This window comes from Stenotrophomonas sp. YJH_SMC_119, from assembly GCF_059368315.1.
Map to the genome: position 1 here is coordinate 1 of NZ_JCAFRP010000002.1, position 56255 is coordinate 56255.

The window sequence follows — 56255 nt, forward strand, 5'->3', positions numbered from 1 at the left end:
TTACGCTGGCCTGAAGGCCAAGGGCAAAGCGAGCAAGGTGGCGCTCGTGGCGGTCATGCGCAAAATGCTGGTGATCCTCAACGCCCGTAAGCGAGACGCCGAGGTGGCCCTCGGCTGCCCCTGACAAGACAGTTGCTACTGACCGCATTCGCTCACTGCGCCAGGTAGCCACCATCGATGGCGTAGTACGCGCCGGTCGCGAACGAGGCATCGTCGCTGGCCAGCCAGGCCACCAGCGCCGCCACTTCCTCGGCCGTACCCAGCCGCTTCAAGGCGTGACGGCCTTCCAGCGTGGCGCGCACCTTCGGGTCCATCTTCTCCAGCAGCGGTGTGCTGATGAAGCCCGGGCCGACCGCGTTGACACGAATGCCGTCGGCGGCATGTTCCCACGCGGCGGTCTGGGTCAGCCCGACCACGCCGTGCTTTGCCGCCGCATAAGCGGTGGAACCGGCATACCCCACCTGGCCCAGGATCGAGGCCATGTTGATGATGCTGCCGCCGCTTCCAGCGGCTCGCATTGCCCGGATCTGCGCACGCTGGCACAGGAACACGCTGGTCAGGTTGACGTCGATGACCCGCTGCCAGCCATCAATCGGATAGTCACCGCTGCTGGCGGCCGGCCCGCCGATACCGGCGTTGTTGACCGCCACATGCAGGCCGTCGAGTTCCTTGATCGTGCGCTGCACCGCCGCCTCCACCGCTGCGTCGTCGGTGACGTCCAGCGCGATGCCAATCGCCTGTGCACCGGCATTGCGCAACTGCGCCACGGTGGCATCCACCGCATCCTGCTTCAGGTCCCAGACCGAGATCCGCGCGCCGGACGCCGCCAGGGTCTGCGCCACGGCCAGACCAATGCCGGACACGCCGCCGGTCACGATCGCGGTCTTGCCGGTGAGTTGGTAGTCAATCATCTGTGTTCTCCATCAGTGGGGGTATCGAAGTGGCCTGCAGCAGCCAACCGCCCCACCCTACGCGCGTGCATGTGATGGCCTGGCTGACACCGCGTCTACGGGCGATCGTTCCAGCCATGAAACCTCAACTCAAGTTGATGTATGGAATTGCGTACGGATATGCATGCAAAACGCCGGCGTATGCTCGGCGGCATTTTCACTTTGGCCGTAATCGTCAATCGTTTTGACCCTATTGGAATCAAAAGCGCGCGAATCGAGGCGACAATGGGAAACGTTTCCAGTTTCTTCGACACACTCCATTCAACCTGGCGTTTCCCCAGCCATCCAGAGTGCCCACGCCACTGCGTCCCAGCATGCCTGCGCGGGTAACGACCGGATCCGCATCTGCGTTGCAGAGCGCGTGGGCGAGGTCATGCCAGCGTCCACCTCCAAAGTACGTGCCGAGCGATGTCCCGATACTTCACTTTTGCCGATTACCGCCGCTTCGGCCACCGTCATGGCTTCGATTACCGCGCTGACCCGGAACACCTGCGCGACGACCAGTGGGCCGGCCATGGCGAGGTCAACGAGCAGTTCCTGCGCGGCGGCATGAGCCTGATCGCCTCCGACGTCCATAATCGCTTTCCTTATGTAGCGACCGCCCAGCAGAGTCCCGGCCTGGCCATCCGCGTGATGCTGCAGGGCCAGGTCGATGTGCGCATTCCGCGACGCGGTGGTTTCACCCTGCGCGCAGGCACGGCGATGACCGCGCACCACCGCGAGCAGGTCGAGATGACCGGTGCGCATCCCGGCGAAACGCGCATGCGCGGCGTCAGCGTCATGGTGCCCGGCCAGATCGATCCGGATCTGTTCCATCTGCCGCAGCTGGAGACCGCGCTCAACAGCCACCTGGAATGCCGCCACTGGGCCATTCCGCATACCCTGCTGCCGGTACTCGGCCAGTTGTTCGACAGCCCATGGGAAGATGGCATCGACGCCTTGTGGCGCGAGGGCGTTGCTCTGCAGCTGCTGGCCGTTGGCCTGAAGGCCGAGGATCTGCAGACCGACCCTGTACGAACGCTGCGGGCCGGCCAGCGCGAGCGCCTGGAGCGCGTGCGTGCCTACCTGCATGACGAGCCCAGTCACGCCCATAGCCTGGTCGAGCTGGCCCAGCTGGCCTGCATGAGCCCCAGCTCGCTGCGCCGTCATTTCGCCCAGCAGTACGGCTGCTCGGTGTTCGACTACCTGCACGAGCAGCGCATGCGCCACGCCGAACAGGGCCTGCGCGAGGACGGCTGGACGGTCGAGCAGGCCGCCGCCGCCAGCGGCTACCGTCATCCCAGCAACTTCGCAGCGGCATTCCGCAAGCGTTTCGGCCTGGTCCCCAGCCGCTGGCGCACGGGCCCTTCGAAGGTGGGGTGAAGGCCAGTGCCCTGGTAGGTGTCGACCTTGGTCGACACGCTCCCGCGCCATCGCGAATGCCGGCCGGCGGCCGGCACTACCACACCCGCCTGAATCAACCTGCCATGGCCCAGCCCTGGTAGGTGTCGACCTTGGTCGACACGCTCCCGCGCCATCGCGGATGCCGGCCAGCGGCCGGCACTACCACGTGCTGCCGGGCTATGCCCGGCGTCATCCTCTCCGCCTCAATACACCGGCAGATCGATGTAGCTCGCCTGCGCCGCGCTGTGCCAGACCCGCTGCGTGGCCTTCTGGTAATCGCCTGGCTTGGCCAGGTAGATGTTCGGCACGTAGGTCTGCGGGTTGCGGTCGTACAGCGGGAACAGGCTGGACTGCACCTGCACCATCACCCGGTGGCCCTTCTGGAACGTGTGGTTGGCATTGGGCAGGTCGAAGCGGTACGGCAGCACCTGGTTCGCCGCCAGCGGCTTCGGATCGCTGAAGCTTTCGCGGTAGCGGCCACGGAAGATCGCCAGCGACACAGGCAGCTCGTAGCCACCCATCTCCGGCGTCGACGCTTCCTGGTCCGGATACACGTCGATCAGCTTCACCACCCAGTCGCTGTCGGTACCACTGGTCGAGGCCTGCAGGTGCACTACCGGCGCGCCGCCGATGCGCAGCGGCGCGGTCAGCGGTTCGGTGATGAAGGTCAGCACGTCCGGGCGACCATCGACAAAGCGCTGGTCCTTGACCAGCCAGGTGGTCCACATGTCGCGGTCACCGAAGCGGACCGGACGCGGCACGAACGGCACCGGCTTGGCCGGGTCGGACACGTACTCCTCGAAGTCCCCCTCGCCCGCCGCCGGCGCCTGGAACGCCAGCTTGCCGCCGGCCCGCAGGTACAGCGGCTTGCTGCTGGCAGCACAGCCCTTGTCGCAGCTGCGCGGCCAACCCTTCAGGCGATCCCAGTGGTTTTCGCCAGTGTTGTAGACCAGCACCGGCGGCGTGTCCGCCTTCGGCGCACCGTCCACCAAATACTGGTCGAAGAACGGCTTGAGTACATCACGGCGGAACTGCAGCGCGGTATCGCCATCGAACTTCAGCGCGCCCAATTCGCTGCCGCTGTAGTTCACCTGGCTGTGCCGCCACGGCCCCATCACCAGGTAATTGCGGTTGTTGCCGCTGTCGCGCCCTTCCATTGCCTGGTAGGCGTGGTTGGCGCCCCACATGTCCTCCTGGTCCCACAGGCCCTGCAGCCACATGGTCGGCACCTTCAACGGTGTTTTCGCCATCACCGCGTCCAGCGCCTGACCCTGCCAGAAGCCGTCATAGGCCGGGTGCTCGACCAGCTTCTTCCACCAGGTCAGCTGGTCCACGCCGGTGAAGCGCGCGTAATCGCCAGCCGAACCGATCCGCAGGAAAGTGCTGTAGTCGTCATAGCCGAGGCTGGGCAGCGGCGTACCCTTGCCGCGCTTCTCGGTCTGCATCGCGAAATAGTTGAAGTTGACCTGGCGGAACGCACCGTAGTTGAGCCAGTCGTCGCCCATCCAGCCATCGACCATCGGGCTCTGCGGTGCGGCCACCTTCAGCGCCGGATGCGGGTCGGTCAGCGCCATCACCACGGTGAAGCCCTCGTACGACGAGCCGAGCATGCCGACCTTGCCATTGCTCTCCGGCACGTTCTTCACCAGCCAGTCGATGGTGTCCCAGGCGTCGGTGGAGTGGTCGACTTTGGTGTTGTTCAACGGCCCGCGCAACGGCCGGGTCATCACGTAATCGCCTTCAGAGCCGTACTTGCCACGGATGTCCTGGAACACGCGGATGTAACCGCCGTCGACGAACACCTCGTCGCCCTGCGGCAGCAGGTCGCGCATGCGCGGCGAATCACTGCGGCTGGCGCGGCCAGCGGCATCGTAGGGCGTGCGGGTCAGCAGGATCGGGGCATTGCGGGCGCCCTTGGGCACCACGATCACCGTATACAGCCTGGTGCCATCACGCATCGGCACCATCACCACGCGCTTGTCGTAGTCACGACCGACATCGGGGGCAACGAAGGGCTTGCCGCTGATGTCCGGGGTCATCGGCGGGGTATCGGCGGCCAGCACGGTGCTGGACAGGCAAAGGGCAATGGCTACAGCGACGGCACGCACACGCATGGACAACCCCTCCCGGCAGGAAAGCCTCAAGCCTACTCCTGCCTTGAGCCGTGAGGTGTGGGCGGGCTTTGCATTCTGCGGCGGATGCAGGCAGGACTGATGGCACATGTGCCCGCGGTGCCGCCGCGCTCGCCAACGACCGGTAGTGCCGGCCGCTGGTCGGCAACTTCATGATCCTGGGGCGCGTTACGCGGTTGCCGGCCAGCGGCCGGCACTGCCGGTCAGGCCATCGGCACTTCGTGCAACGCAAGCCAACGCCAACGCCCCTGCTCCTGGCGCAGCACCGCCAGCGACTCTCGCCATGTGGGCCGGCCGCCATCGAGCGAATGCCCTTCGCGATAGCGCAGCACCGCCAGCGGTGACAGCGCATCCACCGCCTGCACGGCTTCGATGGAAATCTGCAGCCCTGGACGCGCGCCATGACCACCCGCGAACAGTGCCTGCACGGCATTCCGGTCCAGTCTGCGACCCGCGATGCCGACCATGCTGAAGTCCGCGCAGAAATGCGCCATCAGATCGTCCAGCGCATCGGCGCCGACATCGGCACGGAACCAGGCCTGCAGCTTGTCGTGCAGGTGGTGGACTTCATGTTCTGCGGTGATATCCATCAGGCATTCTCAGGTTGCGAAAGGGAAACAGAGTGCGAGTGGCGCAACAGCGCCATCGGCAACAGCGTCATTGCGGCGGCCAGACCCAGAGCCACGCTGGTGGCGCGTGCTGGCAGCCACTGCATGGCCAGCGCCAGCAACAGCGCAATGGCGGCAGTACCAAGGCAGAAACTGAGCTGACGGTTGAGGTTCCAAAGGGCACTGGCATCGCCCAGCGCTTCACCCTCCACGCCGTGGAAAGCCAGCGTCTGCGCGGTACTGCTGCACAGGCTGCCACCGGCGCCCATCAGCGCGAACAGCAGCCCGGCCAACGCGAAGGCCGGCTGCGGCAGCATCGCCATCAACAGCAGGCCGCTGGCCTGCAGGATCATTCCCATACGCAGTACCGTGGCCGGGCCGAAGCGCGCCAGCAGGCGCTTGCTGGCCGTGATCGCAATGGCCGAGGCCAGCGCCCAGGGCAGCATCAACGCGCCGATGCGTGCCGCGCTGTAACCGGCCTGGTGCAGCTGCAGGGTACTGACCAGCTGACTGCCGATGAACACACCGGGCACTGCCAGATAGACCAGCATCGCCAGGCGCAGGCCCCGATGGGACAGCAGCGACCAGCGCAGCAGGGGCTGCGTCTGCTGCCGTGCATGCCGCAGGTGTGCCGCCGCCAACAGCATTGCGATCAACAGCATTACGGCACCGGCGGCCCGATGGCCGGGTTCACCCAGCCAGGTCAGCGCCAGCAGCAACGCGCCCAGCGCCAGCATCGCGGTAGACAGCGCATAGGCCTGCAGGCGCGGCGCACTGCGCGCGCCATCGGCCGGCATCCAGGCCAGCACCAGCCCGATCGCCACCACGGCCGGCGGCAGGCTGGCCCAGAGCACACCGCGCCAGGACAACCACTGCACCAGCAGCCCACCGAGCGCGGGCGCCAGTGCCGGCACCAGCAGCGCCACCAGCAGGATGCGGCGGGTCAGCGCGCCACGCTGGTCGGACGTGCATTGTCGGTACGCTGCCGCCTGTGCCACCGGAATCAGCAGGCCACCGGCCAGCCCCTGCAGCAGGCGCCAGCCCAGCAGCCAGCCGATACCCGGTGCGGCGCCGGCCAGCACAGCGGCAACCGCGAACAACAGCAACGCCACCAGCAGCAGGCGACGCTCACCACAGCGCGCGGCCAACCAGGGCGCCAGCGGAATCACCACGCTCAGGCCCAGCATGTAGGCGGTGCCCACCCAGGCCAGGGTACCGACATCAGCGTGCAGTTCCGCTGCCAGTGCCGGATAGGCCACCGTGGCGATGAACATGTTGACCAGATCCAGGGCGAACGCCAGCAGGAAGATCGCCTCATGGCGCAGGCGGGGGGACGGCATCGGCGGCGCTCCAGCAGGGAAGCGGCCAGCATGCCGTGCGGGCCTTGTTGGAAAAACACGACAGCAACTGCAACACTGTCAAATCCACTTTGACAATGAATTGCCATGGTCAGCCTCGATCGCTTCGATATCTTCCGCGCCGTGGTCGAGGCCGGCAGCCTCACCGCAGCAGCTGATCGGCTCGGCCTCAGCCGCGCGGTGGTCAGCTTCAACCTGAAGCGGCTGGAGCAGGAGCTGGGCGTGACCCTGCTGTTGCGCAGTACCCGCCACTTGGCCCTGACCGAGGCCGGCGAACAGTTCCTGCAGCACTGCGTGCAGGCGTTGGACGCCGCACAGGCAGCGATCGATGCCGCGCGCCGCGACCAGCACCAGCTTCAGGGCGTGCTGCGCCTGACCACCACGCCGGAGTACGCCCAGCTACGCTTGATTCCTGCGCTGGAGGCGTTCCGTGCGCGGCACCCGGCGCTGCAGCTGCACCTGTCCACGTCTCCCGCGCCGGCGGACCTGATTCCCGAGCGCTTCGACCTGGCGATCCGTCTTGGCCGTCTGCCGGATTCGGGCCTGCACGCCAGCGAACTGGAACGCCATCCACTGTGCCCCGTGGCGGCTCCGTCCCTGCTGGCACGCCTGCCCTCTGCCGATGCTGCCGACGACCCCGTGCAGCTGGGCACCCTGCCCCGCCTCGGCTACCCGCGCCTGGCCGACGTGCCGGTGGTGGCGCCGGATGGCAGCGACGCCCTGTTTGCCACCAACCCGGGCAATGCGGTGGTGCGCGTAGATGGTGCCAGCAGCCTGCGTGCCTTCGCCGTGGCCGGCGCCGGGGTCACCGTGCTGCCACGCTGGCTGATCGAGGACGACTTGGCCCAGGACCGCCTGCGCCCGGTGCTGCGCCAGCACCGCTTCCCGCAGCAGAGCGTATACGCGGTCTACCCGCACAGCACGCAGCCCTCACCGAAGGTGCGGCAGCTGATCGATTTCCTGCGCGGGTGGTTTGGCAAATGAAAAAAGGGACGGAGGGGATTAAGTCGTTTATGCATAAACGACTTAATCCCCTCCGTCCCCTTTTTCAGACACGGCCCTGTGCGGGCCGTGTCTTCAGGCATCAGCGCAGCACCTGCTCCACCAGCTGCACGTCCACGCTCTGCAGCGGCTCGGCCGCATTGCGGGACAGCTGCACCTGGTAGGTGCCGCTGTCGATCTTCCACTGGCGCGCCTGTGCATCGTAGTGGGCCAGGGTCTTCGGCTCGGCTTCGATGCGGATGCGGCGCTGTTCGCCCGGCTGCAGGTTCACCTTGTCATAGCCGATCAGGCGGATCGGCGTGGTGCTGCCGGCCGGAAGCTTCAGGTACAGCTGGGCCACGTCGGCACCGGCACGCTTGCCGGTGTTGCGGATGTCGACGCTGGCGACCAGGCGCGAGCCCTCCACGCTCACCTTCAGGTTCTCATAGGCGAATGAGGTGTAGGACAGGCCATGGCCAAAGGAGAAGGTCGGGGTCAGACCCTTGGCCGCCATCCACTTGTAGCCGACGTTGGCGCCTTCGATATCGAAATCGAACACATCACCAAACGGCTTGGCCGGCTTGAAGCCGAGGCCGTCGATGTGCGGGCGTGGCAGCTGCGATTCGTCCGTCACCCAGGTCACCGGCAGGCGGCCGGACGGATTGACCTGGCCGGTCAGCAGCGCGGCAATGCCTTCGCCACCGCGGATGCCCGGATACCAGGCCTGCAGCATCGCCGGCACCTGCGCCAGCCACGGCGTGCGCACCGGGCCGTTGGTTTCCAGCACCAGCACGGTCTTCGGGTTGGCCTTGGCCACTGCCGAGATCAGGGCATCCTGGTTGTCCGGCAGCTGCATGTCCGGCAGGTCCACCGATTCGGCGGCCCACTGGGTGGCGAACACGATGGCCACGTCAGCCTGCGCGGCGGCCTTGGCCGCAGCGGCGGCATTGATCCCGTCCACATACTCGATGGTCGCGTCCGGGCGCGCCGCACGCAGCGATTCCAGCGGCGAGGACGGGTGGAAGATCACCGGGCCCGGCCAGGTGGTCGGCATCACGCCCGGCACCGCATTGGTGCCCTTTGCGGTCACGCCCACCATCGACGAACCACCGCCACCGATCACGCCCTTGTCGGCATGGCCACCGATGATGACGATGCGCTTCACGCTGTCGGCCAGCGGCAGCAGGTTGCCCTCATTGCGCAGCAGCACGCTGCCCTCTTCCACCGTGCGCTGGGCAACGGCGAAGCCGGCCTCGGCATCGACCTTCTGGTGCTGCGGCGGGTTGTCGAAGCTGCCATGCAGGAACATCGTGCGCAGGATGCGCGCCACCATGTCGTTCAGGCGCGCCTGCGGCACCACGCCACCGTGCACGGCCAGGCGCAGCGGTTCGTCGAAGAACACCGCCGCGTCGAACACTTCACCGGCCGACTGCTGATCGAGGCCGGCCAGCGCCGCCTTCGAGCCACTGTGCACGCCACCCCAGTCGGACATCACGAAACCGGGGAACTTCCATTCCTGCTTCAGCACCTGGTTCATCAGGTAGCCGTTCTCGCAGCCGTAGGTGCCGTTGATCTTGTTGTACGAGCACATCGCCACGCCCGGGCGACCGGCTTCCAGCGCGATCTCGAAGGCCAGCAGGTCCGACTCGTGCATGGCCTGTTCGCCGATGCGCACGTCGTGGAAGTTGCGGCGGGTCTCCATGTCGTTCAGCGCGAAGTGCTTCATCGAGGAGATCACGTGCTGGCTCTGCACGCCCTGGATCAGCGCGCCAACCATCGAGCCGGCCAGCAGCGGATCTTCACCGGCATATTCGAAGTTGCGGCCGTTGCGCGGGTCGCGCTGCAGGTTGACGCTGCCCGACAGCAGGATATTGAAGCGCTGCTGCCATGCCTCGCGACCCATCGTGGCGCCACCGGCGAAGGCGACTTCACGGTTCCAGCTCGATGCGGTGGACGGGCCCGACGGCATCGCCGTGGCGAAATCGCCCGGGCGGATGCCACCCGGATTGGTCACGCCGACGCCGGCATCGGCCGATTGCTGCGACGGAATGCCCAGCCGCGCCACGCCCGGCACGAAACCGGCCGAACCGACTGCGCCTTCCGGCAGCGGGCCACCGTCCTTGCCCAGCCCGAAGTAGCTGTGCAGCATCTGGAACTTCTCATCCTCGGTCATCGCCTTCAGCAGCAGCGCAGCGCGCGCGTCGGCGTTGAGGGTGGTGTCCATCCACGGCCTGTCGCCATGCGTGTCGGCGGCGTAGGCCAGGGTCAGCAGGGTGGCGCGCAGGGTACTGCCTTCCACCTTGAACGGCGCACTGCTGGCGGCCTGGAAGCCATCGCTGAAATAGCTGGCATCGGCTTCCAGCGCGACACGCGCCGGATCGAAGCCTGCGGCCTTGGCCGATTCACCGGCCACCGCGCCGAGCAGCACCGCCGGTGCACCCAGCCGCGAACGGGTGACCAGCGCTGGCAGCTGCGCCGCACCTGCACCGGCATCGGTATAGACCGCCACGGTGTGGCGGCCGTCGTCCAGGCGCAGGTAGTTCAGGCCCGGCTGGTCGGGGCCGGATTCAGCGGCGATCGGCAACCGGGTCAGCACGGCCTGGCCGCGCTGGGTCTGGCCATCATCCTTGCCGGCAGCAATGAAGCGGTACGCGTAGCCCAGGCCATCGGCCAGCACCTGCAGCGGATCGACCTGGCCGATGCCGCGCTGCACCTGGCGCACGCTCACCGCGTCCACCTGCAGGGTCTTCAGCTGGGCGGCCAGGGCCGGCATCGCCTCGGCGGTCGGGGCCTGTTCCAGGGTCAGCACAGTGAACGCGGCGGGGTCGGCCCAGGCCGGGGCGGCCAGTGCGGCAGACAGGGCCAGGGACAGTGCAAGCGGCTTTGTAAACGTTTTCATCGGCAGGCGTAATTCCGTTGCCAAGGCAATCGGTCCAGGGAAAGTGCCGCCGAAGGGTGCAGCGTTCATGCCGCGCAGGGGTTGCCAGGCAACGTCCCGCAGGCCGATGGACGGGCCGGTCTGCGCGCGGGACCCTCCTCCCGGCGTGACAACCTGCCTGCCCGGGCCGCGCAGGGCGACCCAATCCTGTGAAGATTGTGCGAGGGCGTTCACACCTGTCAACAGGACCTAAGTCACAGGGGCAACCCGGCCAGCGGTTATCAGGCCATCACCGGCGGTCATCAGCGCGCCGCGCGAGGCTGCCGATAATGAGGGTCCCTGGCCACGAACCGAGCCCATGACCGTCCATCGCGACTTCGACCATCTCTGGCGCGACCGCTGTGACACCTCCAGCCAGCGCGCGCCGCGCGTGTTGATCCGGGTGTTCGTGGCCCCGGGTGAGCTGGAGCGCAGCGTGGCGTTCTACGAGCAGCTGCAGGGTGTGGTGGCCGATGCGGGGTTCCCGTTTCCGGAGGCCGGGCTGCGTCTGGCGATGGTCGGTGCGTTCCTGTTGATCGAGGGCAGCGAGACGGCGCTGGCGCCGTTCACTTCGACCACGGGAACGCTGCTGGTCGACGATGTTCGGCCCTATCACGACAAACTGGTCGCGGCTGGCGCCGAGATCATCTTCCCGTTGCAGGTGGTACCCACCGGGGCGGCGTTCAACGCGGTGCATCCCGATGGCACGGTGGTCGAGTACGTGCATCACCGGCCGGATCCGCACGGCCGGTGAGGGGACGGCCGGGCTGCGCCCGGCACCCGCAGAGGCAACGGCCAAAGCAACAGCGGGGCTCCTGTGGGTAGGCGGGGTGGGTCCGTTGGCGGGGGACGCCGTGAATCCGTCCCTGGAGGCTCGGTCGCGCCATCCATGGCGCTCACGCCCCCGCCAACGGACCCACCCCGCCTTAGACAATTTCTCGCAACCTGCAGTAGATCCACGCCATGCATGGATGCTCTTCGTTTCATTGTCGAAATATTTGATTTCGATGGAGATTCATCCACGCATGGCGTGGATCTACAATCCCTCCATGTCCTCCCCCTCCCTACCCTGGAATGGCACGTTGCAGCTGGATGCTCACGTGGCCGTGCTGCAGGGCCATGCCGGTGGCAGCGCCTCGCATGCGCACTACGCCCATCAACTGCTGTTGAGCGACGGTACGCCCTGGCAGATCGAAGTCGATGGCGTACGGCAGCAGGGCCAACGGCTGTGGCTGCCGTCCTTCCAGACGCACGCGATTCTGTCGGCGCCGGAAGCGGGCTGTACGGTGTTCCTTGAGCCGGCGCATGCCGACCTCGAACAGATCCAGCAGCACCTGCACGCGCTGCCGGGCACTGCGATGGAACTGCACGACTGGCTGCCACGGTTGAGCCGCCCACAGCCGCTGGACCGCCGCGTGCAGGCGGCGTTGGCCCGTATTGCCCAGCACCTGCCCGGCCCGGTGCCGGCCGCCGATATCGCCGAGGCGGCGCACCTGTCGACCAGCCAGCTGCACCGGCGTTTCCAGTCCGAGCTGGCAGTGACCCTGCGCGGCTGGGTGCTGTGGCAACGGTTGCGCCGCGCGCTGATGCATCATCTGAGCGGTCACAACCTGACCGACAGTGCGCATGCCGCTGGATTCGCCGATCTGGCCCATCTCTCGCGCAGCCTGCGCGGCATGTTCGGCATCGGTGCCGCGCAGCTGCAGGGCCTGCAGCTGAACGCGGCCTGACATGTTCAATCATTCGCGCCTGCGCAGGCCTTCCGGCAACTCCGGCACCTCGCCATGCGGCAGTTCGCGGAACGGTGCCAGCAGCTGCCCCGGATAATCGCGCGGATAGTCCGGTTGGCTGCCGATGCCAAGGTCGCGTTGCTGCAGCCGATAACCCGGCGCATCGAAGGCGGTCCCCAGCAGATGGTCCCAGGCGGTCAGGAACAGGCCGAAGTTGACGTCGCCCGCGGTGCCGTAACGCATGTGGTGGAAGCGGTGCAGCGGCGCCCAGGCCATCACCCGACCCAGCACGCCGGGACGCATGTCCACGTTGGAGTGCTGCAGCAGCAGCTGGATGGCAATGGCGAAAGCCAGCACCGCAGCCACCGGCATCGGCAGGCCCAACAGCAGCAGCGGCAGCACGCCGCCCACCGCTTCGGCCGCCTGATGCAGCGGGTGTTTCATCAGCCCGTTGAAGCCGTACATGCGGGTGACGCTGTGGTGCACCGCATGCAGCCGCCACAACCAGCCGATGCGATGGCTGGCGTAGTGCACCAGGGTGATGCCCAGATCAGCGCAGACGATGGCCAGCAGCACCTGCAGCGCGAATGGCCACTGCACCGGCCACAACTGCCACGGAATGATTGCCGCCAGCAGCGGCACCGCCGCGATCGACAGCAGGTTCAGGCTTTCGTTGACCAGTGCATGCAGGCTGTCACGCAGGCTGTCGCCGTGGTCGTGGTTGAACGCGGGGTCGTACGGCCAGGCACGCTCGGCGGCGAACGAGACCGCGATGGCGGCCGCCAGCAAGGCCAGCAGCCACAACGGATCACCGTGGCAATGGCCGACCCAGACGACGGCAGTGGCAACGAAGCCCAGCAGGAACAGCGGGGCATACAGGCGGAGCATCCAGTGCTTCATGGGCAACCCGGAAAGTGAGGGGCCTGCATGCTGGCGCCGCGTATGGGGTGCTGGCTTGAACAAACAGCGCAACCCGCACGCACCGGGTAGACGCCGACCTTGGTCGGCGCCGCGTTTCCCACATCCACGCATGGCGCGGCTCTACAATGGCGCCCTCATCGCGCCCGGGGCCGGCATGGATTCCTTCAACCTGATGCGTGCCTTCCGCCGCATCGTCGAACGCGGCGGGCTGGCCCGCGCTGCCGAAGACCTCGGCATGTCGCCCGCCGGCCTGAGCAAACAGCTGCGCACGCTGGAAGCGCATCTGGGCGTGGTACTGCTGCAGCGGACCACGCGGCGCATGAGCCTGACCGAGACCGGCCACGCCTATTACCGCGAATGCTGCCGCCTGCTCGACGAGCTGGACGCATTGGAACGCGGCATCGCCGAACAGCGCGGCGACGTGGCCGGGCGCCTGCGCGTGAACGCGCCGCAGTCGTTCGCACTGAGCACGCTGTCGCCGCTGCTGCCACGCTTCCTGCAGCAGCATCCGCAGCTGTCGTTGGATCTGGTGATGGAAGATCGCCTGCTCGATGCAGTCGGTGAGGGTTTCGATGTATCGCTGCGGCTGCGTGCCGAGCTGGATGATTCACGCCTGGTGGCGCGCCGGCTGGCGTCGCTGCAGCAGGTGCTGTGCGCGGCCCCGTCCTACCTGCGGCAGCATCCGGCACCGCAGGCGGTGGACGATCTGCAGGCGCACAGCGTGCTGGCCTACAGCCTGTCCGACTCGCCCGGCAGCTGGCCGCTGCTCGGCCCCGATGGCCAGGTGACGATCACCCTGCCGGCGCGCGTCACCGTCAACAACAGCCTGCTGCTGCGCGACCTGCTGGTGGCCGGCATGGGCATCGGCGCCCTGCCCTCGTTCCTGGCGGCACCGGCACTGGCCCGTGGCGAACTGCAGCAGGTGCTGCCCGACCACCGCTATCCGCCACGCTTCGTGCATGCGGTCTACCCCACCTCGCGCCACCTGCAGCCCAAGGTGCGTGCCTTCATCGATTTCCTGCACGCCGAGCTGCCCGGCTGCGCCGGCCTGGATTCGTAACCGCCAGCGAAAACTGAGCTGCCCGCGGCGTGCTGTTTCGGCCACGCCGCGCTGCCTAATCTGCCGCCTCCCCTCTCACCGATGGCAGGCAGATGTCTTCCGTTCCTTCCCCCGCCACCGCCGCGCCGGTGGTCGATTTCTTCCACGACGTGGTCTGCGGCTGGTGCTTCGTGCTGGCCCCGCGCCTGCAGCAGGTCTCGGCCGAACTCGGCATCCAGGTGCGCCACCGCAGCTTCGTGCTGCAGGACTCGCGCGCGCAGATGGTCGAGGTGTTCGGCTCGATGGAGCGCGCCAAGGCGATCATCCTGCGCCACTGGACCGACTGCGCCGCGCATGAAGACACCGCGCGCATCGATATCGAAGGCATGCGCGCACAGGACTTCGAGTATCCGTCCGGCTGGCTCGGCGCACTGGCCTGCCAGGCCGCCGGCATGCTCGGTGGCAACGACGCCCATGGCGCGATGTTTGATGCCGTGCAATGGGCGCACCTACACCAGCACCGCAACATCGGCGACGCCGAAGTACTGCTGGATATCGCCGAATCGCTGGGCCATCCACGTGGCGCCTTCGCTGACCACATGCGCAGCGACGCAGTACGCCAGCGCGTGCAGGCCGATCGTGCCGAAGCCGCTGCCCTCGGCATCCGTTCCATACCCACCGTGATCGGCGGCAACGGCCTGCGCCTGCAGACCCTGCCGCTGCCACACCTGCGCCAGGCCCTGGCGCCTTTGGTCGCGGCCTGAGCCGCACCCTCCCCCACCCTGCAAGGAGATTCCCCATGACCCCACGTACCCTGGCCACCGCGCTGGCCCTGCTGCTGGCCGGCACCGCCGCTTCCACCACCGTGTCCGCACACGAACGCGTTCCCTCCGGCCAGCAGGTCGGCACCAGCCCCTGGGGGCCGAAGGACGAGATCGGCCGCCTCAACCTGATCACCGAAGCCTCGCGTGCGGCGATCCTGTCACGGGTCAGCGGCGGCAAAGCCTATGACCTGGCCACCGAATACTACGTCGGCATGCCCAGCTGGCAGGATGCCGGCGACCCGCACTACCAGTTCTGGATGACCCACACCCCGCGCGGCACGGTGATGGACGACCCGATGGGCGTGGGCGAGACCATGAACCTCACCCGCAGCTACACCGGCACCGCATTCTCGATGTACAGCCACACCGGCACCCACATCGATGCGCTGAACCACTTCGGCATCCACGGGAAGATCTGGAACGGCTTCGAGGCCGACAAGCACCTCGGCGACCGTGGCTGGAATGTCACCGGCATCGAGAAGTTCCCGCCGCTGATCGCGCGTGGCGTGCTGATCGACGTGGCCGCCGCCAAGGGCGTGGACATGCTGCCTGACAGCTACCGCGTCACCCGCCAGGACCTGAAGGATGCGCTGGCACGCCAGAAGGTGAAACTGCAGCAGGGCGACGTGGTGCTGATCCGCACCGGCCGCATGCGCCTGTTCGAGCAGCCCAGGGCCTACATGGCCAACCCGCCGGGCATGGGCCTGGACGCGGCACGCTTCCTGGTCGAGGACAGCGGCGCGATGATCGTCGGTGCCGACAACCTCAGCTTCGAGACCTTCCCCTCGGAGGTGTCCGACGACTACGTGCCGCTGCACACCTACCTGCTGGCCCAGCAGGGCGCGCCGATCATCGAGCTGGTGGCGCTGGACGAACTGGCCCGCGACAAGGTCTACGAGTTCGCCTTCATCGGCGGCCCGCTGAAGATCCGCGGCGGCGATGCCGCGCCGCTGCGCCCGGTGGCGCTGCCGGTGCGCCCGTAACCAGGGCCTGTGGGTGCCGACCTTGGTCGGCACTCCTTTACCCCCTTCAGCAACCTGAAACCGGACCCTCCGATTTCATTAGTAATTCTACTCACAAAACGAGTAGCATGTCTGGTCTCAGCCCCTGATACCGGCCCGTCGATACTCGCGCCATGCCCGCTGTTTCCGCCCGTTCCTGCCGTTTCCAGCCCGCCCGGCGCCTCCCCTGGAGGGCCGGCTGATGGGTGCCGTCGTCGCCCTCGACCGGCTGCTGGACGGGCGCCAGCTGTGGCGCGGCCCGGCCCGCCAGGGGCCGGCCAGCGACCACCTGGCCAGCGGCCACCCGGCACTGGACGCACGCCTGCCCGGCGGTGGCTGGCCCACCAGCGGGCTGTGCGAGGTACTGCAGGCGGCGCCCGGGGTGGGTGAGCTGGCGCTGGTCTGGCCGGCGCTGGCCAAGCTGAGCCTGCGCGACCGCCCGATCGTGCTGGTCGCCCCGCCCTATCGCCCGCATGCCCCGGCCTGGGCGGCAGCCGGGCTGGACCTGGCCCAGCTGCAGATCATCCACGCAGCGCCGAAACAGGCGCTCTGGGCCACCGAGCAGTGCCTGCGCTCTGCCGCCTGCGCGGCGGTGCTGTGCTGGCCGCACCAGGCCGACGACCGCGCCCTGCGCCGGCTGCAGGTCGCCGCCGACAGCGGCCAGTGCCTGGGCTTCGTGTTCCGCGAGGCGCAGGCGGCGCGCAATCCCTCTCCGGCCAGCCTGCGCCTGCAGCTCGACCACGGCCAGGTGCGGGTGCTGAAGTGCCGAGGCGGCCTGCCGCCGGCGCAGCCGTTGCCGCTGGCCATCGCCCACTGAGGCCGCGCCATGCACTGGGCCTGCCTGTTGTTGCCGCAGCTGGCGCTGGACAGCGTGCTGCGCCTGCAGCCGGATCCGCAGCGCCCACTGGTGCTGCTGCAGGGGCCGGCACAGCGTCGCGTACTGCGTGCGGTCAGCCCGTCGGCACGCGCAGCGGGGCTGCGCCCGGGCATGCTGCTGTCGGCTGCGCAGGTGCTGGTGCAGGACATGCACCTGCACGATTACGATCCCAACGCCGAACAGCACACCCGGCAGCTGCTGGCCAGCTGGGCCTACGCCTACAGCTCGCAGGTCAGCCTCGATTTCCCGCATGCACTGGTGCTGGAGATCGGCGCCAGCCGCGCCCTGTTCGGTGACTGGCTGACGATCCAGCAGCGGCTGCGCAACGAACTGCACGAACTCGGCTTCCGTCACCGTCTGGTGGCCGCACCTACCCCACATGCCGCGCGCGTGCTGGCCAACGTCCACGACGGCCTCGGCATCGATGCACAGCAACTGCCGGCGGCGCTGGCGCAGTTGCCCCTGCCGCGCTGCGGCCTGCCCAACGAGGCGGTGACGGTGCTCGGCCGCTCCGGCCTGCGCACGCTGGGCACAGTGCTCGAGCTGCCGCGCGACAGCCTGGCCCGGCGCTTTGCCCCCGAGGTCCTGCAGCAGCTGGATGCACTGCGTGGGCTACCCACCGCGCCACTGCGCTACTACCAGCCACCGGACCGTTTCGATGCACGCATCGAATTCGAGTACGAGATCGAATCCAGCCAGGCCCTGTTGTTCCCGCTGCGTCGCCTGCTGCTGGACCTGGCCGCGTTCCTGTGTTCGCGCGATGGCGGCGTGCAGCGCTTCGACCTGCATTTCGAGCACGATCTGCTGCCGGCCAGCGTGCTGACCATCGGCCTGCTGGCACCGGAACGCGATCCCGCGTTGCTGTTCGAGATCGCGCGCAACCGCATGGAAGCGTTCGCCCTGCCGGCCGGCAGCCGCGCACTGCGCCTGCAGGCCGAACAGCTGCCACCGTTCGTGCCCGCCGCGCGCGACCTGTTCGACACCCGGCCGGCACAGGCGATGCCCTGGAACCAGCTGCGCGAGCGCCTGCGCGCGCGGCTGGGCGATGACGCCGTGCAGCCGCTGGCGGTGCAGGCCGACCATCGCCCCGAACGCGCCAGTGGCAGCCAGCCCGCAGCCAAGCCTCCGTCGTACTGGCCGCTGCGCCCTGGCTGGTTGCTGGACACCCCGCAACCGCTGCGTGATCCGCGGCTGCGCATCGTCACCGGGCCGGAGCGGATCGAATCGGGCTGGTGGGACCAGGCCGACGCGCGCCGCGACTACTACGTGGTGGAAACCGCACACGGCCAGCGCGGCTGGGCTTTCCGTGAGCGCAACGATCCGCATGCGCCGTGGATGCTGCACGGCTGGTTCGGCTGAGCCGCCATGTACAGCGAACTGCCCGGCTACGCCGAACTGCACTGCCTGTCGGCCTTCAGTTTCCAGCGCGGCGCTTCGATCGCCGAAGAGCTGTTCGCGCGCGCCGCCGGCCAGGGCTACCGCGCGTTGGCGATCACCGACGAATGCTCGCTGGCCGGCATCGTGCGTGCCTGGCAGGCGGCGAAGGCGCATGGCGTGGCGCTGATCGTCGGCGCCGAATTCCAGGTCGAGGACGGACCCAAGCTGGCCCTGCTGTGCACCGACCAGGCAGCCTATGCCGGGCTGTGCCAGTTGATCACTACCTGTCGGCGGCGCGCGGCCAAGGGCGAGTACCGTTGCCTGCGCGAGGACCTGCTCGGCCTGCCCGACGGCCTGCTGTGCCTGTGGCTGGACCGGCAACCGGCCGCCACCGACCTGGAACTGCTGCGCGCCGGCTTCAATGATCGGCTGTGGCTGGCGGTGGAACTTCACCACGAGCACGACGACGCACGCCGCCTGCAGCAGCTGCAGGCCTTCGGCGAACGTCACCGCCTGACGCTGGTCGCCAGTGGCGATGTGCACATGCACGTGCGACGCCGCCGCGCCCTGCAGGACACGCTGACCGCGATCCGCCATCGTTGCAGCGTGGCCGAAGCCGGCTGGCGCCTGTTTCCCAACGGCGAGCGCCACCTGCGCCCGCGCACCGCGCTGGCCCAGCTGTATCCCGCCGAACTGCTGGCCGAGACCCTGCGCATCGCCGAACGCTGCCACTTCACCCTGGAACAGCTGCAGTACACCTATCCACGCGAGCTGGTGCCGGAGGGGCATGACCCGGACAGCTGGCTGCGCGAGCTGGTCGAAGAAAAGATTCCCTGGCGTTGGCCAGAAGGCATCAAGGACGCACAGCGCAAGCAGATCGAACATGAGCTGGCGTTGATCCGGGAGAAAAACTACGCCTCCTACTTCCTTACCGTGCATGACATCGTGCGCTTCGCCCGCAGCCAGGACATCCTCTGCCAAGGGCGTGGCTCGGCGGCCAATTCGACGGTGTGCTTTGTGCTGGGCGTGACCGAGATCGATCCTGCGCGCAGCAATCTGTTGTTTGAACGCTTCATCTCCGCCGAGCGCAATGAGCCGCCGGACATCGACATCGACTTCGAGCACGAGCGCCGCGAGGAAGTGCTGCAGTACGTGTTCAAGCGCTATGGCCGCGAGCGCGCCGCACTGACCGCAGTAGCAATCAGCTACCGTGGCCGCAGCGCGATCCGCGACGTCGCCCGTGCGCTCGGCCTGCCGATGGACCAGGTCAACGAACTCGGCGCGGCGATGGACCACTGGGGTGGCAGCATCCCGCTGCCGGAAACCCTCCGCGAGCGCGGTTTCGATCCGGACACACCCTTGATGCGGCGGCTGCTGGCATTGACCGCCGAGCTGATCGACTTCCCACGCCACCTGTCTCAGCATCCGGGCGGTTTCGTCATCTCCGAGCATCCGCTGTCGACCCTGGTGCCGGTGGAAAACGCGGCGATGGCCGACCGCACCGTCATCCAGTGGGACAAGGACGATCTGGATGCCACCGGCCTGATGAAGGTCGACTGCCTGGCGCTGGGCATGCTCACCGCCATCCGCAAATGCCTGGCGATGTTGAAGCAGCATGGCCTGCATGAAGGACGCATGGATGCGATCCCGCCCAAGGATGCAAAGACCTTCGACATGATCTGCGCCGCCGATACCATCGGCGTGTTCCAGATCGAATCGCGCGCACAGATGGCGATGCTGCCGCGCATGCAGCCACGCACGTTCTATGACCTGGTGATCGAGGTGGCGATCGTGCGCCCTGGCCCGATCCAGGGCGACATGGTGCACCCCTATCTGGAGCGGCGCCGGATCCTGCGCGAACAGGGACCGGACGCGTTGAACGACCCGGACAACCCGCTCTACCCACCGCAGCTGGAACGCGTGTTCGCACGCACGCTGGGCGTGCCGCTGTTCCAGGAACAGGTGATGCAGCTGGCGGTGGAAGCGGCCGGCTACACGCCGGGCCAGGCCGATGCCCTGCGCCGCTCGATGGCGGCGTGGAAGCGCCGTGGCGGCCTGGAGCCGCATCGCGAGAAGCTGCTGGCCGGCATGCTCAATAACGGCTTCAGCCGCGAGTACGGCGAGCATCTGTTCGATCAGATCAAGGGCTTCGGTGATTACGGTTTCCCGGAAAGCCACGCCGCCAGCTTCGCCCTGCTGACCTATAACAGCTGCTGGCTGAAATGCCATCACCCCGCCGCGTTCACCGCCAGCCTGATCAACAGCCAGCCGCTGGGCTTCTACAGCCCCGACCAGCTGCTGCAGGACGCGCGCCGGCACGGCATCCGCGTGCTGCCGGTGGACGTGCGCCACAGCGACTGGGACTGCACCCTGGATTTCAGCAGGGGCGCGGCCGCGATCCGGCTCGGCCTGCGCCTGGTCGATGGCTGCAATGAACCCGCCGTGCAGGCCATCATGCGCGAACGTGCGCGGCGCCCGTTCGACGATGTGGGCGACCTGTGCCAGCGCACCGCCCTGGATCGCCGCCAGCAGGGCCTGCTGGCCGATGCCGGTGCGCTGCGTGGGCTCAGTGGCCATCGCCATCGTGCACGCTGGGATATCTCCGGCGTGGAAAACCGGCTGCCGCTGTTCGACCAGGCCCGCGCCACCGCCGAAGCCCGCGTGCCATTGCCGCTGCCCAGCGCATGGGAGGACATGCAGGCCGATTACCGCAGCACCGGCACCACCCTTGGCCGCCACCCGATCTCGTTCCTGCGTGCGCAGCTGCGCAGCCGTGGCTGTCTGGATGCCGCACAGCTGGTGGACCACGGTCATGGCCGTCGCGTGCGTATCGCCGGCCTGGTACGCATGCGCCAGCGCCCGCAGACCGCCAGCGGCGTCACCTTCCTCACGCTCGAAGATGAGACTGGCATGGTCAACGCCGTGGTCTGGCGGCACCTGGCCGATCGCCAGCACCGGGTGCTGGTCGATACCCAGCTGATGCAGATCGATGGCCGCCTGGAACGCGTCGATGGTGTGCAGCATGTCATCGTGCAGCGCATGCACTGCCTGGATGAGCTGCTGCAGGGACTGCGCAGCCACAGCCGCGATTTCCACTGACGCCGGGAATCACCGCGTAACGGCCACTGGGTGATGTCGAGCAGGTAGAGGTAGAGTCGACTGTCAGCCGACTTGCGCGCGCCAGCGCGGGAATCTCCGTGATCTGATCGAACAGCAGTCGACTGACAGTCGACTCTACCCATCCCCTTTTGCATCCGCTATCGTCGGCACATCCAAGGAAGGACCACCCGATGCCCCGTGCGCTGCTGCTGACCACACTGGTGGTCTCCACCCTCGCCCTGCTTGTTTCCGGCTGGACCGCCTGGAACCTGCATCGCAGCCAATCGCCACAGCGCATCATCGAAGCACGCGGCCTGGTCATCCACGATGCAAGCGGCCAGCCGCGGGTGATCCTCGGCGCACCGGTCCCCGACCCGCTCAGCCAGGGCCGCACCCAGGGGCCGCGCGCCACCGCCCTGTCTGGCCTGATCCTGCTTGGCCCCGACGGTTCCGAGCGTGGTGGTTATGGCACCAGCGACCGCGGCGGCGAAGCCCTGCTCACCCTCGACGATGCCACCGGCACTACCGAAGTATTCAAGGTCGTCGCCAACCCGGATCGCGGCGCCAGCCTGATGGTCAAGCACCAGAACAACACCGGCGCCATGCTCACCTCCTGGCAGGGCAAGCCGGAGCTGATGTTCGTCGATGACAGCGGCCAGTCCTACTACGTGCGCCCTGGCGCCAACGCCGCGCCCTGATCGGCTTCTGTAGCGTCGAGCCATGCTCGACGCTACACCCCGCACACGGCCGCCAGGTCATCGGCCAGCTGCCGCAGCTGCGTCGTCCCCAGCGCCGCACAGGTGATGCGCAGGCCATGTCCCGGCGCCGCCACCGCGAACACTTCGCCCGCCCGCACATGCCATCCGCGCGAAGCCAGTGCCAGCACCTGAGGATGGCTGTCAGCCGACAACGGCAGCCACAGGTTCAATCCCTCCATTGGCAGCGGCGTCGGCATGCCACGCGCGCGCAGCAACTCCTGCAGCGACTGCAGGCGCTGCTGGTAACGCTCACCTGCCGAGGCGATCTTCGCCCGCTGCGTTGCCGACGCCAGCACCGACGTCGCCGCATCCTGCAGCAGATGACTGACCCAGCCGGTGCCGGACGCCAATCGCAGCCGCAACCGCATCGCGGTTTCTTCATCGCAGGCCAACCAGGCCAGGCGCAGGTCGGGGCCGAGCGGTTTGGACAACGAACGCAACAGCGCCCAGCGCCGGCCATCCAGCGGCAGTACCGAGTGGTAGGCCTGCTGCGAAAGCAGCGCGTAATGATCGTCGACCAGCACCGCCACCTGCGGGTAGGCCGCCAGCAGCTGGCGCAACGCCCGTGCCCGCTTCGCATCCAGGCTGGCCCCGGTCGGGTTGTGCGCACGCGGGGTCAGCAGCACCGCGCGTGCACCGGCCTCCAGCGCCTGCCGAAGTGATTCGACCTGCATGCCATGCGCGTCCACCGCCACCGGCAACGGCGCGTGGCCCACGGCATTGAGCACATTGAGGCTGCCGAGGAAGCACGGATCCTCCACCGCGATGCGATCCCCCGGCAGCAGCCAGGCCGCCAGCAGGCGTTCAATGCCATCGACCGCGCCATGGGTCAGCTCCAGCGCATAACCCGCCGGGCAGTCCGCATCCAGCGAGGCGCGCGCCAGCGCCTGCAACCTCGGGTCGACCGTGCCCACGCCATACAGCCGCGGTGCGGCGGGGGCCAGGCGCAGGTTCGGCAGCAGGCGCGGATCCGGATTGCCACCGGCCAGGTCCTGCAGCGCCAGCCCGGGCGTACTGCCCTCGCGCGCCAGCGGCGGCGGCAGGCCACGCACCACCGTGCCGCGGCGGCCCGCCGTGCTGGCCAGGCCCGCCGCATCCAGGCGCTTGTAGGCAGCGGCCACGGTGTTGCGGTTCACGCCCAGCTGCTCGGCCAGTTCACGCACCGGCGGCAGCACGCTGCCGGCCGGCAAGCGGCCCTCGCCGATGCCCTCACGGATGCTGTCGAAGATCGACTCGGCACTGTGCCCGGTGATTTTCATTTTGTCCTATGCCAAAATATCTCTTGTCCTGTGCCAGTGTATCCCACCCTGGCCGCCCTGCATTGGAGGTGCCCGCATGCCCCTTGCCGCCGCCGACTGGCCCGTCGCCCAGTCCGTTGAACAGATCGCCGCCAACCTGGTCACGGTGCGCCAACGCATCGCCGATGCCTGCGCCCGCGTCGGCCGGGACCCGGCCAGCGTGCGCCTGCTGCCGGTCAGCAAGACCGTCGATGAAGCCCGCATCCGCATGGCGGTGGCCGCAGGCTGCCACGAACTTGGCGAGAACAAGGTGCAGGAGGCACAACGCAAGGCCGAAGCGATGGCCGACCTGGGCGTGCACTGGTCGGTGATCGGCCATCTGCAGACCAACAAGGCGCGCTACGTGGCACGCTTTGCCAGCGAGTTCCAGGCGCTGGACAGCCTGCGCGTAGCCGAGGCCCTGCAGCAGCGCCTGCAACTGGAAGAGCGCACCCTGGATGTGTTCGTGCAGGTCAACACCTCGGCCGAACCCAGCAAGTACGGACTGGAACCCGACGCGGTCGAGGCCTTCGTGCAACAGCTGCCAGCCTTCGATCGCCTGCGCGTGCGCGGCCTGATGACCCTGGCCATCTTCACCCCCGACGTCGAGCGCGTGCGCGCCTGCTTCGTGCGCCTGCGCGAACTGCGCGACCAGCTGCAACGCACCGCCCCGCCCGACCTGGACCTGTCGCAGCTGTCGATGGGCATGTCCGGTGATTTCGAAGTGGCCATCGAGGAAGGTGCCACCGTGGTCCGCGTCGGCCAGGCCATTTTCGGCGCCCGCGCCACCCCGGACAGCTTCTACTGGCCGAACAGCGGAGCCCCGGCATGAAGCACGCGGTTGTCCTGCAGCACGTTGGCTTTGAAGACCTCGGCACCCTGCAGCCACTGCTGTTGGCGCAAGGCTGGCAGCTGCAGCTGCTGCAGGCCGGCGTCGATGCGCTCGATGACGCCGAAACCGCCGACCTGCTGGTCGTGCTGGGCGGTCCCATCAGTGCCAATGACACAGGGACCTACCCCTTCGTCAACGACAGCATTGCCCTGCTGCAGCGCCGGCTGCAGCGGCAGCGGCCTACCCTCGGCATCTGCCTGGGTGCACAGCTGATGGCGCGCGCACTCGGTGCAAGTGTCGCTCCCAGTGGTGGCAAGGAAATCGGCTTTGCGCCACTGCTGCTGACCGATGAAGGCCAGCGTTCTCCGCTGCAGTCCCTGCAGGGCATTCCGGTACTGCATTGGCATGGTGAGGCGTTCGAACTTCCGGCCGGTGCACGCCGCCTGGCCAGCACGCCGGCCTGCCGTCACCAGGCCTTCGCCATCGGCAGCCACGCACTGGCCCTGCAATGCCACCCGGAACTGGACGCCCGCCAGTTCGAGCGCTGGCTGATCGGCCACACGCTGGAGCTGGCCCAGGCCGGCATCGATCCCAACGACCTGCGCGCACAGGCGCGTCGCTATGGCGCACCGCTGGCAGCGGCCGCAACCGCGATGTTCGACCATTGGCTGCAGGACCTGCCGGAGACACCGCAATGAACTACCGATTGCAGATCCACCGCGATGGCGCCCACTGGGGCCACTTCGACTGCAGCGGCCCCGATGCCCTGCAACGCATGGACGCCATTGCCGCACAGCTGCCTGCCGATCAGGGCTTCCAGCTGAAACGGCAGAAAGGTGTCGGCGAAGAGCGCATCCTGTCCAGCAATGCCGATGGCCTGCGGGTACTGGCTTCGCAGATCCAGTACCGCGACATCTGACCCGATGGTAGTGCCGGCCGCTGGCCGGCATCCGGATCTGCCGGCCAGCGGCCGGCACTACCGCGGCTGTTCGCCCGCGTGCGAAGCTTCACGCATGTTGACCCTGCAACGCGGCAACCACCACGGACTGCTCATCGCTCCGCGCTGGCCCTCCACCCGCATCCAACTGGAAGAAGAGGTACTGCAACGCCTGCTCGACGCGCAGGCGATGCTGCCTGCCGGGTTGCGCCTGCTGCTCACCCGTGGCTTCGAACCCGGCCACAGCCGTCTCGGCGGCTTCCGCCGCGCGGTACGACGGCTCGGCATCGCAGCATTCCGCACCTGCTACCCGCAACGCCGCGATGAGATCGATGCCATTTTCGGTGCCAACGGCCACGACATCGATGGCCGTCATGTCGATGTCTCACTGGTACTGCACGGCAAGCGGCTGCGGCTGCTGCCCCTGGGCGTGTTCACCCCACCGCGCTGGCAGGATCGTCGCGTTGCCCGTCATTCCGAAGCCGTCGTGCAGGTGAAGCGCAGCCTGCAGCAGTGCGGCTTCGAGCTGCATCACAACGCCACCGAAGCCCTGCAGATCCACTGCGACTATCGCCCGCGCTGACGCCGCGGTGGCCCATGCGTGCCGTGCCTCGCGCCATGGATGCAAATGATTCTCTTTTGCTGTAAGGTGCAGCCGCTGCCCTTGCCGCCGCGGGCTGTTCCCTTTCCCAGTTGTCGCCCGCCCCGTGTCCACGCCTGTCGAACCGACGGATGTCGCGCAGCTGTGCGCGGCCCATTACCGGCCGCTGCACGCCCATGTCCGCCGCAAACTCCCGCAACGCAGCGACGCCGATGACGTCGTCCAGGAAACCTGGCTGCGTGTCGTCAAAGTCGCCGCCAGCGGCCTGCTGAGCAACGGCCGCGCCTATCTGTACCGCGTCGCCCACAACCTGATCGCGGATCACTACCGGCAGCGCCAGCGCCGTCGCGAAGAGGTACTGGATGACACGCAGTTGCAGGCCATCGCCGATCCTGCACCACTGCCCGAGCAGCGACTGCTCGACGCCGAACAGCTGCGTCATCTCGATGCGATCATCGCCGCGCTGCCACCGCGCTCGCGCCAGGTGTTCCTGCTGGCGCGTGTGGAACAGATGGCCCTGGCCGAGATCGGCCGTCAGCTGGGCATCAGCCGGCAGACCGCGCACGGCCATCTGCTGCGCGCCCTCGTCGCCCTGCAGCAGGTGCCCGGCGCATGAGCCAGGACGCGATCGCGCGCGAAGCCGCACGCTGGTGGCTGGATGGACACGATGGCACCCGCGACGAGAACGCGTTCGACCAGTGGTGCCAGGCCGACCCCCGACATGCCGCGCAGTACCAGTATCTGCAGCACCTGTGGCAGGCAGGCGCGACGCTGCCCAGCCTGCAGCGGCAACAGCAGCGCAGGCAACGCCGTCGCCTGCGCGAAGCCGGCATTGCGGTTCTGTTGCTGTGTGCGCTGGGTCTCTACAGCCGCCATGCCTCGCCGCCGGTGGCGCAGGTACTGCGTACGGCCGCTGGCGAGATCCGCGATGAGACCCTTCCGGATGGTTCGCATGTCCTGCTGTCACCCGGCAGCGAAGTGAAGGTGCGCATCGATGGGCAGCGCCGCCAGCTCCAGTTGCAGCGTGGCCAGGCCTGGTTCCAGGTCGCCGCCGATGCCGACCGGCCCTTCCAGGTACACACTCCGCAGGGCACCGTCACTGCACTGGGGACCGCATTCGATCTTGCCGTGCAGGGCAACAGCAGCGTGGTCACCGTTACCGAGCATCGCGTGCGCGTGGACAGCGGCAACGCCAGCATGCTGGCCAACGACGGCGAGCAGCTGCGCTTCGATGGGCAGTCAACAGCCGATGCAACAACCACCGCCCCGGGAACACTGGCCTGGCGCGAACGGCGCCTGCACTGGGTCTCGGCCCCGCTGGCCGACGTCACGCAGGGCCTGGACCGCTGGCACGGCGGGCACACATGGGTCATCGGCGAGCAGCTGCGCCAGCAGCCGGTCACCCTGCTTGGCAGTGCCGACGGCGCAGCCAGCAACCGCGACCAGTTGGCCACTCAGTTGCAGGTGCGCGTGCTGCGCCTCGGCGACGGCGTACAGGTGTGGCTGCCGCCACGCAGGGAACGGCGTGATGGACCCTGACATCCGGCCTGCGGCTGCGTCTACCCAGGATGACGACGCTCTGCGTCAGCCCCTGGAGCCCCCGATGCTGTGCCCCCGCCCCCTTGTCCTCGCCCTGTCGCTGGCCTGCGCCAGCACCGTTCCCCTGCTGCCAAACAGCGCCCACGCGCAGGCCGCCACTCGAAGCTACGATCTGCCCGCCCAGCCACTGGCGGCCGCGCTGGACGCCTACAGCCGGCTGACCGGTGTCGATCTGGTGATCGGCGCGGCGCTGCCCCCAGGTCATTCGGCGCCTGCGCTGCGCGGTGACTTCGACGATGCGCAGGCCCTGACGCGCCTGCTGGCAGGCAGCGGCCTGCGCCCGCGCTTCGTGGATGCGCGTCGTGCCGCCCTGGAACCGGCGCCGGCCGAACGCGCCGATGGCAGCCGCCGCACCGGCCCGCTGCGGGTGCAGGGTACTACCGCACACGGCCAGGCACCGGGTGCCGGCGCCAGCCAATATGTACCGGCCACCCGCGATGGCTTTGCGCCCTCGGTCGGCAGCGAGCGCGTGGCGATGGCCGAACGCCAGGAAGGCAACAGCCTGCTGCGCTCGATGCCTGGCACCCACAGCTTCCATTCGCGCAGCCAGCCGGGCCTGCAGGTCAACATCCGCGGCATGACCGGTGCTGGCCGGGTCAACACCATGATCGACGGTGTCACCCAGACATTTCGCAACAATGCCGGGCATGGCTCGGGTGGTCCGTTCGCCTATGTCGATCCTTTCCTGCTGGCCGGCGTGGACGTGCAACGCGGTGCGGTCGCCGGTGGTGATGGTGCGGGTACGCTGGCCGGCAGTGCCAACTTCCGCACGCTGGATATCGACGATCTGCTCGGTGAGGGCCGTGACTGGGGCCTGCGTGCAGGCTATCGCCACGGCAACAACGGCTACGGCAGCGGCCGTACCTTCGCCGGTGCCTGGCGCCACAGTGAAGAGGGTGGCGACCGCCAGTTCGGCCTGCTGGCCGCTGCCAGCAGCAGCCGCAGCAGCGAATACGCGACCGCGCGTAGGCAGAAGAACAACGCCGACCCGGGCAGCCAGCAGCCCAGCAGCTGGCTGTTGAAAGCACGCCTGCAGCCCAGCGACCAGCACCGGCTGGACCTGAGCCACATGCGTTACGAAAACAACTTCTACCACAACTATCCGTGGCAGATTTCCGCGCGCAACCAGCGCGCCAGCTACCACTACACACCCTATTCGCCGTGGATCGACCTGCGTGCAACCTTCGCCGGCAACAAGACCCGGCTGTTCTATCCGCCAGTGGAGGATTCCAGCTACATCGGTCGCCGCACCCACAGCAGCCTGAGCAGCTGGACCGTGGACAACACCAGCCGCTTCGACATCGGGGCACTGCAGGCGCGCTGGAACACCGGCATCAAGCACCAGTCGGACATCTATGTGGCCGACACCCCCGTCCTGCGCGGTGCCAACCCGCAAGGTCGCAGCCAGCTGGACAGCGTGTTCAGCACGCTGGAGCTGCAGTACGACATCTACGCGCTGACCGCCGGCCTGCGCCAGGACCGCTTCGGCATCCGTGGCCACATCCCGGTGTGCTCGGATGTGCCCGGCCAGTGCGCGGAGATCAATGGCGGCGGCATCGACGTGCGTCGCACCGAGCGCGCACTCAGCCCCAGCCTGGCGGTATCGTGGCAGGCCACCGACTGGCTGCAGCTGTTCGCAGAAGCCTCGCGTACTTCCCGCCCGCCGCGGGTGCAGGAGATGTTCTTCGAGAAGATCCCGCTGGAAGGCATGAGCGATGCCGATGGCGTGGGCGCCAACCCGTTCCTGCGCCGCGAGCGCTCGCGCAACCTGCAGTTTGGTGCCAACCTCAGCACCGACTCGCTGCTGGTCGACGGTGACCTGGCACAGCTGCGGATCACCCGCTTCGACAACCGCATCCGCGACTACATCAAGCCGCAGTACCTGCTGATCGTGCATCCGCCGGAAGTGGAACCGTTCGTGGTGCCGATCGACAGCGATCCGCAACTCACTGCCTGGACCGATGCGCTGGACGTGGACGACTTCAGCACCACCACGCGCTGGATGAACCACCCCGGCGTGGTGCGCATGCGCGGTATCGAACTGGAAGCGCATTACGCCAGCGAGCACTACCACGCCACGCTGAGCTGGACCCGCTCGCACACCAGTGCGCCGGCCATCGAGTTCGTCAACCTGGAAGACATCACCGCCCTGCCCGACCGCTACTGGACGCTGGACGTGGGCGGCCGCTGGTGGCAGCAGCGCGTGCAGGCCGGCCTGCGCGCCGAGTACTCCGGGCCGACCGAGGAAGGCTACGACTTCTTCCAGACCCGCAAGACCGGCGGCACCGGCGTGCTGCTCGACTTCTACGCCAGCTTCAAGCCCCAGGCCAACACCACGCTGTGGCTGAACATCGAAAACCTGCAGAACAAGGCCTATGACAACAATGCCTCGATCGACAGCATCTTCAGCCCGATCCTGGACCGCGGCAACGGCCGTGGCCGTACCGTCTCGATGGGCGTCAATGTGGCGTTCTAGCCGTCGCTGGCTGCCCGTATGCCTGCTCGCGCTGGCGACCGTGGCCAGCGCGCAGCCGATGCCTGGCTCAGTGATCGACCTGGCCAACGGCCAGCACCTGGACGAAGCCGCGTTCGTGGCGCGTGCGGCGGACGCCCGGAGGCTGCTGCTGGGTGAGCGCCATGACCTCGCCGGAGACCACGCCGCCCAGCGCTGGCTGCTGCAGGCGCTGCAGCGGCGGCGCCCGCAGGGTTCGCTGGTGCTGGAAATGATCGCCAGCGAGCGCCAGCCACGCCTGCAGCGGGTGCAGCGCTGGCTGGCCAAGGGCAACCAGGCCGAAGGTGCACGCCTGCAGGAACTGCTGGAATGGGATACACGTTGGCCGTGGGCCGCGTATGGCGGGCTGGTACAGGATGCTGCCGATGCAGGCACGCCGCTGTTCGGCGGCAACCTGTCGCGTGCCGAGGTCAACGCGCTGCTCGCGTCCACCGAGGGCGTGCGGTTCCCGGTGGCCGCTGCCCGCCAGCGCCTGTCGGCGGTGGTGCTGGCCCAGCACGCAGACGCAGCACCGATGCTGGAAGGGATGCTGGCCGTGCAACAGGCCCGCGACACACGCATGGCACAGGTGCTGCTCGATGCGCCCGCGCCGGCGCTGCTGGTAGCGGGGCGCTGGCATGTACTGCGCGGTACCGGGGTACCGGGCTACCTGTCACCAGCTACGCCTGCGCTGGTGATCGCATTGGCTTCGCCGGGTGAAACCGTCGATGCGACGGATGCTGATCTGCTGTGGGTGCTGGACGATGAGTGAGCGTGGCCAACACTGGCGGGCGATCGCGATCACTGTCGTCCTGCACCTGCTGCCCCTGCTGCTGTTGGTGCACTGGGTCGCTGTGCCGCCGATGCTGCCGCCGCCGGAGCAGGACGTGCGCATCAGCCTGCGCCTGCTGGCACCGGCCACGCCGCCACAGCCCGTAGAGGAGCGCCAGGCCGACACCCCCAGCCAGGCGCAGCAGGCGCGCGCATCGCAACCGGCAAAGTCGCCCCCGCCACCGAAACCCACCGCCGCGCGCGAGGGCGAGTTGGCCGCCAGCGAAACGGGCGGGACGGGTCGAACGCCGCTGCCGGTCGCCCCGCCGACGGCCGCGACCGATGCCAGTCCCGCACCGGCATCGATCACGGCCGCTCCGCCCGCTCCAGACGCGCCACCGGCGGACTTCCAGGCCGGCGCCGCCAGCGACCAGTGGGAAGCCCGCCTGATGGCGCGGCTGGAGCGTTACCGCTATTACCCTGCCGCCGCGCGCTCGCGCCGGCAGCAGGGCACTGCCTGGGTCAGGGCCAGCATCGACCGCGAAGGCCGCCTGCTGGCACTGCGGCTGGAACAGTCCAGTGGCCAGCCGATGCTCGATGACGCTGCGCTGCAGACTTTCCGTCGCGCGCAGCCGCTGCCGCCCATTCCCGGTGAACTGAAGGCACCACAGGAACTGGTGGTGCCGGTGGAGTACTACCTGCGCTAGGCGGCGTAGGCCTCCGCCTCGATCTCGAACAGCATGCCGTCCAGCGCCAGTCGCGGCACCGGGATCAGCGTGCAGGTGGGCGCCGCGCGGTTCGGCCAGCGCCGCCGCACCTGATGGGCGATGATGCCCAGCCGGTCCTCGTCGTGATCGACCACCAAGATACGCAGCCGTACCACGTCGGCCAGGCCTGCCTGCGCCGAGCGCAGCGCGGTCTGCAGGTTGTCCAGCGCCTGCCCGACCTGTTCTTCGAAGCTGGGTGAGAGACGACCCTGGGCATCTTCACCGCCCTGCCCGGCCACGTGGATCACCCGTGCCGGCAGGCGCACCACCGCCACGTGTGAGTAGCCGTTGGCCGAAGGATCGTAGAGGCCCGGTGGATTGAACAGCTCCAGCAGGCCATGGCTGAGGTCCGGTGTGGTCAGCAGATTCATGCCGCGCGCCTCGTGGGGGTTGCCGGCAGTCTGTGACCTCAACCCCGGTTGAGGTCAAATGGATCCGGTGCAACAGACCGGTCTGCCACGCGCAACGATCACGCGATCCCGTGGAATCGAGCCTGCTCGACTTCCGCTGACGAAAAGCAGTCGAGCAATCTCGACTCTACAGAAGCGTGGTCAGGTCCACGCCGGGTCTGCGGTGAAATCGATGGTCAGCCAGAACGTGCTGCCGCGCGCATCCAGTCTGACCGCGATCTCGTCACGCATCGCATCGACCTCGCCCACCGAGCCCAAGGGCGTAGCCGGATCGGCCAGCACATGGATTTCGATGAAGCGCATCCGCCCCATCTTCGCCACGTGGCTGGTGAAACCGGCATAGCCACGCTCGGCCACGAATGCCTGCATGACCTGCTGCACGCGCCGGTCCAGATCATCCGGCGCCACCTGCAGTACTTCGCGCATGGCCTTCCACGCACTGCGCGCCGGTACCGGCAGTACCGCCAGGCTGATCAATGCCAGCACGATCGAATCCAGATACGGCACCCAGTGGTGCCACTCACCGCCATGCAGGACCAGGGCCAGTACGAAGGCCAGCACTACCGCCAGGCTCATCAACCCACCCAGCAGCCAGCCCCGTACATCCAGCCACAACAGCGCCGAGCGCAGGCGCCGCGCCCGCTGGGCGACGAACGCCGCCATCGCCAGGTTGCTGGCACTCAGCAGCGCCGCCCACCACAGCGCGGGCCCGAATCTCACCTCGTGTCCGCCCGTGGTCAAACCAATCACCGCGTTGGCCAGCGCATACACGCAGGCCAGCGACAGGATCACACCGCCCAGCGCCTCGACCATCGGCTCCAGGTGCCAGTAGCCGTACTGGAAGCGCGGGCTCTGTTCCCGCGCCACCAGCCGCAGCACCGACAACGACACCAGGGTCAGGGCAACGTCGACCAGGCTGTACACACCGTCGAACAGGATGGCCTGCGATCCCACCAGCAGGCCACCGCTGAAGCCGACCACGCTGACCGCGATGGTGACCCCGATCGAGAACTTCAGGATGCGTTGCTCGCGCGCGGTATCCATCGTTCGCCGAAGGGCCGACCGTCGCCGGTCAGGCCTTCAGTACCTCCACCTTGTACGAGGTCACATCGCCGGCGTTCTCGATGATGAGCCCGTGCACGTCCGACTCGAAGCCCGGGAAGCGGGCATTCTGCTCACGGGCGATGCGCAGCGACTGGATGATCGGCTCATCGCTGTCGCCAAAGCGCTCGCCCGGCATGATGGTCGGAATGCCCGGCGGGTACGGCACCAGCATGGTCGCGGCGATGCGACCACTGACCTGCTCGATGTCGACCCGCTCGATCTCGCCCTTCACCAGGTGGTTGTAGGCATCGGCCGGGGTCATCACCGGCGTCGGCAGATCCACGTACATCTCGCGCATCACCTTGGCCACCGCGAATTCCTGGTTGAACGCATGCAGCGCGTCGCACAGGTCACGCAGGCCCCAACCGGCGTAGGCATTCGGGTAGTCGGCGGCCAGCGTCGGCAGTGCCTGGCTGAGCGGCGCGTTGCGGTCGTACAGTTCCTTGAACGCCATCAGTTCGGTGACCAGGGTGCTCCACTTGCCCTTGGTGATGCCCATCGAGAACAGGAACAGCACCGAGTACAGGTTGGTCTTCTCCACGGTGATGCCGCGGCCCCACAGGAACTTGCTCAGCACCGCCGCCGGAATGCCCAGCTTGCCCATGCTGCCGTCCATCGCCAGGCCCGGGGTCAGCAGGGTCACCTTGATCGGGTCGATCAGAACATAGTCATCCACCAGGTTCTCGAAGCCGTGCCAGTGCGCATCCGGCTGCAGGTACCACTCCTCGCGCTTGGCCACCATCGGTGCCGGCGTATCGCCCTTGTCCAGACTGCGCTCGACCTGGGTCGGTTGCCACACGCTGAACCACCAGTCGTCGCGGCCGAGATCATCGCGGACATGCAGCATCGCGCGGCGGAACGCGATCGCCTCGTCATGCATTTCCTGCACCAGCGAACGGCCGGCGTCGCCTTCCATCATCTTCGAGGCCACATCACAGGCCGCGATCACTCCGTAATGCGGGCTGGTCGAGGTGTGCATCATGAACGACTCGTTGAAGCGCTCGGCATCCAGGTTGCGCTGCGCCGAGTTGCGCACGTGGATCATCGAGGCCTGCGAGAACGCGGCCAGCAGCTTGTGCGTGGAATGCGTGGTGAAGATGATCGCATCCTGCTCGCGCGGCTTGCCCTTGGCCATGCCGTAGTGGTTCTCGTAGAACGGATGGAACGCAGCGTAGGCGTACCAGGCTTCGTCGAAATGCAGGAAGTCCACCGCGCTGCCGATCTCGTCGGCGATCTTCTCGGCGTTGTAGCACAGGCCATCGTAGGTGGAGTTGGTCACCACTGCGATGCGCGGCTTGGAGCCGGCCTTGTAGGCCTTGCTGGCCAGCGGGTTGGCGGCGATACGCTGCTGCAGCGACTCGGGCGTGAACTGGTCCAGGCTGATCGGGCCGATGATGCCATGCGCGTTGCGGCTGGGGGTGAAGTACACCGGCACCGCGCCGGTCATGATCAGCGCGTGCAGCAGCGACTTGTGGCAGTTGCGGTCGACGAACACCACGTCGCCGCGGGCCACTGTGCCGTGCCAGACGATCTTGTTGGCGGTGGAAGTGCCGTTGGTGACGAAGAAGGTATGGTCGGCACCGAAGTTGCGTGCGGCCTCGTTCTCGGCGTCCTTGATCGGACCAGTATGGTCAAGCAGCGAACCCAGTTCCGGCACCGAGATCGACAGATCGCTGCGCAGCGTGTTCTCGCCATAGAACTGATGGAACGCGCGGCCGACCGGCGATTTGGTGAACGCCACGCCGCCCGCATGGCCAGGCGTATGCCAGGAATAGTTCGACTCGGCCGCGTGATGGATCAGCGCCTTGAAGAACGGCGGCAGCAGGTTCTTCATGTAGTCTTCGGCCGCGCGCATCACCTGCCGCGAGATGAAGCTCTTGGTGTCTTCGAACAGGAAGATGAAGCCGTGAATGTACTTGAGCAGCTTGCTCGGCACCTTCTCGATGGTGCGGCGCTCGCCGTACAGGAACACCGGCAGGTTGGCGCGGCGCGCGCTCTGCTCGCGCAGGAAGGCGGTCAGGCGCTGGAACTCGCCATCCACCTCTTCGCTGCCATCGATCGAGATCAGCACCGCCGACGCCGCCACGTAGGTGCGGGCACCGGCACGGGCATCATCCAGGTTCAGGCCGCACAGCACGCGCTGGTCGTTGCTGCGCAGCTCTTCCACCAGGGCGCGGATCAGGATGCCGCCGATGCGCGGCGACTCGTAGTCGTTGTCGATGACAATGACCGGGTAGTCCAGGGACTTGAAGTACACGTTGATTCTCCTTGTCTAACTCAGGAACGCTGGGCGCCGGCGCTGATCGCCGAGGCCTCGCGGGCGCGCTGCCGCTGCTGGCGGCGCTCCTCGCTGAAGAAGGGATAGAACACGGTGATGAACAGCACGAACAGGAACGCGTACTGCACGATGGTTCCCGACGAGCCGTAGATCGCCCACAGGCAATAAACGACGGTCAGGCTGGTCAGGGTCCAGAACGCACCGGTGTGGACCAGGGTGTGCGAGCGCTCGACCACGAAGTAGCAGGCCACGCACGAGTAGATGTAGGGCAGCAGGGTCAGCACCACCGCCGCCGATGTGATCACGTCGAACTGTGCCGACGCGGTTTCCGAGGTGGAGGTGACCAGCACCGCCAGGGTCATCAGCACGGCCACGATCAGCACACCCTTGACCGGCACGTCGTCCTTGTTGGTCTTGCTGAAGATGCTCGGGAACAGGCCGTCATCGGAGGCTGCCTTGGCGCTCTGTGCGGTCAGCAGGATCCAGCCGCCCAGCGAACCGGCGGCACCGATGAAGGCACACAGGCTGACCAGCGCACCGCCCCAGCCACCGACGGCCTTGGCCGCAGCCAGTGCGAACGGCGCATCGGAAGTCTGCAGTTCGCCATTGGGCACCATGCCCATGATCACCGAGGAGCTGGCGATATAGGCGATGGCGGCCAGGAACACGCCGGCGAGGGTGGCACGGGCCACGTTCTTTTCCGGGTTCTCGACCACACCAGCGGTGACCGAGGCCGACTCGACGCCAATGAAGGCCCACAGCGTCAGCGCCGCGGCGCTGGAGATCGCGCCGAAGTTGGATTCACCCGACACGTTGTAGGCGCCCTTGAAGATGTCGGCATCGAAGAAGAACCAGCCGAAGATGGCGATGCCCAGGATCGGCACCAGCGCAAAACTGGTGGTGACGGTCTGCACCCGGCTGACGAACGCCGGACCGATCACGTTGGCGAAACTCAGCGCCCACACCAGGATCAGCACCGCGATGCAGCGCACCAGCGGCTCGGACAGGATCGGGAAGAAGTAGCTGAAATAGCCTACTGCGGCGATCGGAATGGCGACGTTGCCGATCCAGTTGGCGAACCAGTAGATGGTGTTGGTCTGAAAGCCCATGTACGGCCCGAACCAGTCGCGCGCATAGGCGTACGGGCCGCCCGCCTTGGGTGCCAGCTTGCCCAGCTTGGCGAACACGAAGGCCAGCAACAGCGCACCGGCGGTGGTGATCAACCAGCCCCAGATCGAGGCGGTACCAATCTTGGCCAGGCTCGATGGCAGCAGGAACACGCCTGAGCCCATCATGTTGCCGGCGACGAGGAAGGTGGCTCCGACCACCCCGATTTTCTTTGCTTCTGCCATGACGATCTCCGGTACTGGCATGAGCCCGGCAGCACCGGGCGTGGGGACGGTTGCGCTGGCGTACGACCGCTGGCGCCTATTTGATGAAGTTGTATTGCAGGCTGCCCTGCACCCGGACCGTGTCGCCGCGCGCGCCGCCCTGCTGTTCCAGGCGGCCGTACAGCAGCTCCATGCCCATCGTCCAGGACGGCGCGGGGCTCCAGATCAGGTTGAATACGCCGTACCGGCTCTGTCGGAAGGCATCGGCCGCCAGTGCGGCGTTCCGCTCCAGGGTCAGCTGACCGAAGATCAGGTTCGATCGCCACAACTCGGACCAGTAGTGGGTATAGCCGACGAATCCGCCGTGCAGGTCCAACGCGTCGAGGCGGCCATCGGCACCGACCACCGCGTCCAGCCCGGAGCCGGTCAGGTCGGCGGTATAGCGGCTGAGGCCGCGTCCTCCCAGCGCACCGAACAGTAGCAGGTCGCGCTCGCCCACCGAGGCCGAGCCACTCAGCTGCAGGCCGCCGGCCATTCGCCGGTCGCGCTCGCCATCGCCGTCATAGGCCAGGCTGCGCGCCACCGCGCCCACCTGCAGGTGGCCCCAGTCGCGCTCCATGCGCGCGGTCACGGTTACGTCCGGCAGACGGTTCACCGCAGCCCGCTCATCAACGGCACCGGCAAGTTCAGTCTTCGGGTCTTCGGCCGCCACGGTCAGCGTGTTGCCCTTGCCCATCGTGAAGCTGTGGTGGATGCCGGCCACCAGCAGATAGCCGGCGCCGCCCGGCCCGGCGAAGTCCAGCGTGTCGGGCAGGCTGTCCGGGTCCATGAAGCTGGAGTAGCCATAGCCGGCATAGGTATTGCCGAGCTGTCCATAAGCATGCCGCAGGCGGAACTCGTAGCCATCGCTGCTGCCGAAGAAGTCGTTCTCCAGATAGAAGCGCAGGTTGCCGTGCGTGGTTGGACGCCGCGCCTCGAAGCTGAAGCGGGTCTGCTTGGCGTGGATGTTGAAGTTGGAGACATCGCGGTGGCTGCCGCCCACCGGCATCGACGAGGGAATGAACTGATCCTCGTCGCCGGCCGCGCGCGAATCGGCGATGGCATCCAGCTTGGCGTAACCGCCGATGCGGATCACCGTATCAGTGCCGGGTATGGCAAAGAACCCCTTCAGATCCGGGTCGGTCGGGCCCGCCGCACTGTCCGGTCGCGATGCCGCAGTGGACGGATCAGCGACCGAATCGCGCTGCGGCAGTACCGGCTGCTCCACACCCGGCACCTGGGTGCGATGGATCACGTCGGAAGGAGCGGCAGAGGCCATCGGCGCCATTGCAGGCGCGGCTGTTGCCTGCGCAGGCGCAGCATCGCGCTGCTCAAGCCGGTCCAGCCGTTGCTGCATGCCTTCCAGCGCCTGGCGCATGGCGGCCATCTCGCGCCGCAATGCCTGCGCATCCTCTGCATCACCCTGTTGAGCGTACGCCGGCGTGATCGCCAGTGCCCCCAGGCATGCCAGACTCAGTACGGCCAAACGCATTGCATCCTCCCCTGACGAACACTCGCATCACGGTTCCGGAGCGCATGCATGCGCCGCCCTGGCTTCGCGTTGCCGTTGCTGGAAATGCGGGTACTGCGTCGACGACATCGGCCAGCCTGCGCACGGCAGGCAACAGGACGATGACACTGCCCCGCCTGCACCCATGTCGACTCAATCAAGGCCGCGCTGCCAGAGAGGTGGCGACCACAGCGGTCTGGGTAACAAGCACAGAGTGAGAGTGTCGTGAATGGCTGTGCCGGCCGACCCTGATCAGGGCGTGGCGAGCGCGGCATCCATCGCGCATTGACGCTGTATTCCATGCGTCAAAGGCTAGTCCGTTTGTCGCTTTTGGCCTTGATTGGAATCAAGGCACGATGCTTGATCTCAGTCACGATTCAGACGTGACGACGAACAGACAATGCGCAAGCGGCTGTGCTCGCCTGGGGCAGGAACGCAACAGGCCCGCATGTCACCATGCGGGCCTGTGGTCTACATCATCATGCAGGCGTGGATCAGCGCGGACCAAGCACCGTCTGCAAGTCGTCGCCCTGCGGCAATCCGGCCCGGCGCTGCACCTGGCCCTGTGCATCCTGGAACAGGATGCCCGGGGTGCCCTGGAACCCCATCTCCAGCATCAACACCTGGTTGGCGTCGAGCTTGCCGGCGATCTCGCGGCTGATGTTCGGCAGCGCTTTGATGCCGCCACGGTCGAACTGGTGTTCGTTCTCCAGCAGCGCCGCGCTCGGATCACGTGCGGACAGGATGGCTGCGGCCTTGGCCGGACTGTCCTCGCGGATCACACCCACCATGATGTGGCGCAGCTGTACCTTGCCGGCGTCGACCCACGGACGGGCCGCCTCCCAGAACTTGTGGCAATACGGGCAGTTGGCATCGCTGAAGGTATAGACCACGCGGGGCGCGTCGGCCTTGCCATCACGTACCCAGGCGCTGGCTTCGAGCTTGGTCCACATTTTGGCCGACATCGGTGCGGCAACCAGCTTCTCGACCGCTTCGGCAGCCACATCATTACCTTCGGCATCGAACAGGCTGCCCACCAGTACGTGCTTGCCATCGGCCGTGACATAGGCCGCTGCAGGCTGCTGCCCTCCCACCACGCCAGCAAAACCGCGCAGGCCGTCCGGCGCATCGAACTCGGCAACGACCTCGAAGCCGTGCTTCTCGATGCCCTTCAGCACCGCTGGACGGTCGCCCTTGGCGGCAGATGCCGGAGCAGTCGTCGCCGATGCCGTGGCGGCCTTGCCCGGCGGCGTCTGTGCCTGGCTGCAGGCGGCCAATGCCAGCATGACCGGCAGCAGGAGCACCGCCGGGGCGGTGCGCAGGGAAATCGACAACATGGGAACTCCGTAGTGAGATGCCCGCGCAGGCTACCGCAGCCGGCGCAGTTTGTGTTCAAGGCCGGCTGCGGTCAGTTCGCCCAGGTGCAGTTCACGCAGGCGCCCATCGGCACCGAAAAAGAGCGTGGAAGGATACGCCTGAATGCCGAGCACGGTGGAAGCAGCAGCGTCATCATCCAGCAGCACGTTGCCCAGCATCAGTCGTTCGCCGGCCAGGAAACCCTGGACCTCATCCAGGGTTTCACCCTGGTTGAGGAATACGAACTGCACGTCATCATGTGCCTGTTGTGCCGTCGCCAGCACCGGCATCTCACGGCGGCAGGGCCCGCACCATGTGGCCCACAGATTCAGCACCAGCGGCTTGCCGCGGAACTGCTGCAGATCGATACGATCGCCTTGAAGGTCCGCCACCTGCAGCGCCGGCAACGGCATCTGCCGCTCCTGCCATGCCGACAGCAACTGGCCACCAGCGACCCAGAACAACACACCTACCAGTGCGCTCGTCAGCACCGGTGCACGCAACTGACGCCACGGCCGCAGACGCCATAATCCCCACGACAGCCCGGCCACCAGCACCACCATCAGGTGATAGCCACCATCGGTGACCTGCAGAATGCTCCAGGGCTCCGAACGATAGAGCGCGAAATTCAGCACAACAAAACTGACACGACCACACAGCAGGCCGATCAGCAGCATGTCCAGCACCATGCCTGCTGCCGACGGCAGCGGCATTCCCACTGCCCTGCGCGGCCAAAGACGGGCAACGGTCATGGCCAGCAACGTGCACATCAGGATCAACACCACCGGTATCGGTACCGGTCCAACACTCGACATCAGCCCACCTGTTCAAGTTCCACTGCCTGCATGGTCAAAGCGTCACGCCCAGGTTGCAAGCGCTCGCCCGCCACCCATGGTCAGGCCGCACTGCGCCCCAACTGCATTCCGGGGGACGCCTGCAGGCCGCGCAGACTTCCGGCCACCGACGGCATCAACGGTCGCTCCCGCCGCTTGCAGTTGACGTGGCGGCGATAGTTGGCCGGTGTCATGCCCACGATGCGGAGGAACAGTCGTCGGAACGCGCTCTGATCAGCGTAGCCCACCCCCCAGGCCACCTCCTCGATGCCTGCGCCCTGCTGCAGCAGGGTCTGCGCCTTGGCAATGCGCAGCCGTTGGCAGTATTCGATCGGCCGCAGACCGGTCGCTCGGAGGAAGCGCCGCTGCAGGGTGCGCGGTTCCAATCCGGAAACCTCGCAGATTGCGGCCAGAGTGGCTCCTCGTGCGGCAGTGGTATGCAGCCAGCGCTGGGCCTTCAGTACATCGCGGTCACCGTGGGCGAAGTTGGCACTGAAACGCTCAAGATCCTGCTGGATTCCTGCGGGCACGACGATCCCGAGCTGTTGCGCGACCGCGCTCGCCACGCCCTGCCCGTGCAGCCGGTACAGCAAACGCAGCCCGAGGAAACGCCATGCCTGCGATCCGCCAACCGTCAGCAGATCGCCATCGTCGACCAGCGCCCGCTCACTGGGCACCCAGCTCACCGCCTGCGCCTGCAACCCTGGATGTCGCCCCAGATCGGGGCCGCTGACCGTTCTTCCGGCCAGCAGTCCCGCACGGGCCAGTACACCGACCCCGTCGCTGGCAGCAGCCAGCAGGCTGCCCCCGTCATAATGGGCCCGCAACCAGTCCAGCAGGACCTCTTCGGCGCGCAGACAGGCTCCGGGGCTGATCTGGCCGGGAACCGCGATCACCGCGGGAATGGCGGCGTCGAGCATTTCAGCACCCGCGATGCGGTGTACACCGGTCTGGCTGGCGGGAACGATCCAGCGGGTGACAAGCACACGCTTGAAGGGTCGGCGCTGCTGTTGGGCCAGGCGGTTGGCGACGTGGGCCATTTCGGCCAGCACAGAGGCGGCGGAGGGGTCCCCTCCCGGATATTCGACCACCGCAACCTCTACGAATGCTTCGTTCCTGACTCCCTCCACAGACCACCTCCTCGGTTCGTTGCAGGCCATCGAACGGCCGGTTCAGGCGAAGGGTAGGAACAGGCCCATCTGCGGGGCTATGAAGAAAGTTGCAAAGTGGGCTGAATGCGCGCACCGAGCTGAAGCCTTGACTCTCGACCAGACTCCAGGCTTCACAATGGCCGGCAGGATCCGCAGGAAAGCTGCCATGAACATTGGACAACTGGCCCGTCAGGCGGGCGTGCCGATCGATACGGTCCGCTATTACGAACGGCAGCAGCTGCTGCCGACGGCGGCGCGCTCGGCCGGGGGTTACCGCATCTTCGGCGAGCCGGATCTGCGCCGGCTGCGCTTCATCCGCCGCGCCAAGGCACTGGGCTTCAGCCTGGAGGAAATCGGAGAACTGCTCGCGCTCAGTGATCACCACCAGCAGGACATGGGCAGCGTGCGTGACACCGCGCAGGCCCGCCTGCAGGACATCGCACAACGGATGGCCGAACTGCAGCGCATGCACATCGCGCTGTCGCAGCTGGTCGACGCCTGCCCCGGCCATGGCGCGCTGGACCAGTGCCCGATCCTGGCCGCTCTGACCGACGACACCACCGCCGCAGGCGACTGACATCGGCTTCGCAACACGCGTGAAGAAAAGTGCAACAAATGCTTGCCAACCCCCTGGGGCAAGGCTATTATTTCGCTCCTCAGCGACGTGGGGCCATAGCTCAGCTGGGAGAGCGCCTGCATGGCATGCAGGAGGTCAGCGGTTCGATCCCGCTTGGCTCCACCAATCTTTCGGCATTAGGCCGTCGAAAGGTCGCTAAAGAACATTGATGAGAATTGCGTCCCCATCGTCTAGAGGCCTAGGACATCACCCTTTCACGGTGGCGACCGGGGTTCGAATCCCCGTGGGGACGCCACTCATCACGAACAACGAGGACCCGGCCGATAACCGGGTCTTTTTTGTTCACCGCCTACCGGTATTCAGGGTGTGGCGTTGCGGTTCCCCTGCCCTCGTGGCTGCGGTTGAACCGGAACGAAAAAAGTTCAAAAAAGACTTCCACAAACGTGAACACGCAGGTATGATAGGCGGCTCGGTAACACGGGGCCATAGCTCAGCTGGGAGAGCGCCTGCATGGCATGCAGGAGGTCAGCGGTTCGATCCCGCTTGGCTCCACCACTTTCGACATTAGGCCGTCGAAGGTTCTACAACTTGAAGTTTTTCGTGCGTCCCCATCGTCTAGAGGCCTAGGACATCACCCTTTCACGGTGGCGACCGGGGTTCGAATCCCCGTGGGGACGCCAGTTTCAAAACGGACTCTGCTCCCGGCAGATCATCCGGAGTTTCATGGGGCCATAGCTCAGCTGGGAGAGCGCCTGCATGGCATGCAGGAGGTCAGCGGTTCGATCCCGCTTGGCTCCACCACTTCGACATTAGGCCGTCGAAGGATCTACAACTTGAAGTTTTCGTGCGTCCCCATCGTCTAGAGGCCTAGGACATCACCCTTTCACGGTGGCGACCGGGGTTCGAATCCCCGTGGGGACGCCAATTCTTGAAAACCCTGGCTTCGGCCGGGGTTTTTCTTTGCCTGAGATTCCCGGGAAAGCCCTGTCCACGCATGGCGTGGATCTACTGCAGGGCCGGGATGGATCCGGCGGCCGGTTGGCCCAGTAGATCCATGCCACGCATGGATGGCCTCAGCCTGAACACACCTCAGAACCGGCGATACATCCCGATCGATGCAGGTGCGGTGGGTGCGAAACCAAACTGCGCGTACAACCGGTGCGCTTCACCATCGGCCAGAAGGCTGACGTATGCAGACGGCGGCAGGTTCGCCTGCATCCAGCCATCCAGGCGACGCATCACTTCCTTGCCCAGGCCCTGCCCCTGCAGGCGCGGCAGCACGGCGATATCACAGACCTGCAGGTGGCACCCACCATCGCCGACGATGCGGCCCATCGCTACCAGCTCATTGCCCTGGTAGGCGCACACGCCATACAGGGTATTGGGCAGCGCGCGTGCCGCCGCCTCCTGGCTCTTGGCACTGAGGCCCGCCAGCACACGCAGCTGGCAATAGTCTTCGACCGTGGGGACAGCCTCGCGGAACTGGCAGCTGACGGAATCATTCATGCGGTATCTCCCTGTAGGTCGGGCTATCCTGCCGCATCCACGTCGCAACGACTGCGACCCAGGCCTGCAGAGTTCCCATGTGCTATTCCGCCCTGATCCGCGCTGACTACGCCAAGCTGGTCCGCGAGTTCGGTGCCATCCTGTCGCTGGAGGAGTTCGCCGAACTGTACGCGCACGATCCCGGCAAGAAGCGGCCGAAAACCCCCAAGGCCATGGACGACGGCTTTGCCGGCGCGCGCACCGAACAGGGTCGCGACATCGTTGCGAAGATCCAGCAGTGGCATGCGCAGGAACGCCAGAATCTCGAGGCGGAGCTGGCCCGCCAACGCGAGCGCCGCGATATCGCCCACGCGACGCTCGCCACCCGCCCCACCCAGAAGGCACGCAACGACCTGCGCGTGGCCGGCAACCGCATCGAGCGCGCCCAGGCCCGGCTTGAGGACCTGCACCGGGTACAACTACTGCCGCGCGACAACCGCATTTTTCCCGGCACCTACGCGCCGGTGATGGTCAGCGAGAGCGGCCGACGGGTGATCAAGCCGATGCGCTACCAATGCCGGCTGCCGGACAAGCCGGCACGCAACGACGTGCTCTACCCCGGCACCTACAACGCACGACGCGACAGCCTGGAAGGCTATTGGCGCGGCGCGTTCGGCCTTCGCCACGGCGTTGTCGTGGTGCAGGCGTTCTATGAGCACGTACCACGCCACGCGATCGCAGGGCGCGCGCTTGGCCCCAGTGAAAAGGAAAAGGATGTGGTGCTGGAGTTTCGCCCCGACCCGCCCCGCGACCTGCTTCTGGCCTGCCTTTGGGCGGAATGGGAGGGACCGGAAGGACGCCTGCTCTCATTCGCCACGATCACCGACACCCCGCCACGCGATGTCGCCGCGGCAGGTCACGATCGCGGCGTGATACCGATCCGCAGGGAGCATCTCGATGCGTGGCTCAACCCCGATCCGGACAACCTGGCCGGGCAGTACAGCATCCTCGACGACCGCGAGGACATCCGTTACCTGTACGAGGAGGCCGGCTGAAGCGCCGTTCTCACGCCGTCGCGCTGGAACGGCCCACCGCACGGCTCAGCGCCCGGGTCAGGTCCGCCGACAGATACGGCTTGACCAGCAGTACTCCGGACAGCATAGACTCGGGCAGCTGCTCAGCCAGCATTCCGGTGGCAAGCACGAACGGTACGCCTCGCGCCGACAATGCTGCCGCCACCGGCTCGCTGGTCTCGTTGCGGGCCAGGCGATAGTCCAGCAGGGCCACATCGGGGACCGAGTCTTCCAGCACGCGCAATGCTTCAGCCACGCTCGCCGCCAACCCGACCACGGTCGCGCCGGCATGCACCAGCTGCATCTGCAGCAAGGCCGCGCTCATCTCGTCGTTCTCGACCACCAGCACCCTCAGGTCCTGCAACACTGTCATCGGCTATGGCTCCTGGAGGCATTCAAGCCGGCGCAGTATAGCCATCGCAGAGCCGATGCCGACAGGAAACGCCTCGATCTGCCTTGCCCCTATGAAAGCCCTGCCCTCCTCGGTTACACTCACACGCTGCCTGCCGGTGTGGCGGAATGGTATACGCAGCTGACTCAAAATCAGCCGGGGGTGACCCCATGAAGGTTCGAGTCCTTTCACCGGCACCACAGCATCAAAGGCCAGGTCCATGACCTGGCCTTTTGCTTTTCGGGCGATGCAGGCCCATATAGCCGCTCCGGTGTCACTGTGCTGACGCAAAACTGCGACCGTTGACAGGGTTGCCGCAAGACGTAGTGCACACTTTTCTTGCCAGCCTCACGTACATCTGCCTATCGTGATCCCGCCGGATCCGGGGGTGGGGGACTGCATGACGTTGCGTGCTGCACTGTTTTTTCTCGTCACGCACGCGCTCGTCATTGCCTTTGTCGGCCCGCAGGACCCGGTCGGCTCCTACCTGATGCTGATCACCGCCCCGCTGCTGGCTGCACTGGCCTGCGTACGGCGTGCACGTGTCAGCCAGGCGGCCTGCCAGTGGCGACTGCTCGGCGCGGCCGTCGGCCTGTTCTCTCTCGCGCTGCTGGCCCTGCTGTACCGCAATGTGGCCGGCCTCGCCCCTGCGCAGATGACCGCCTCAACACTGATCCTGTACGTGTTCTACCGGATCCCCCTGACCTACGTCGCTGCAAGCCCGGGCGGCGGGAACCGCTACATCCGTGCGGTGGACCTCGGGATCATTGCCCTGCTTTGGCTGCTGTACTACCTGCATGCGCGGGCGATGGCGCCGCTGAACACCGCCTTGTGGACGCAGTGCCTGAACACCATGAGCGGCGTGCAGAACAGCCTGGTGTTCTGCTTCGCACTGATCCGTTTCCTGGCCGAGGACGATCCGGATCGCCGCGATTTTTTCCGGACGCTGACGATCTACGCGCTGGGCTATTTCCTGCTGGCCTTCTACATCAATACCTATCAGCCGCAGGTGCCCGACGGCAATTGGGGCGACCTGCTGATCAGTGGACTGTTCGTGCTGCTGGCCATCCTGGCGGGCAGCCATCGTCGCTGCCCGGCAATGGAGGTATCCCGCAGCCTGCGGCGCATCGTCGATGCCGGCGTACCACTGATGCTGCCCTTGCTGCTGATGCTGGTGGCGCTTCTGGTCGCGCGCCTGCAGCCGACCCTGGCCACGGTCGGCTTCATCGGCTCCCTGCTCGGCTATGCGCTGCGCAGCGTGCTGAGCCAGGTCGAGATCCAGCGCCAGCGCGATGAACTGGAAACGCTGGCGCGGCGCGATCCGCTGACCGGACTGGGCAACCGGCGCAGCTTCGATGAGTCGCTGGATCGGGCCCACCGCCGCGCGCGCCGCCAGGGCCAGGGCCTGGCGGTACTGATGATCGACATCGACCACTTCAAACGGCTGAACGACACCTACGGCCATCCGGAAGGTGATCGGCGCCTGCGTGCCGTCGCCGGCATCCTCGATGGCTGCCTGCAACGGGGCGACGATCTGCTGGCCCGCTATGGCGGCGAAGAGTTCATCGCCGCCCTGCCCTCGCCCGATGCCACCCACGCCCTGGGCCTGGGCGAACGGCTGCGCGCTTCGGTCGAAGCCGCAGCCCTGCCCGCCCCCGTGGCCACCGTCACCATCAGCATCGGCGTGGCCTGGCAGGCACCCGGCGAAGACGGCGATCCGCGCGGCCTGGTCGAACGCGCCGACCAGGCCCTGTATCGCGCCAAGCATGCCGGTCGCAACTGCGTACGCGGCGACACCGAAACCAAGGAAGAACAGTCCGGTCGCCGCGCCTAGACCGCATGCAGCGCCGCCGCTCCGTGCCGGTGCCCGGCACCGCCCTGCAAGCGGAAGCTGGCCACCGTCTGCAGCAGCTGCGCCGACTGCTCTTCCATGCTGCGTGCCGCCGCCGACGCCTCCTCGACCAGGGCCGCGTTCTGCTGGGTGCCCTGGTCGATCAGATCGACGGCCTGGTTCATCTGCTGGATGTCGTCGCTCTGCTGCTGCGAGGCAGTGCTGATTTCGGTCATCAGGTCGCTCACCCGGCGGACGTTGGTCACGATCTCGTCCATGGTGCGGCCCGCGCTCTCAACCTGCGCCGTACCGGCACCCACATTGGCAACCGACTCATCAATCAGGTGCTTGATCTCCTTCGCTGCGCTGGCCGAACGCTGCGACAGCTCGCGGATCTCGGTGGCAACCACGGCAAATCCACGGCCGTGTTCACCGGCACGCGCCGCCTCGACCGCTGCGTTCAGCGCGAGAATGTTGGTCTGGAAGGCGATGCCGTCGATCACCCCGATGATGTCGACGATGCGCCGCGACGAGGCATTGATCACCGCCATCGTCTCGACCACCTCATGCACCACACTGCCGCCGCGCGCAGCGACATCGGCGGCTCCACCGGCCAGCTGGCTCGCCTGGCGCGCGTTGGTGGCGGTGCGCTGCACGGTCTCGGCCAGGCCCTTCATCGACACCGCGGTTTCCTCGAGCGAAGCCGCCTGCTGCTCGGTGCGCTGCGAGAGGTCGCTGTTGCCCTGTGCGATTTCAGTCGCGCCGACCGCGATGGTGTCCGCGGCGAACTTGATCTGGCCGATGATCGCGGCCATCGCCTCGACCAGCGAATTCACGCCTTCGCACAGTTCGGCGATCGAGCCATTCTTGTCGGCGGTGGCCACGCGCTGGGTCAGATCGCCCTGCTTGGCCGCGGCCACCACCTCGCGGGTCTGCGCCACCGCGCGCTGCATGGCCTGGTTTTCATGCACCTGCGCGGTGATGTCGGTGGCGTACTTGACGACCTTGAACGGCTTGCCATTGAGGTCCAGGATCGGGTTGTAGGACGCCTGGATCCAGACCTCACGCCCGCCTTTGCCAAGACGCCGATACTGGCCGGCGTCATATTCGCCGCGCCCCAGTTTCTCCCAGAACTGGCGATATTCGATGCTGCTGCGATGCTCGGGCTCGACAAACAACGAATGGTGCTGCCCGCGCACTTCGTCCAGGCTGTAGCCGGTGGCGGCCAGGAAATTGTCATTGGCCGACAGGATGCGGCCATCCATGCTGAACTCGATCACCGCCTGCGACTTGGCGATCGCGGCCAGTTGCCCCGCCGAGTCGGCCGCCTGCAGCTTCTGCGCGGTGATGTCGGTCGCGAACTTGACCACCTTGTACGGCCGCCCCTGGCGGTCCAGTACCGGGTTGTACGAGGCCTGGATCCAGATCTCGCGCTGGCCCTTGCCGAAGCGGCGGTACTGTCCGGCGTCGTACTCGCCGCGCCCCAAGCGCGCCCAGAAGTCGCGGTATTCGGCGCTGCGCGCCAGCTCGGGGTCGACGAACAGGGAATGATGCTTGCCCTGGATCTCCTCCAGCCGGTAGCCCATCGCCTGCAGGAAATTGTCATTGGCCTGCAGGATGGTGCCGTCGAGCGCGAACTCGATGACGGCCTGCACGCGATGCAGCGCGGCCACCTGCGCTTCCAGCTCGGTGCGCTCGGTCATCGCCTTCTCTGTGCCGGTGCGTTGCTGCGGCGCCAGTACGCCAAGCAGCGCACGCCACGGCGACCAACGGGTGTGCAGCTCGGCCGGCGCCTGCGCGCCTGCCGTGAAGCCTGGAATGAGCATTGTCTGATCCTCGGTGTCCGGTAAGCGGTTGTGACCCGACGGGCGGGATGCCCGGCGGCAACATCAGTTGCCAGGGACTACAGGTGCCAACGGCACCTCTCGAGCGACTGCCAAGAACGTCTGCTGCGGGTGCGATCGGCATCTGGGAGCGGCGGAACACACTGCGCGGACCGCCCATCGGGGGCAGCCTGGGGTCCTGCAGCGGGTGACTGGAGCGGGATCCAGAGGGAGTATCGGCGATGCCGTCAGCCGCTTTAGCGGGATTCCGCGACGTCCGTCGCAACTCCGTGCATTGCAGCCGGAATGCGGTAGACGATTGCCGTGTACTTCACGCCCTGCTCACGTGCTACAGGCAGTCCCCCGAGGGACTCAGCGAGGGAACGGCTGGACCGGTTCTGCTCGGCCACCGGATAGCGGAACGCAGCACAGCGCAGGCGCCCTGAGGCGGCCGACCACACCGCCGCCACGGCTTCGCGACCATAGCCGTGCCCATGCATCATTTCTGCGATCCAGATGCCCAGTTCGGGTTCTGCGTCACGGGCTCGATGCAGGCCTGCCAGGCCAAGGAATACACCATCCTCGCCCCTGCGGATCACGAACGTGATGTCGGTCCCGTCGGCGATGGTGGGCAGCCACGTTCGCCAGACAGCAGCAAACGCCTCCTTCGACGGCGGCGGCTCGAAGGACATGTAGCGGGTCAGCCCGGGGGTGATTCCCGCAAATGCCTCGTCGGCGTCACCGGGCGTGAATGGCCGGAGGTGCAGCCGCGGACTGTCGATGGTCCAGTCGTCGGATGTCATGTTCTGCATTGCCTGAGCGCTGGGTACAGCATCGCTCAGCAGAAGGATGCAGCTCAAGGCAAAAAGGTTTACATGACCAATGCGGGATTCCGCGGCAGGAGAATATGACCAGCATGAAGGTCCCGCAGGATGCTCATCGACATGGAGATCGCATGTTCCCTCGCTTTGCCAGCCTTCTCTTCCTGGCCGTGTGCAGCAGCAGCGCGCTGGCCAACGACACCGCCTATCGACCGGCCTTCCACCCGGACCAGCTGAAGGGACCGCCCGCAGGGCGCCCGAACGAAGTGCTGGTGCTGGGCAGCCCGCACCTGTCCAGCCTGCCGGAGACCTTCACGCCGGCGATGCTGGAACCTCTGCTGCAGCGCCTGGAAGCCTGGCGGCCCACCGCGATCGCGGTAGAGAACCTGTCCGGCCTGCAGTGTGACTTCATGCGCCGCAATCCGGCCCGATACGCCGAGAGCGTAGCGGACTACTGCGTCGATCCGGCGCCGGCGCAGGCCGCCACCGGCCTGGACGTGCCCAGCGCCAACGTGGAGATGGAACGCCTGCTTGCGGATTGGCCGAAGGCGCCAACCGCTGCCCAGCGACGCCGATTGGCCGCAGTGTTCCTGGCTGCGGGCGAGAGCAGCTCGGCAGTCGTCCAATGGCTGCGGCTGCCCAGGCAAGAGCGACGTGCCTCGGACAGCCTGACACCGGAGCTGGTGCAGTTCCTCGACACGCGCATCGCACGCCGCAACGAGGCCGGCCTGGTGGCCGGCGTCCTCGCCGCGCGCCTGGGGCTGGAGCGGCTGTGGGCGGTCGACGACCACACTGCGGATTCGCCTACACCGGAATCGCAGCAGAAGGCCTACGCTGCCGCCATACGCGGTGCCTGGGACAATTCCTTCGCCAAAGCGCGCCGGGCGGCCGATGAACGACTGGAAGCCAATCTTGCTCAACCGGATGGGTTGCTCGCGATGTATCGCGCCTACAACGCACCCGAGGCCGCGATGCTGGCCTTCAACAGCGATTTCGGCGCGACGCTCGTCGAACCCTCGCCGGAAGGCTTCGGCCGCAACTACGTGGGCTACTGGGAAACCCGCAACCTGCGCATGGTCGCCAACATGCGCGACGTGCTCGGCCAGCACCCGGGCACCCGCATGCTGACCATCGTCGGTGCCTCGCACAAGGGCTACTACGAGGCCTACCTCAACCAGATGCACGATGTGCAGCTGGTCAGTGCGGACGCAGTATTGCGTTGACGGGATGGGTGCCGGCCACCCGCCGGCACTATCCTGCAGGGCCCCATCCAGAGGTGCCTGCATGCTCAAGGTCATCGCCGAAGACTTCATCCATCCCGATGCCGTGGACACCGTGCTTCCGCTGTACCGGGAACTGGTCGCGTGCACGCAGCGCGAGCCGCTCTGCCTCGGCTATGAACTGTTCGTGGACCAGAAGGATCCCGGGCACTTCATCTTCATCGAGCAATGGCCGGACCGCGCCGCCCTGGACATCCACTGCGCCAGCGAACATTTCCAGCGGCTGGTGCCGCAGATCAATGCCTTCCAGCGCGCGCCATGCCGGTTCCTGCTGATGGATGCTGCGCCTCTGTAGTGCCGGCATCAACGCGACGGTGATCCCGGCGCCTGTGCCGCCACAGCACCAGGCTGGCCGCCACCGTGCACGCCAGGGTGAGGGCCAGCAGCGCCACCACGCTCGCCTGCAGCACCGGCAACATTGCCTGGGCGAGACGGTCCTCACGCACCTCCTCCAGCCGGAGCCCGGCCGCCAGGGCCAGGCACCAGCCGACCAGGGCCGGGGCGAAGGCACGCACCGCCATCGGGTTGCAGACATTCATGGGATCACCTGTAAGAGAGGAGGTGCGCGGAGTATTTGCGCCCGCCCTCTCACAGGCTGAGATCAGCCCTCGACGACCTCGGAATCATCGCCCGGCAGCTCACTGGCCTCGCCCTGCACCTGCACGTTGTTGCGGCCCATCGCCTTGGCCCGGTAACACTGGGCATCGGCCGCGGCCACCGCCTGATCCACGCTCATCCCCCCGGCCAGCGGCGCGATGCCGATGCTGGCCCCTACCCGCAACCGGTCCTGGTCCCACGGAATCGACAGCGACGCCAGGGTGTGCAGCAGCTCGCCGCCAATGCGCGCTGCACGACGCGGCGTGCAACCGGACAGGATCACGGCGAACTCATCGCCGCCCAGCCGCGCCACCACATCCGAATCGCGCACCCCGTGACGCAGAACGCTGGCCACCGCCCAGAGCACCGCATCGCCAGCCAGATGGCCCCAGGTATCGTTGATCGGCTTGAACCGATCCAGATCGATGTACATCAGCGACGCGGCCTGGCCGGTACGTTCAACACGGGTGATCGCCTGCTGCAGATGCACCTCGAAGCCACGGCGGTTGCTCAGTTCGGTCAGCGGATCGATCTCGGCCAGATGACGCGCCTCGCGCTGGCGGGCACGCTGCTGGGTATCGTCGCGCAGCACCCAGACCGCGCCTCGCACGTGGCCCTCGTCATCGCGCAACCAGGCGCGGGTCAGGTCCACCGGCACCGTGGCGGCACCCAGGCGCAGCAGCAGGTCGGCATGCAGGTCGACCGCATTGCTGTCCGGATCCAGCAGTACCGACACGTCCAGCACCGAACCCGGCGCGTATTCGGTGGTCAGCGCCAGCACATCCTGCACCTTGTGTCCGGCCAGCGACAACGCGCCATCGCCGGCCAACATGCGTACTGCAGCGGCATTGGCGTAATCGATACGGCCATCGAGGCTGACGCTCAGCACCAGGTCGGCCACGGCATCCAGGGTGATGCGGCTGCGCTGTTCGCTCTCGAACAGCCGCTGCTCGCTGCTGCGCTGGGCGGTGATGTCCTGGATCTGCGACACGAAATGCAACGGCTCGCCATGCTCGTTGCGCACCAGCGAGACCGACAATCGGGCCCAGATGACCTTGCCATCGCGATCGAGATAACGCTTTTCCAGGTGGTAGTGGCTGCGACGCCCGGCCAGCAGGTCCTGCACCAGGGCCAGGTCGGTCTGCAGGTCATCAGGATGGGTGAGACGCTGGAAATCCACCTGCAGCAGCTCTTCCCGCGGATAGCCGAGGATCCGGCACAGCGCATCGTTGACGTCCAGCCATCGCCCTTCCAGTGACACCAGCGCCATGCCCAGCGCAGCCGAGGTGAACGCACCGGCGAACTTCTCCGCGGACAAGCGCGCTTCGGCCCTCGCCTGCAGGATCTCGGTGATGTCGATGGCCATCCCGACATAGCCGATGCGTACACCGTCGGCACCGTCCATGCGGCTGATCGAGAGGCGTACCTGGCGTGGCTGGCCGTCCTTGCGCAGCAGCGTCCATTGCCGCGAATAGGTCTGGCCATCGGCACGCGCACTGAGTGCCTCGAACACATCTGGCAGTTGGCCATCGGCATCGGCCAGCGGTCGCAGCCAGGCATTCAGTTCCTGCGGATCGTGGAAGGCATCCAGCCGGCGCTGGCCGACCACATCCGCCGCGCTGTAGCCCAGCAGGCGTTGCGCGCCGGTGTTGAACAGGGTGATGGTGCCATCGATATCGGTGGCGATCACCGCCACCTCGTCGGAGGCATCGACCACGGCCTGCAGGCGTTGCCGTGTTTCGGCCGCATCCTGTCGGGCCTGCTGCAGCTCGGTCACGTCGGCATGCGCACCGGCCATCCACAATGGTTTGCCCTGCGCGTCCCATTCGAAGACGCGGCCACGGTCCTGGATCCATATCCACTGGCCATTCTTGTGGCGCATCCGCAGCAGGCACGCGTAGTTGTCGGTGCGCCCCTCGAAATGCTCGTCCAGTGCCGCGTCCGACAGCGCTATGTCATCGGGATGGACCAGCTTCAGGAAGGTCTTCTGGCAGACCGGCTCCAGCTCTTCCAGGCGGTAACCGACAATCTCGGCCCAGCGCGCGTTGACCCGCATCTCGCCGTTCTGCACGTTCCATTCCCAGGTGCCTGCGGCGGTGCCATCGATGATCATCGCCAGCCGCCGACGCTCTTCGGCCAGCGCCTGCAGGCGGCGCTCCAGCAACCCGTTGCCGTTGGTGCCCTGGCCCGCCATCACCGCTGCCCCCGGCCCGCGCAGGCAGGCAGCGGCCGCAGCGCGACGCTGCAGACCTCAACGAAGACGACGGGTCCTGCTGGCGTCATGGCCCTCCCCAGCGACAGCGGGGTGGCCGGACGCCTCCCCTCAAGCGCAAGTGTGCGCAATCACGGGGAAAATCGACAAGTCCCCCGCCACGAATCAAGCGTGACGGGGAACACGGTCCTCAACTACGCTTGGCGCGGGCGAAGGCCTCGGCCAGGGCGTTGTTGGCCGGGGGCGTGGACGCGGCGGGACGGCCACCATTGCCCTGGCCCCGGTTCGGCCCGCGGTTCTGGCCGCCTGCATCCCGGCGCGGACCCTGCCCATGGCCGCGCTCATCACGCTGGCCCGGGCGGCTGGTGGCCTGCCCGGGGGTATCGTCCAGGCGCCGGGTCAGGGCAATGCGCTTGCGCGCCACGTCCACCTCCAGCACCTTCACCTTGACGATGTCGCCAGCCTTGACCACGTCACGCGGGTCCTTCACGAAGGTGTCGGACAGCGCCGAAATGTGGATCAGGCCGTCCTGGTGCACGCCGATATCGACGAAGGCACCGAAGGCCGCCACGTTGCTCACCACGCCTTCCAGCACCATGCCCTCGCGCAGGTCCTTGATGTCCTCCACGCCTTCGGCGAAGCGCGCAGCCTTGAACTCCGGACGCGGGTCGCGGCCCGGCTTCTCCAGTTCCTTCAGGATGTCGCGCACGGTCGGCAAGCCGAAGGTGTCATCGGTGAACTGCTCGGCCTTCAGGCCACGCAGGAAGCTGCCATCACCGATCAGCGCCTTGATCGGGCGTGCGGTGCTGGCCACGATGCGCTCGACCACCGGATAGGCTTCGGGGTGCACCGCCGAAGCATCCAGCGGCTGGTCGCCGTCGGCGATGCGCAGGAAGCCGGCGCACTGTTCGAAGGTCTTCTCGCCCAGGCGCGCGACCTTCAGCAGATCCTTGCGGCGCTTGAACGGGCCGTTCTCGTCACGATGGCGCACGATGTTCTCGGCCACCGTGGCCGACAGGCCGGACACCCGCGACAGCAGCGCGGCCGATGCGGTGTTCACGTACACGCCCACGGCGTTCACGCAGTCCTCCACGCGCGCGTCCAGCGCCCGTGCCAGCCGGTACTGGTCCACATCGTGCTGGTACTGGCCGACACCGATCGCCTTGGGTTCGATCTTGACCAGTTCGGCCAGCGGGTCCTGCAGGCGACGCGCGATCGACACCGCGCCACGCAGCGACACGTCCAGCCCCGGGAACTCCTTGGCCGCGAACTCGGAGGCCGAGTACACCGAGGCGCCCGCCTCGCTGACCACGACCTTCTGCAGCTTCGGGTTGGCGGCAGCCTTGATCGCTTCGCCGGCCAGCTTGTCGGTTTCGCGGCTGGCGGTGCCGTTGCCGATCGCGATCAGTTCAACGTTGTGCTTGGCGCACAGTTGCTTGATCGTCTGCACCGACTGGTCCCACTGGCGACGTGGCTCATGCGGGTAGATGGTGTCGGTGGCCACCAGCTTGCCTGTGGCATCGACCACGGCGATCTTGCAGCCGGTGCGGATGCCCGGGTCCAGCCCAAGCACGGTCTTCGGGCCCGCCGGTGCGGCCAGCAGCAGATCCTTCAGGTTGTCGCCGAACACCGCGATGGCCTCAGCCTCGGCCTTCTCGCGGGCCTGGTTGAACAGGTCCAGCAGCAGATGGGTGTGCAGCTTGGCGCGCCAGGTCAGGCGGCAGGCGTCCAGCAGCCAGCGATCGGCGGCGCGGCCCCGGTCGGCGATGCCGGCCCTGCGCGCCACGCGGCCTTCGGCGTACTGGTGGCCGGCCTCGGCATCGCTGCCCGGGTCCAGTTCCAGGAACAGGATCTCTTCGCGGCGCGCGCGGAACAGCGCCAGCAACCGGTGCGAAGGAATCTTCGCCAGAGATTCGGCATGCTCGAAATAGTCGCGGTACTTGGCGCCTTCGGTTTCCTTGCCCTCGGCCACGCGGGCACGGATCACGCCGTTCTCTCCCAGCCAGGTGCGCAGCTCGCCGACCAGCGCGGCGTCCTCGCCCCAGCGCTCCATCAGGATCGCGCGCGCACCTTCCAGCGCGGCCTTGGTGTCGGCCACGCCCTTGTCGGTGTTGACGAAGGCGGCGGCGAAGGCCTGCGGATCCTGCGTGGGGTCGGCCAGCAGTCCATCGGCCAGCGGCTCGAGACCGGCCTCGCGGGCGATCTGGGCGCGGGTACGGCGCTTGGGCTTGTACGGCAGGTACAGGTCTTCCAGCCGGCTCTTGGTGTCGGCGGCCAGGATGTCGTTGCGCAGCTCGTCGCTGAGCTTGCCCTGCTCGCCGATGCTGGCCAGCACCGCCGCACGGCGCTCCTCCAGCTCGCGCAGGTAGGTCAGCCGGGTTTCCAGGTTGCGCAGCTGGGTGTCGTCCAGGCCCCCGGTCACTTCCTTGCGGTAGCGCGCGATGAACGGAACGCTGGCGCCCTCGTCGAGCAGGCCGACGGCGGCGCGCACCTGGGCGGACTGGGCACCGATCTCGTCGGCGATGGTCTGGGCGATCTGCTGGGCGAGCGCGCTCTGGGCGTTCTTGGCGTCGTGCATTGCTTCAGGTCTGTGCCGCGGTACGGGAAGATCCCATTCTGGCAATCCACGACGGAGCCGGACAAGGCATTGACAGGGGGCGAGGTTCAGCGGCGGGGCCGGAGTGGACGCCGGCATCCTGGCGGAGAGAGGGCTCGGACTGGCCCTGGGCTGGGATGCCGGCGCGGGCGCGCGATGGTGGGCGCGCCCTGCCGCGTGTTGCGAAGGTCAGCGGTAGTGGCGGGCGGCGCGCTGCATGACGATCTCGTCACGCATGCCTTCCAGGGCCATCAGGCGGACCTTGCCGACACCCTGCAGTTCCATGAACCGCTCCGTGTAGAACTCCGGCCCCAGCGCGGTGTCGGC

The 56255-nt window shown here is 67.1% G+C and carries 48 protein-coding genes, 7 tRNA genes and 1 pseudogene (1 of these 56 running past the window's edge); 33 read left to right on the top strand and 23 right to left on the bottom strand.

What is annotated here, in order from left to right:
• A pseudogene (locus tag AC5P6S_RS04250) lies at positions 1–124 on the top strand (IS110 family transposase); the annotation flags it as partial.
• A 28-nt stretch (positions 125–152) separates the two neighbouring features.
• On the opposite strand, the gene AC5P6S_RS04255 reads toward AC5P6S_RS04250, so the two are convergent.
• On the bottom strand, positions 153–911 hold the full coding sequence (locus AC5P6S_RS04255) for an SDR family NAD(P)-dependent oxidoreductase (RefSeq protein WP_012480580.1): 759 nt from the start codon (positions 909–911) through the stop codon (positions 153–155).
• Between the two features lie 447 nt (positions 912–1358).
• Between AC5P6S_RS04255 and AC5P6S_RS04260 the strand changes: the two genes are divergently transcribed.
• The gene (locus AC5P6S_RS04260) at positions 1359–2312 is read left to right on the top strand and encodes a helix-turn-helix transcriptional regulator (RefSeq protein ID WP_049431010.1); all 954 of its coding nucleotides are present in this window, start codon (positions 1359–1361) and stop codon (positions 2310–2312) included.
• Between the two features lie 224 nt (positions 2313–2536).
• Here AC5P6S_RS04260 and AC5P6S_RS04265 read toward each other — a convergent pair whose 3' ends face one another.
• The 3 genes from AC5P6S_RS04265 to AC5P6S_RS04275 form a co-directional block, all read right to left on the bottom strand.
• Positions 2537–4447 (bottom strand): CocE/NonD family hydrolase, encoded by a 1911-nt coding sequence (locus AC5P6S_RS04265; RefSeq protein ID WP_005413777.1) that lies wholly within the window; start codon positions 4445–4447, stop codon positions 2537–2539.
• Between the two features lie 221 nt (positions 4448–4668).
• Positions 4669–5055, bottom strand: coding sequence for a DUF4440 domain-containing protein (locus tag AC5P6S_RS04270; protein WP_012480582.1), 387 nt, complete (start codon positions 5053–5055; stop codon positions 4669–4671).
• Positions 5055–6413 (bottom strand): MFS transporter, encoded by a 1359-nt coding sequence (locus tag AC5P6S_RS04275; RefSeq protein ID WP_012480583.1) that lies wholly within the window; start codon positions 6411–6413, stop codon positions 5055–5057. Before AC5P6S_RS04275 ends, AC5P6S_RS04270 begins: the two co-directional genes overlap by 1 nt.
• Positions 6414–6518: 105 nt before the next feature.
• On the opposite strand from AC5P6S_RS04275, the gene AC5P6S_RS04280 reads away from it, so the two are divergent.
• On the top strand, positions 6519–7415 hold the full coding sequence (locus AC5P6S_RS04280) for a LysR family transcriptional regulator (protein ID WP_005410042.1): 897 nt from the start codon (positions 6519–6521) through the stop codon (positions 7413–7415).
• Between the two features lie 100 nt (positions 7416–7515).
• On the opposite strand, the gene AC5P6S_RS04285 is transcribed toward AC5P6S_RS04280, so the two are convergent.
• A complete protein-coding gene (locus AC5P6S_RS04285; protein WP_080047705.1) occupies positions 7516–10311 on the bottom strand; it encodes a beta-glucosidase in 2796 nt (931 codons plus the stop codon).
• Between the two features lie 337 nt (positions 10312–10648).
• Here AC5P6S_RS04285 and AC5P6S_RS04290 point away from each other — a divergent pair, with 337 nt between their 5' ends.
• Both AC5P6S_RS04290 and AC5P6S_RS04295 read left to right on the top strand, forming a co-directional pair.
• Complete coding sequence (locus AC5P6S_RS04290; protein WP_005410044.1) at positions 10649–11083, top strand: VOC family protein; 435 nt, start codon at positions 10649–10651, stop codon at positions 11081–11083.
• Positions 11084–11354: 271 nt separating this feature from the next.
• Positions 11355–12059 carry a helix-turn-helix domain-containing protein gene (locus tag AC5P6S_RS04295; RefSeq protein WP_495204483.1) on the top strand — a complete coding sequence of 235 codons (705 nt, stop codon included), beginning with the start codon at positions 11355–11357 and terminating at the stop codon, positions 12057–12059.
• Between the two features lie 9 nt (positions 12060–12068).
• Here AC5P6S_RS04295 and AC5P6S_RS04300 read toward each other — a convergent pair whose 3' ends face one another.
• A complete protein-coding gene (locus tag AC5P6S_RS04300; RefSeq protein ID WP_012480586.1) occupies positions 12069–12947 on the bottom strand; it encodes a sterol desaturase family protein in 879 nt (292 codons plus the stop codon).
• A gap of 142 nt (positions 12948–13089) precedes the next feature.
• Between AC5P6S_RS04300 and AC5P6S_RS04305 the strand changes: the two genes are divergently transcribed.
• The 7 genes from AC5P6S_RS04305 (at position 13090) to AC5P6S_RS04335 (ending at position 21895) form a co-directional block, all read left to right on the top strand.
• Entirely contained in the window at positions 13090–14040 is a 951-nt protein-coding gene (locus tag AC5P6S_RS04305; RefSeq protein WP_181453421.1) for a LysR family transcriptional regulator, read from the top strand.
• A 92-nt stretch (positions 14041–14132) separates the two neighbouring features.
• Complete coding sequence (locus AC5P6S_RS04310; RefSeq protein ID WP_012480588.1) at positions 14133–14783, top strand: DsbA family oxidoreductase; 651 nt, start codon at positions 14133–14135, stop codon at positions 14781–14783.
• Between the two features lie 35 nt (positions 14784–14818).
• Entirely contained in the window at positions 14819–15826 is a 1008-nt protein-coding gene (locus tag AC5P6S_RS04315) for a cyclase family protein (protein ID WP_012480589.1), read from the top strand.
• A 220-nt stretch (positions 15827–16046) separates the two neighbouring features.
• On the top strand, positions 16047–16661 hold the full coding sequence (imuA, locus tag AC5P6S_RS04320; RefSeq protein ID WP_005413787.1) for a translesion DNA synthesis-associated protein ImuA: 615 nt from the start codon (positions 16047–16049) through the stop codon (positions 16659–16661).
• A gap of 9 nt (positions 16662–16670) precedes the next feature.
• Complete coding sequence (locus AC5P6S_RS04325; RefSeq protein WP_005410052.1) at positions 16671–18080, top strand: Y-family DNA polymerase; 1410 nt, start codon at positions 16671–16673, stop codon at positions 18078–18080.
• 6 nt (positions 18081–18086) lie between these two features.
• The gene (locus AC5P6S_RS04330; RefSeq protein ID WP_065183512.1) at positions 18087–21197 is read left to right on the top strand and encodes an error-prone DNA polymerase; all 3111 of its coding nucleotides are present in this window, start codon (positions 18087–18089) and stop codon (positions 21195–21197) included.
• A 191-nt stretch (positions 21198–21388) separates the two neighbouring features.
• Positions 21389–21895 carry a hypothetical protein gene (locus AC5P6S_RS04335; protein WP_005410054.1) on the top strand — a complete coding sequence of 169 codons (507 nt, stop codon included), beginning with the start codon at positions 21389–21391 and terminating at the stop codon, positions 21893–21895.
• Between the two features lie 32 nt (positions 21896–21927).
• On the opposite strand, the gene ptsJ is transcribed toward AC5P6S_RS04335, so the two are convergent.
• A complete protein-coding gene (gene ptsJ, locus AC5P6S_RS04340) occupies positions 21928–23214 on the bottom strand; it encodes a MocR-like B6 salvage transcription factor PtsJ (RefSeq protein ID WP_005413790.1) in 1287 nt (428 codons plus the stop codon).
• Positions 23215–23290: 76 nt separating this feature from the next.
• Here ptsJ and AC5P6S_RS04345 point away from each other — a divergent pair, with 76 nt between their 5' ends.
• The 9 genes from AC5P6S_RS04345 (at position 23291) to AC5P6S_RS04385 (ending at position 31170) form a co-directional block, all read left to right on the top strand.
• Entirely contained in the window at positions 23291–24064 is a 774-nt protein-coding gene (locus tag AC5P6S_RS04345) for a YggS family pyridoxal phosphate-dependent enzyme (RefSeq protein ID WP_005413791.1), read from the top strand.
• On the top strand, positions 24061–24762 hold the full coding sequence (locus AC5P6S_RS04350) for a glutamine amidotransferase (protein ID WP_005410057.1): 702 nt from the start codon (positions 24061–24063) through the stop codon (positions 24760–24762). The genes AC5P6S_RS04345 and AC5P6S_RS04350 overlap by 4 nt, the downstream gene beginning before the upstream one ends.
• Positions 24759–24983, top strand: coding sequence for a hypothetical protein (locus tag AC5P6S_RS04355; RefSeq protein ID WP_005410058.1), 225 nt, complete (start codon positions 24759–24761; stop codon positions 24981–24983). Before AC5P6S_RS04350 ends, AC5P6S_RS04355 begins: the two co-directional genes overlap by 4 nt.
• Positions 24984–25077: 94 nt before the next feature.
• Positions 25078–25584 (top strand): hypothetical protein, encoded by a 507-nt coding sequence (locus tag AC5P6S_RS04360; RefSeq protein WP_024956788.1) that lies wholly within the window; start codon positions 25078–25080, stop codon positions 25582–25584.
• A 124-nt stretch (positions 25585–25708) separates the two neighbouring features.
• Positions 25709–26218 (top strand): RNA polymerase sigma factor, encoded by a 510-nt coding sequence (locus AC5P6S_RS04365; protein WP_049460409.1) that lies wholly within the window; start codon positions 25709–25711, stop codon positions 26216–26218.
• The gene (locus AC5P6S_RS04370; RefSeq protein ID WP_062607278.1) at positions 26215–27141 is read left to right on the top strand and encodes a FecR family protein; all 927 of its coding nucleotides are present in this window, start codon (positions 26215–26217) and stop codon (positions 27139–27141) included. Before AC5P6S_RS04365 ends, AC5P6S_RS04370 begins: the two co-directional genes overlap by 4 nt.
• A 64-nt stretch (positions 27142–27205) precedes the next feature.
• Positions 27206–29677, top strand: coding sequence for a TonB-dependent receptor (locus tag AC5P6S_RS04375; RefSeq protein ID WP_065184152.1), 2472 nt, complete (start codon positions 27206–27208; stop codon positions 29675–29677).
• On the top strand, positions 29664–30464 hold the full coding sequence (locus tag AC5P6S_RS04380) for a ChaN family lipoprotein (protein ID WP_076739893.1): 801 nt from the start codon (positions 29664–29666) through the stop codon (positions 30462–30464). The genes AC5P6S_RS04375 and AC5P6S_RS04380 overlap by 14 nt, the downstream gene beginning before the upstream one ends.
• On the top strand, positions 30457–31170 hold the full coding sequence (locus tag AC5P6S_RS04385) for an energy transducer TonB family protein (RefSeq protein WP_495204484.1): 714 nt from the start codon (positions 30457–30459) through the stop codon (positions 31168–31170). The genes AC5P6S_RS04380 and AC5P6S_RS04385 overlap by 8 nt, the downstream gene beginning before the upstream one ends.
• On the opposite strand, the gene AC5P6S_RS04390 is transcribed toward AC5P6S_RS04385, so the two are convergent.
• The 8 genes from AC5P6S_RS04390 to AC5P6S_RS04425 form a co-directional block, all read right to left on the bottom strand.
• Positions 31167–31601, bottom strand: a complete 435-nt coding sequence (locus tag AC5P6S_RS04390) for a RidA family protein (RefSeq protein WP_005413799.1) — start codon at positions 31599–31601, stop codon at positions 31167–31169. The genes AC5P6S_RS04385 and AC5P6S_RS04390 overlap by 4 nt on opposite strands.
• A gap of 180 nt (positions 31602–31781) precedes the next feature.
• Positions 31782–32684 (bottom strand): cation diffusion facilitator family transporter, encoded by a 903-nt coding sequence (locus tag AC5P6S_RS04395; protein ID WP_065184148.1) that lies wholly within the window; start codon positions 32682–32684, stop codon positions 31782–31784.
• A gap of 28 nt (positions 32685–32712) precedes the next feature.
• Positions 32713–35001 carry an Orn/Lys/Arg family decarboxylase gene (locus tag AC5P6S_RS04400; RefSeq protein ID WP_065184149.1) on the bottom strand — a complete coding sequence of 763 codons (2289 nt, stop codon included), beginning with the start codon at positions 34999–35001 and terminating at the stop codon, positions 32713–32715.
• A gap of 20 nt (positions 35002–35021) precedes the next feature.
• Positions 35022–36374, bottom strand: coding sequence for an arginine/agmatine antiporter (gene adiC / locus AC5P6S_RS04405; protein WP_005410068.1), 1353 nt, complete (start codon positions 36372–36374; stop codon positions 35022–35024).
• A 76-nt stretch (positions 36375–36450) separates the two neighbouring features.
• Positions 36451–37884 (bottom strand): DcaP family trimeric outer membrane transporter, encoded by a 1434-nt coding sequence (locus AC5P6S_RS04410; RefSeq protein WP_065184150.1) that lies wholly within the window; start codon positions 37882–37884, stop codon positions 36451–36453.
• Between the two features lie 512 nt (positions 37885–38396).
• Positions 38397–39239 (bottom strand): thiol:disulfide interchange protein DsbG, encoded by an 843-nt coding sequence (dsbG, locus tag AC5P6S_RS04415; RefSeq protein WP_005410070.1) that lies wholly within the window; start codon positions 39237–39239, stop codon positions 38397–38399.
• Between the two features lie 30 nt (positions 39240–39269).
• Positions 39270–40073 (bottom strand): TlpA disulfide reductase family protein, encoded by an 804-nt coding sequence (locus AC5P6S_RS04420; protein ID WP_065184151.1) that lies wholly within the window; start codon positions 40071–40073, stop codon positions 39270–39272.
• Positions 40074–40153: 80 nt separating this feature from the next.
• Positions 40154–41221: a GlxA family transcriptional regulator gene (locus AC5P6S_RS04425; protein ID WP_005410072.1), complete on the bottom strand. Its 1068-nt coding sequence runs from the start codon at positions 41219–41221 to the stop codon at positions 40154–40156.
• Between the two features lie 187 nt (positions 41222–41408).
• Here AC5P6S_RS04425 and AC5P6S_RS04430 point away from each other — a divergent pair, with 187 nt between their 5' ends.
• The 7 genes from AC5P6S_RS04430 to AC5P6S_RS04460 all read left to right on the top strand — a co-directional run bounded on the left by AC5P6S_RS04430 (position 41409) and on the right by AC5P6S_RS04460 (position 42743).
• Entirely contained in the window at positions 41409–41819 is a 411-nt protein-coding gene (locus tag AC5P6S_RS04430) for a heavy metal-responsive transcriptional regulator (RefSeq protein ID WP_005410073.1), read from the top strand.
• A gap of 89 nt (positions 41820–41908) precedes the next feature.
• A tRNA-Ala gene (locus tag AC5P6S_RS04435) sits at positions 41909–41984 on the top strand.
• A 54-nt stretch (positions 41985–42038) separates the two neighbouring features.
• Positions 42039–42114: transfer RNA gene (locus AC5P6S_RS04440), tRNA-Glu, on the top strand.
• A gap of 184 nt (positions 42115–42298) precedes the next feature.
• Positions 42299–42374 (top strand) — tRNA-Ala (locus tag AC5P6S_RS04445).
• Positions 42375–42423: 49 nt separating this feature from the next.
• Positions 42424–42499 (top strand) — tRNA-Glu (locus AC5P6S_RS04450).
• A gap of 45 nt (positions 42500–42544) precedes the next feature.
• Positions 42545–42620 (top strand) — tRNA-Ala (locus tag AC5P6S_RS04455).
• A gap of 47 nt (positions 42621–42667) precedes the next feature.
• Positions 42668–42743: transfer RNA gene (locus AC5P6S_RS04460), tRNA-Glu, on the top strand.
• A gap of 165 nt (positions 42744–42908) precedes the next feature.
• Here the strand turns inward: AC5P6S_RS04460 and AC5P6S_RS04465 are convergent.
• On the bottom strand, positions 42909–43325 hold the full coding sequence (locus tag AC5P6S_RS04465; protein ID WP_005410074.1) for a GNAT family N-acetyltransferase: 417 nt from the start codon (positions 43323–43325) through the stop codon (positions 42909–42911).
• Positions 43326–43402: 77 nt separating this feature from the next.
• Between AC5P6S_RS04465 and AC5P6S_RS04470 the strand changes: the two genes are divergently transcribed.
• Positions 43403–44359 (top strand): SOS response-associated peptidase family protein, encoded by a 957-nt coding sequence (locus tag AC5P6S_RS04470; protein WP_111687432.1) that lies wholly within the window; start codon positions 43403–43405, stop codon positions 44357–44359.
• A 10-nt stretch (positions 44360–44369) separates the two neighbouring features.
• Here AC5P6S_RS04470 and AC5P6S_RS04475 read toward each other — a convergent pair whose 3' ends face one another.
• A complete protein-coding gene (locus AC5P6S_RS04475) occupies positions 44370–44750 on the bottom strand; it encodes a response regulator (RefSeq protein WP_005410076.1) in 381 nt (126 codons plus the stop codon).
• A 132-nt stretch (positions 44751–44882) separates the two neighbouring features.
• Between AC5P6S_RS04475 and AC5P6S_RS04480 the strand changes: the two genes are divergently transcribed.
• Positions 44883–44968: transfer RNA gene (locus tag AC5P6S_RS04480), tRNA-Leu, on the top strand.
• A gap of 200 nt (positions 44969–45168) precedes the next feature.
• Positions 45169–46602, top strand: coding sequence for a GGDEF domain-containing protein (locus tag AC5P6S_RS04485; RefSeq protein WP_043034670.1), 1434 nt, complete (start codon positions 45169–45171; stop codon positions 46600–46602).
• Here AC5P6S_RS04485 and AC5P6S_RS04490 read toward each other — a convergent pair.
• Both AC5P6S_RS04490 and AC5P6S_RS04495 read right to left on the bottom strand, forming a co-directional pair.
• Positions 46599–48425, bottom strand: coding sequence for a methyl-accepting chemotaxis protein (locus tag AC5P6S_RS04490; RefSeq protein WP_062607287.1), 1827 nt, complete (start codon positions 48423–48425; stop codon positions 46599–46601). The genes AC5P6S_RS04485 and AC5P6S_RS04490 overlap by 4 nt on opposite strands.
• A 254-nt stretch (positions 48426–48679) precedes the next feature.
• Positions 48680–49225 carry a GNAT family N-acetyltransferase gene (locus tag AC5P6S_RS04495; RefSeq protein ID WP_181501369.1) on the bottom strand — a complete coding sequence of 182 codons (546 nt, stop codon included), beginning with the start codon at positions 49223–49225 and terminating at the stop codon, positions 48680–48682.
• A gap of 152 nt (positions 49226–49377) precedes the next feature.
• On the opposite strand from AC5P6S_RS04495, the gene AC5P6S_RS04500 reads away from it, so the two are divergent.
• Together AC5P6S_RS04500 and AC5P6S_RS04505 are read left to right on the top strand one after the other, a co-directional pair.
• Positions 49378–50466 (top strand): DUF5694 domain-containing protein, encoded by a 1089-nt coding sequence (locus AC5P6S_RS04500; protein ID WP_111197243.1) that lies wholly within the window; start codon positions 49378–49380, stop codon positions 50464–50466.
• Between the two features lie 61 nt (positions 50467–50527).
• Entirely contained in the window at positions 50528–50818 is a 291-nt protein-coding gene (locus AC5P6S_RS04505) for a putative quinol monooxygenase (RefSeq protein ID WP_024957815.1), read from the top strand.
• Here the strand turns inward: AC5P6S_RS04505 and AC5P6S_RS04510 are convergent.
• From AC5P6S_RS04510 to AC5P6S_RS04525, 4 genes are all read right to left on the bottom strand, one after another.
• On the bottom strand, positions 50760–51062 hold the full coding sequence (locus AC5P6S_RS04510) for a hypothetical protein (RefSeq protein WP_012480609.1): 303 nt from the start codon (positions 51060–51062) through the stop codon (positions 50760–50762). The two genes, AC5P6S_RS04505 and AC5P6S_RS04510, sit on opposite strands and share 59 nt — an antisense overlap.
• A gap of 62 nt (positions 51063–51124) precedes the next feature.
• Complete coding sequence (locus tag AC5P6S_RS04515; protein ID WP_005410083.1) at positions 51125–53314, bottom strand: PAS domain S-box protein; 2190 nt, start codon at positions 53312–53314, stop codon at positions 51125–51127.
• Between the two features lie 208 nt (positions 53315–53522).
• Positions 53523–55910 carry a Tex family protein gene (locus tag AC5P6S_RS04520; RefSeq protein ID WP_049397485.1) on the bottom strand — a complete coding sequence of 796 codons (2388 nt, stop codon included), beginning with the start codon at positions 55908–55910 and terminating at the stop codon, positions 53523–53525.
• Between the two features lie 207 nt (positions 55911–56117).
• On the bottom strand, positions 56118–56255 hold the 3' portion of the coding sequence (locus tag AC5P6S_RS04525) for a hypothetical protein (RefSeq protein ID WP_005410085.1). It continues 78 nt past the right edge of the window; only the last 138 of its 216 coding nucleotides appear in the window; the start codon falls outside the window, past its right edge; it ends in the stop codon at positions 56118–56120.

Bases quoted from the DNA above. Each gene is read 5' to 3' on its own strand.
- AC5P6S_RS04255 (WP_012480580.1), bottom strand. From the start codon at position 911: ATGATTGACTACCAACTCACCGGCAAGACCGCGATCGTGACCGGCGGC.
- AC5P6S_RS04260 (WP_049431010.1), top strand. From the start codon at position 1,359: ATGTCCCGATACTTCACTTTTGCCGATTACCGCCGCTTCGGCCACCGT.
- AC5P6S_RS04265 (WP_005413777.1), bottom strand. From the start codon at position 4,447: ATGCGTGTGCGTGCCGTCGCTGTAGCCATTGCCCTTTGCCTGTCCAGC.
- AC5P6S_RS04270 (WP_012480582.1), bottom strand. From the start codon at position 5,055: ATGGATATCACCGCAGAACATGAAGTCCACCACCTGCACGACAAGCTG.
- AC5P6S_RS04275 (WP_012480583.1), bottom strand. From the start codon at position 6,413: ATGCCGTCCCCCCGCCTGCGCCATGAGGCGATCTTCCTGCTGGCGTTC.
- AC5P6S_RS04280 (WP_005410042.1), top strand. From the start codon at position 6,519: ATGGTCAGCCTCGATCGCTTCGATATCTTCCGCGCCGTGGTCGAGGCC.
- AC5P6S_RS04285 (WP_080047705.1), bottom strand. From the start codon at position 10,311: ATGAAAACGTTTACAAAGCCGCTTGCACTGTCCCTGGCCCTGTCTGCC.
- AC5P6S_RS04290 (WP_005410044.1), top strand. From the start codon at position 10,649: ATGACCGTCCATCGCGACTTCGACCATCTCTGGCGCGACCGCTGTGAC.
- AC5P6S_RS04295 (WP_495204483.1), top strand. From the start codon at position 11,355: ATGGCGTGGATCTACAATCCCTCCATGTCCTCCCCCTCCCTACCCTGG.
- AC5P6S_RS04300 (WP_012480586.1), bottom strand. From the start codon at position 12,947: ATGCTCCGCCTGTATGCCCCGCTGTTCCTGCTGGGCTTCGTTGCCACT.
- AC5P6S_RS04305 (WP_181453421.1), top strand. From the start codon at position 13,090: ATGGCGCGGCTCTACAATGGCGCCCTCATCGCGCCCGGGGCCGGCATG.
- AC5P6S_RS04310 (WP_012480588.1), top strand. From the start codon at position 14,133: ATGTCTTCCGTTCCTTCCCCCGCCACCGCCGCGCCGGTGGTCGATTTC.
- AC5P6S_RS04315 (WP_012480589.1), top strand. From the start codon at position 14,819: ATGACCCCACGTACCCTGGCCACCGCGCTGGCCCTGCTGCTGGCCGGC.
- imuA (WP_005413787.1), top strand. From the start codon at position 16,047: ATGGGTGCCGTCGTCGCCCTCGACCGGCTGCTGGACGGGCGCCAGCTG.
- AC5P6S_RS04325 (WP_005410052.1), top strand. From the start codon at position 16,671: ATGCACTGGGCCTGCCTGTTGTTGCCGCAGCTGGCGCTGGACAGCGTG.
- AC5P6S_RS04330 (WP_065183512.1), top strand. From the start codon at position 18,087: ATGTACAGCGAACTGCCCGGCTACGCCGAACTGCACTGCCTGTCGGCC.
- AC5P6S_RS04335 (WP_005410054.1), top strand. From the start codon at position 21,389: ATGCCCCGTGCGCTGCTGCTGACCACACTGGTGGTCTCCACCCTCGCC.
- ptsJ (WP_005413790.1), bottom strand. From the start codon at position 23,214: ATGAAAATCACCGGGCACAGTGCCGAGTCGATCTTCGACAGCATCCGT.
- AC5P6S_RS04345 (WP_005413791.1), top strand. From the start codon at position 23,291: ATGCCCCTTGCCGCCGCCGACTGGCCCGTCGCCCAGTCCGTTGAACAG.
- AC5P6S_RS04350 (WP_005410057.1), top strand. From the start codon at position 24,061: ATGAAGCACGCGGTTGTCCTGCAGCACGTTGGCTTTGAAGACCTCGGC.
- AC5P6S_RS04355 (WP_005410058.1), top strand. From the start codon at position 24,759: ATGAACTACCGATTGCAGATCCACCGCGATGGCGCCCACTGGGGCCAC.
- AC5P6S_RS04360 (WP_024956788.1), top strand. From the start codon at position 25,078: ATGTTGACCCTGCAACGCGGCAACCACCACGGACTGCTCATCGCTCCG.
- AC5P6S_RS04370 (WP_062607278.1), top strand. From the start codon at position 26,215: ATGAGCCAGGACGCGATCGCGCGCGAAGCCGCACGCTGGTGGCTGGAT.
- AC5P6S_RS04375 (WP_065184152.1), top strand. From the start codon at position 27,206: ATGCTGTGCCCCCGCCCCCTTGTCCTCGCCCTGTCGCTGGCCTGCGCC.
- AC5P6S_RS04380 (WP_076739893.1), top strand. From the start codon at position 29,664: ATGTGGCGTTCTAGCCGTCGCTGGCTGCCCGTATGCCTGCTCGCGCTG.
- AC5P6S_RS04385 (WP_495204484.1), top strand. From the start codon at position 30,457: ATGAGTGAGCGTGGCCAACACTGGCGGGCGATCGCGATCACTGTCGTC.
- AC5P6S_RS04390 (WP_005413799.1), bottom strand. From the start codon at position 31,601: ATGAATCTGCTGACCACACCGGACCTCAGCCATGGCCTGCTGGAGCTG.
- AC5P6S_RS04395 (WP_065184148.1), bottom strand. From the start codon at position 32,684: ATGGATACCGCGCGCGAGCAACGCATCCTGAAGTTCTCGATCGGGGTC.
- adiC (WP_005410068.1), bottom strand. From the start codon at position 36,374: ATGGCAGAAGCAAAGAAAATCGGGGTGGTCGGAGCCACCTTCCTCGTC.
- AC5P6S_RS04410 (WP_065184150.1), bottom strand. From the start codon at position 37,884: ATGCGTTTGGCCGTACTGAGTCTGGCATGCCTGGGGGCACTGGCGATC.
- dsbG (WP_005410070.1), bottom strand. From the start codon at position 39,239: ATGTTGTCGATTTCCCTGCGCACCGCCCCGGCGGTGCTCCTGCTGCCG.
- AC5P6S_RS04420 (WP_065184151.1), bottom strand. From the start codon at position 40,073: ATGTCGAGTGTTGGACCGGTACCGATACCGGTGGTGTTGATCCTGATG.
- AC5P6S_RS04430 (WP_005410073.1), top strand. From the start codon at position 41,409: ATGAACATTGGACAACTGGCCCGTCAGGCGGGCGTGCCGATCGATACG.
- AC5P6S_RS04465 (WP_005410074.1), bottom strand. From the start codon at position 43,325: ATGAATGATTCCGTCAGCTGCCAGTTCCGCGAGGCTGTCCCCACGGTC.
- AC5P6S_RS04470 (WP_111687432.1), top strand. From the start codon at position 43,403: ATGTGCTATTCCGCCCTGATCCGCGCTGACTACGCCAAGCTGGTCCGC.
- AC5P6S_RS04475 (WP_005410076.1), bottom strand. From the start codon at position 44,750: ATGACAGTGTTGCAGGACCTGAGGGTGCTGGTGGTCGAGAACGACGAG.
- AC5P6S_RS04485 (WP_043034670.1), top strand. From the start codon at position 45,169: ATGACGTTGCGTGCTGCACTGTTTTTTCTCGTCACGCACGCGCTCGTC.
- AC5P6S_RS04490 (WP_062607287.1), bottom strand. From the start codon at position 48,425: ATGCTCATTCCAGGCTTCACGGCAGGCGCGCAGGCGCCGGCCGAGCTG.
- AC5P6S_RS04495 (WP_181501369.1), bottom strand. From the start codon at position 49,225: ATGACATCCGACGACTGGACCATCGACAGTCCGCGGCTGCACCTCCGG.
- AC5P6S_RS04500 (WP_111197243.1), top strand. From the start codon at position 49,378: ATGTTCCCTCGCTTTGCCAGCCTTCTCTTCCTGGCCGTGTGCAGCAGC.
- AC5P6S_RS04505 (WP_024957815.1), top strand. From the start codon at position 50,528: ATGCTCAAGGTCATCGCCGAAGACTTCATCCATCCCGATGCCGTGGAC.
- AC5P6S_RS04510 (WP_012480609.1), bottom strand. From the start codon at position 51,062: ATGAATGTCTGCAACCCGATGGCGGTGCGTGCCTTCGCCCCGGCCCTG.
- AC5P6S_RS04515 (WP_005410083.1), bottom strand. From the start codon at position 53,314: ATGGCGGGCCAGGGCACCAACGGCAACGGGTTGCTGGAGCGCCGCCTG.
- AC5P6S_RS04520 (WP_049397485.1), bottom strand. From the start codon at position 55,910: ATGCACGACGCCAAGAACGCCCAGAGCGCGCTCGCCCAGCAGATCGCC.